Raw genomic sequence first — 57,671 nt, 5'->3', positions numbered from 1 at the left:
AGCGGCAGGTTGAAACCGATCGGCCGGGATTTGACATGCTTTACGATGAAGTAACGAAAGCATCCGACCAGTACCTGGCAGATACTTATGATTTGACTTCAAACCAAACGTCACTGGTGCTGCCAACGGTTTTGCTCGTATATCGTCTGATCGAGACACTGAATAGTCAATCAATCTGGATTTCCGATCTCAAGGCGATCGATGGGCTTGAAGTTCATGCGGCCCATGCTGGTGGGTTTAAAAAGCTCGGATTCGATCCAGATGAAGAAATTGTCATCAGTGCCAATAACTTAGCCAAGCGTTATCGAGTTGATGACAAACATATGCAGGCGACGCGGACCTTTGCGTTGCAATTATTTGATCGGCTTAAAAAGCTGCACGGGATGGGTAAGCGTGAACGTTTGTTGCTGGAAGTGGCGGCGACAGTGAGCGATATTGGCGGTTATATTGAAACCCACAAGCATTATGCCCACTCGAACTATATCATTATGGCCTCGGAAATCATGGGTTTAAACGAGTTGGAAGTGACAATGGTGGCGACGATTACCCGTTTCCACAGCTCGATAACGCCACAGTCAGACTTGAAGAATTTTCCGACCATGTCAACCGAAAATCGCTTGGTTGTTGCTAAATTGTCTGCGATTTTGCGCGTAGCCGACAGTCTTGACGCTTCTCGCCAACAAAAAATCCAACAAATGCGTGTCTCGCTTAAGTCGGATAAAGTGGTGTTGTCAGCCAAAGTGAACGATGATATTGAGCTAGAACGATGGACCTTAGCACGTAAAGGAAAATTTTTCTCAGAAGTTTTCGGGGTAGGACTTGAGTTGAAAGGACGAAATATGCTATGAAAAAGCTTGATTTTTCTAAACCACGCTATTTTAACAACCGCGAGCTAAGTTGGCTTGCGTTTAACGATCGTGTGTTGGAAGAAGCGCGGGATAAAAATAATCCGCTGCTCGAGCGTGTCCGGTTTTTGGGCATTACCCAAAGCAATCTGGACGAGTTTTTCAACATTCGCGTCGCATCCTTAAAGAAAATGGTGACAGTTAATTACGATAAACCGGATGCAGCCGGTATGAAGCCGCAAGAACAACTCGATGCCATTTCCAAGACGGCACATGCCATGGTTGAAAAGCAATACAATACGTTGGTCCGATCGTTGACGCCAAAATTGACGGCAGTGGATATCCAGTTGTTGCATGCTGACGAATTAAATCAAAAGCAACGGGACTTTGTGTCAGACTATTTTCACTATGAACTTTATCCGGTTCTGACGCCGATGGGAGTCGATCCGACCAGACCCTTCCCATTTCTCGGCAACAATAGTTTGAACCTAGCGATTCGCTTGGTTCGGCCAGAAGATAGCGAAGATAATAAGTCACGTTCGTTTGCGATGGTTCAGGTGCCAGATGTGTTCCCGCGCGTTTTGCGGCTACCCGGTGGCGATAACGTATTTATTTTACTCGAAGAAGTTATTCGGATGTTTGTCGGCGAGTTGTTCGTCGGCGCTGATATCAAGGAAACCAGCACGTTCCGCGTGACTCGCGATATGGATATGGACGTGGCTGAAGAAGATGCTTCGGATCTGATGAAAGAGATTCAGTCACAACTCAAAAAGCGTCAGCGCGGCAAGGTAATGCGGCTGGAAATCGAAGCGGGCATGGGCAAGCATTTGCGGAAGCGATTAACGAAGGCGATGAATGTCAAAGATGAGGACATTTATGAAATTCATGGGCCGATCGATCTGAATTTTCTCAGTAAACTGGTGAAACAGGTTCACGGCCACAAAGAGCTTTTGTTTAAACCGTTCACACCTTATATGGATCCGGCTTTTGAGCGCGAATCGATCTTTGACGTTGTCAAGGAACGGGATGTGTTCATGCAGCATCCTTATGACAGTTTCCAGCCGGTCATTGATTTTATCCGTGAAGCTGCCCAGGATCCGCAAGTCTTAGCGGTGAAAATGACGCTGTATCGCGTGTCGAGCAAATCACCGATTATCCGTTACCTAAAGAAAGCCGCTGAAAATGGCAAACAGGTCACTGTCTTGGTAGAATTGAAAGCTCGTTTTGACGAAGAAAACAATGTTCACTGGGCGCAAGAACTTGAACACGCCGGCTGTCACGTCATTTATGGCTTAGTTGGTCTCAAAACCCATTGTAAACTGGCCTTTGTCGTGCGGCGCGAAGAAGAAGGGATCAAGCGCTACATGCACATGGCGACCGGAAATTACAACGATGTCACCGCTCGGCTTTATACTGATATGGGATTATTTACCTGCAATAACGAAATCGGTGAAGATGCTTCGAACATTTTCAACATGTTGTCAGGTTTTTCGGAACCACCGTATTTCCACAAACTGGTGATCGCGCCGCTTGGCATTTGTGACTATTTGATGGATCGGATCGACGAAGAAATTACCGCTGCCAAAGCCGGTCGCAAAGCCCTGATTCAGATGAAAATGAATTCGTTGTCCGATACCGCCATGATCGAGAAGCTTTATGAAGCTTCGCACGCTGGCGTCGAGATTCATTTGCTGGTTCGCGGCATTTGCAATCTGAAGGTCGGTATTCCCGGCGTTTCGGATAACATCACCGTGCATTCGATTGTCGGCCAGTTACTGGAACATAGCCGGATTTACTACTTTTATGCTGATGGTCAGGAAAATGTCTATCTTTCCTCGGCTGACTTGATGAATCGTAATTTAAGCCGACGCGTCGAACTGCTTTTTCCGATTTTGCAAGATGATATTCGCGAACGCATCATTAAGATTTTCAGCATTATGTGGGCCGATAACGTCAAAACCCGCGTTCTCCAGCCGGATAGCACTTGGACGCGTGTGCAATTGCGCGGCGTGACCAAGCTTAATGCACAAGCCTATTTCATTAAACACGCAGTTGCCATGGGCGAAGCATTGCGCCGTGAAGAAATCGATCAGGCACCTGAAGATTTGCACGCGACGCACACGTTTACTCCCATGACAGCACCAAAGGAGGATGATGATGCATGACGCATCACTTCGCAGTAATTGACCTTGGCAGTAACTCTGCCCGCATGACGATCTGGTCGATTGATCAGGACGTCGTGAAACCGGTCAAGCGACTCAAGGAAATGGTGCGCTTGTCTGAAGACATGGGGACATCGCGAACCCTTCAGCCAGCAGCCATGGATCGAACATTAAAGGCATTACAAGGGTTCAAAGCCGAACTGGATAAGTATGAAGATATTTCTTTAAAAGCTGTTGCCACGGCGGCGGTTCGCCAAGCCAAGAATCAAAAGGCTTTTCTTAAACGAGTCAAAAACGAAGTCGGGTTAACGATTAGCGTGATTCCCGGAACCCGCGAAGCCGAGTATGACTTCTTAGGGGTCATCAATACGCTGCCGATTCAAAATGCTTTAATTATGGATACCGGTGGCGCGTCAACGGAACTGGTACTGGTTCAGAATCGCAAGCTCCAGCATCTGGTATCGATTCCATTCGGCTCGGTCAACCTTTCCGAACGCTTTTTAAGTCCGGATGTCATTTCGGCGGCGGAATATTTTTCCTTAAGTACGTTCATTCACCAAACCTTCAACAGTGTGTGGTGGTTGCGGCGGGCCCAGAATTTGCCGATTGTGGCACTGGGTGGCAGTAACCGAACTTTGGCTAAAATCGAACGCCGCAAAGAAAAGCTGGCGGACTTTGAGGCCATTCATGGCTACCGGATGCCAACCCAACAAGCAAACAGTATCTTTAAAGAAATTCTGAGCTCTGATCTGACAACGCGAGAAGCCATTCCCGGATTAGCGAAGTATCGTGCTGACATTATTGTAGGTGGCTTAGTGCCGGTGATTTCCATGATTCGGTATCTTGATTCCGATCGGCTGACCTTTTCCCAATGTGGGCTGCGAGAAGGCGCGCTTTATGATCACCTTAATAGTCGAGCAGTAGAACAGCGGGAACATTAATTAATCATTGCTTAAAAAGCAGGCTGATATACTGACGGCATGCGCGCAAACAACGATAATGAAAGTACCAATCTAAAGGATGGTTTTGAGCTATGAAAAAATTGATCAAATGGCTGGGGTTGGCTGCAGCCGGTTTGGCATTACTAACTACAGCGCCACGAGTGGTCCGGGCGGATACTTGGTCACAACCGGTTGCCACGCTCGGCGCTTCGTTGACGAGCGACCAAAAAAGCGGCACGCTCAGCACGTTGCAAAATGCTGCAGGTGTTTCCGACGCCAGTCAGCTGACGGTCAATGGCGCAACCTTAGTGAAGTATCTCAATCCTTCAGGAAGCTCGTTTACCGAGAACTCTGGCGTCTGGTCCAGTGCGTTGGTGCAAAAAACCAATAATGGCGGCATTAATGTCACCATTGTGCCGTATAACGGGACGAATAACATTACCACCATTACGGCTGATCAATATCGCAATGCTGCATTAACTGCCGGCGTCAGCAACGCCAACCTCTATATCACCAGTGCCGTCAAAATCGATGGCTCCGGTGCATTGGCTGGTGTCTATGCGGCGTTTGCCCAAAATGGCGATAACCTCAATCATCAACAAATCAATGCTGCTCAGCAAGAAGTCAACACACTCAGTTCGATTACCCAAGCCAACAAAGACAAAGACGGATACTCGGACAAGCAGTTGAACAATGCTGTGGCCGGTGCTAAGCAACAGATGGCGACTCAAAGTAACAATGGCCAGCAAACGTTGTCTCAAAATCAAATTGGCAACATCGTAGACAGCCAGCTTAAGCAAAATAATTTAACGAATGTGATCAACAACAACCAGCGTCAACTGATTATTAACTTGTTGGTGAACGTGCAAAAAGCCGGGTCGCTAAAGAATACTGATTTTAAGGCGCAAGCAGGGAAATTGGCTAATTCGATTCAGAATTCGGCTAAGGGATTGTTTGATAAGCTGAACAAAAGCCTAAACACAGAAGAAAACCGGAATTTTCTGCAGAAAATCTGGGATGGCATTGTTAATTTCTTTAACGGTCTTGGCCAGTGGGTTCAAAATCTACTGCACTAATGGCAGTAAGGCAAGTTAAAAGCGAGGCGGTAGCATGTTTCCTAATATTTTAGTCAGCGATGCAACCGGGCAAAACAGTCACACGCTAACAGGTGCGATTACCATTGGTGCCATTGTGGCAGTGATTATCATCTTATTTTTGGTGATTAAGTTACTGGGAGCGATTTTGCGGCATCCGTTCATCAGCTTGTTGCTATTTGCCCTCGGCGGCTTTGCCATTTTCAAATTTGCACTAGCCGGTATCATTGGTATCGGGGCACTGGCTGCGGTCGGTGCCGGTATATTATGGATGAACACTGGTGACGGCGGTTAAAATGCTTTTTGTTACCGACTTGTTTTGCTAGTCAGTAACAAAAAACCTATAGCGGATGAGTGTTGCATTCAAAAATTCGTCATCGGCGGTAATCAGCAGATGGATGGTAGGCACTTTTGAGCATGCTAAGAAAATCGCCGTGAGAAAGTGTACTTACACAGCTGCACCCATTCCTAGGAGTGATAAGACCAAATGGAGGCAAATCCAAAATGAGCTCATTAACGCAATCTTTAGTGATTGTCATACCAATCTTGTTTGTTTTGACACTCGGCTTTTTGGCTGAACGAACGCATGCCTTTGGTGCCAAGACGCGACCGATTCCCATCATTAATGAAATGGTGCTAAACTTCGCATTGCCAGCTTCGTTATTTGTCGGAACCGTTAAAGTATCTAAAACTGGGCTCGAAAAAGAGTTCGTATTGTTCGTTGCTCTTTTGTTGACCCTGTTGATTGGTTATGGGATTGGCTTTGCGGTTGCCAAGTTGATTTTCAAGCAAAATGTGATTGCTTCAGCGATTGCGGCTTTGGGCGTCAGTTTTTCGGCGGGCCCTTTTTTTGGACCCGCCGTACTTGGAAAAATTTATGGTGCGGAAAAAAGTGGCGTTGCTATTAGCTTGATTTCGCTTGTCTTAAATGTTGTTATTATTCCTTTAACGACAACAGTTATAAAGATCGAACTTCAAAGAAAAACGACACAGCACATTTCAGTTGGTAAGTTAGTCGGCAACTCGGTCTTTCAAGCGATTTTCAAGACGCCTTACGTCTGGGCGCCTTTGCTAGGCATCATTCTGGTTTTCTTGGATTTTAAAATCCCGGTCGTCGCATCAGCTTCACTCAATCTAATTGGTGAAACAACGACTGGTGTTGCGGTTTTTGTGGCTGGTATGACCATTGCGAATAACAAGTTTCAAATCAATAGCGTGACACTGATCTTAACAATACTCAAAAATGTCGGCCTTCCAATCCTATTTCTAGGAGTCGCATTTTTGCTTCGAATAGTCCCGGGATCGATGTTCTTTAATCAAGGCTTATTGCTTGCAGCTTTACCAACAGGACCGATGATGGTTCTATTAGCGACACGCTACAAAGAATTTCAGAAAGAGGCCTCTTCAATCTTGGTACTTTCAACCATTGGAATGTTAATAACGGTCACAGGCTTGATATTGATATTGCATATTTAAGGGAGAGTTAAGGGGATCTGATTAAGATGACAAAAACAAAAGTTGAACAAATTGCTGACTATGCTTTACGTGCTCGTTATGAAGATTTATCTGCGGCTTCAAAAAAGCAAATCCCGATACATATCCTTGATTCGCTAGGCTGTCAGATTGCCGCGCTAGGAGCCACCCCTATTGATGTGTGTCGCCGCCAGACTAGAGAATTTGGTGGTGGCGGTCATGTACCCCTGATTGCTGGCGGTTACTCCAATCCTGTTTATGCCGCTTTTTGGCACACGGCATTGGTTCGTTATGTTGACGCAATGGATAACATTATGGCGCCGACAGAAACTGCTCACACGGCTGATAATTTTGGCGGTGTGCTAACTGCTGCAGAAATTGCCGATGCTAGTGGTAAGGACTTAATGCTTGCGGTTGCGGTCAGTTGGTCAATTCAATCGCTTCTGGTTGAAAAGGCTAATTTCATGTCGAAGGGTTTTGACCATACCGCACAGTTGGCATATTCAATCCCTGCAGCTGCGGGAAAGTTAATGGGATGGGATGCGTCCACAATTGCTAATGCGATTGCCATGGCAGTGGCGAGTGATGCGTCGTTTGCAGGCATTCGGTCAAAGCCGTTGTCAGAGTGGAAAGGTCTAGCTTCGGCGCAATCGGCTTTGGGTGCTTTTAATGCGATGTATTTAGCTCAAGGAGGTATCCAAGGTCCGTTGACGATTATTGAAGGTCAGCAAGGCGTTGAGCATCTTTTGGGCAGGACGATTGACATCAACTGGGAAACGGAGGGGTATGATTGGGTACCGCAAAGTACAATCAAAAAGTTCATTGCGATGATTCATACACAGGCGCCAATTGAATGTCTGCTAGAGCTCATTGATCAGTATCATATTCAAGCATCCGATATTGTTTCAATTTTTGCTGATGTCCCGCAAATGACCTATGATTTTTCAGGCGGCGGCTTATATGGTAATGCAATGGGAGATGTGACCACCAAAGAACAAGCAGATCACTCGCTTCCTTATCTTTTGGCAGTTGCGGCATTAGATGGACAGGTGATGCAACCGCAATTTCGACCGGAACGTATTACGCGTGACGATGTACAGAATTTGATGAAAAAAGTCAGCGTTGAGCCGAATGCAGATTTCACCAAACGGTACCCAAAGGACTTTTGTTCAAAAATCACAATTAAAACTAAAGACGGACAGACTAAGGTTCACGAAGTTAAAGATTATCCAGGCATGCCGAGCCATCCATTTACGTGGCAGGATGCCGTTGATAAGTTTGATCGTTTGACGGCTGGCCATCTAACAGAGGAGCAAGCAGAAAAGATCAAGCAGATTGTTAAAAATCTTGAACATGAAAAGACGCGTGACCTGTTCGCTGTTTTAGCAGCCATTGACTATCACTAAACTATTAGAACGATGCAGTGGTGCAGTAAGCTTGGTCTTCAGTACGAAGTCGGCTCATAATATCAAAGCCAAACTAAAAGACTCTGAAATTCCACATCATGCGATGCAGAATCTCAAAGTCTTTTTTGATGCAGAGAAACAACGAAAAATCTAAAATTATACAACTCGCTTGTAGTTATTTGAAGCAATGCGTCACGAGTCAGCCTTAGCTTCTGGGTTAAGCGATTGTTTGCCTGCTATTGGTAAACGTGAATTAAACCCGTGATGGTAAATCAATTTCCGCCTTAGCCAAAATGTGGCCTTTCATGGCGTGACGAGCTTCATTTAACCAAAATCCCGGTTTCAGCGGCAGTTCGGTATCTAAAGCAAAGACAATCAGCGTATAGTCGTGATCCTTGTCCGGCGGTCTTGGCCCCGTATAACCTTGTTGAGTGAAAGGATCAGCATTGCCTATATAATTACCTGCAGTGGCGTTTTTACCTTCGATCATCGGGATCTGATCGCTGTGACTCGCACCAACCGGGATCGATGTGACATTGGCAGGAATGTTCGCCACATTCCAGTGAATCCAAGGCAGTCCGCCGACCGGAACCGCGTCATAATCAAGGAGCCAAAGTGCGAAACTGACAGTGTCTTCCGGAGCATCTTCAATCGTAAATGGAAAACTCGTGATCGGATAGCCATTTTTGACATCTGCCCCGGTAGCATACTTGCCATAACGATCGGCCAGCATCCCATTGACAAGTGGAACGGATAGTTTCATTTGAATTTCCTCCCTTTTACCGCTACCTTTATGATAGTAGATTGAAATTACGAAAGCCAATTTTGAATTAAAAAGATTTTTATTGCCACAAGAAAATCAAGCAGACCGAATTGAGCCATGACAAGGAGTTTTGAATAAGCATGCAAAAAGATGTGCAGGCATTACTTGATGAAGTGAAAAGTCACTACGATCACCCGCTGGAGGTGGTGGTCAGTGGTGAAGCAAGCGGTGTGTTGACCCATGATCAAAGTCATCAGCGACTGAAAAAAGATGGTACGCTAGAGGTGGTCGTGACCGATACAACGGACGTGGCGTATACATTAAGTCACGAACTGCTTCATTTATTGTTTCAAATGAAAGGCTATCCGCAACTGCAATTTCATTTGCTGAGCGGCGATCCGCAAGTGGATGACCAGCTCTATGCCACCAGTACGGCATTGTTTAACGCTGCAGTGCATATGCTGGTAGTTGCTTGGCAGCGCGAACATGGCTTGCTGACAGACGAAGTAGTTGCACAAGTCCTGGCAGGCTTCAAGCAGAATGTGCCAGCCGAAGCTGACGATCAGTTGATCATTTACCGAATCCTGTCGTTGCTGGATCTTTTGGGCTTTTTAGACGGACAGCTACCTGATGAGCTGGTAAGCGCGTATCCGCAAGCATTACCATATGCTCAAGAGCTATTTGGTTTGCTAGATGAACAGAAACTTGTCTCGCCGTTTGGATTGCGCCGAGCGATTGTCCATTTGTTCCAGCGATTCGATGCCCAAATTGAAAAGTTGGGTTATCAACCGACCAACGATCATGAATTTACTACAGTGACGCCGGTTTTATCCAAACGACAGTTGCGGCTCACACTCGATCAGGTTTACCTTGTTAAGCACAGCAGCTATCGCAATCGAGACACGAAACAGCCTGCGTATGTGGCGATGGGGCGCAGCGATGACCAGAACGCATTCGTCTTACCACTGTCAGAAAAAGAAACAACGCCAGACGCCTTTCAACAGCTGTATCAACAGCCACTAAATGACATTCTGGCGCAGTACCGTTTAGATTTTAGCATCCGTCAATGATGACCAAAATTAATGAAAAAGCCATTGGTTACGGATTGAATACCAAGCATGATAACTTGGTAGAAGACGAAAAGAAAGAAAACAAGGACAAGAATCATGAACAGATAACTAAAAAAATGTGACCACCGAAAGGACTTCATGACATCCGGACTCCCTTCTACAATGTTTCTTATATAAATAATATTACACCTTTTTGGGGCATGATGACGAGTTTGATGTCAAAGTAGCTGCGACGCCGACTTTATGCTGCGAGCTGGTTAAGAATTTTGCGTCATGATGTGATTGATCTGTTGTTCAGGAATGTTGTTTTGCTCAGTGTGCTAGGAGATGGAATTGATGTTTGATTTGCAAACAGCTATTAACCAGGCCAAACGGGTTACATTTATGACTGGGGCAGGCGTTTCGACAGCTTCTGGGGTTCCGGATTATCGTTCAAAAGGCGGTTTGTATGCTGATAAGGTTGATCCAGAGTATGCTTTATCGATTGATAATCTACAAACCCACCACAAGAATTTTCACAAGTTTGTTGTCGCCAATATGTATTATCCTGACGCCAAACCGAACGTCATTCATGAAAAGATGGCGGCCATTACGAACGAAAAAGGAACGATTGTGACCCAAAATGTGGACGGACTCGACCGCAAAGCTGGGGCTAAACATGTGGTTGAATTTCACGGCAATCTTTATCGGATTTACTGTCAAATCTGTCGCAAACACTTCGACTACCAGACGTATTTAAAAAGCGACCTGCACGCAGAAGATGGCGGTATTTTACGACCAGATATTGTTTTATATGGCGAGCCGATCAATCCGGATACAGTCAGCGCGGCAATCAATGCCATTGCGCAGGCAGACTTGCTGATTGTAGTGGGAACAAGCTTTGTCGTGTACCCATTTGCCGGCTTAATCGGCTATGCGCAACCGAATGCGACGATTGTGGCCGTCAACCGCGAGCGGATTGCTTTGCCAGAAGGTGCACAAATGGTGTTGGAAGATGCGGTTGATGTTTTCGCCAAGCTGCACGTCTAATCAATGACAACAGTGACGAAAAGGGGATGTGACGGTGAGTAAAGGACGGCTCGAGGCATTTACCGATGCGGTCATCGCGATTATTTTAACGATCCTGGTGTTGGAATTGAATCCGCCTCACAGCGGTTCGCTTGCATCGCTTTGGGCGTTACGAGGAAGGTTCGGAATTTATTTAGCGTCGTTTTTGACGCTGATTGTTTATTGGAACAATCACCATCATCTGTTTCAGCTGGTGAAACGCATTGACTGGCGCGTTATGTGGACAAATTCGTTTTTCATGCTGGCGATTTCCATGTTCCCGTTTGCAACCAGTTGGGTCGGTGAAGGACATGTCGACGCATTCGGACCGGAGCTGATTTATGGCTTTGTTGTGTTTATGGCGAATGTTAGTTATCTTCTCTTGGTGTTCACATTGCGGCATGTCAACGGCCCGACATCGGCGTTGGTGAAGCTATACGGCCATCAGCATGACTGGAAAGCGGTTGGTTCGATTGTCATGGCATTTGTCGCGATGATTTTGGCTTTGCTTTGGCCGCCATTAACGATCATACTGGACTTGTTAATGTTATTGTTGTGGGCGATTCCGGATCAACGCGTCGAACGGCATTTGTTGCGCGATCCAAGAGAGTGAGCTTGAGCCGGTGCGTTTAGGCTCCAAGGTCCTTACACGTAGATTTCTGCGCCGGGGAACGCGTTATGATGAAAGGAGACTTGTTAATATGGCAAGAACGATTGGTATCATTGGGATTGGACATGTCGGTGTGACGACAGCGTTCAATCTGGTTAGCAAAGGCGTTGCAGACAAACTGGTGTTAATTGACCAGAAAACCGAATTGGCTGAAGGCGAAAGTTATGATTTGAAAGATGCATTAGGCGGGTTGCCGACGTACACCGAGATTGTGGTCAACGACTATGATGCGTTGAAAGATGCTGACGTGGTGATTTCTGCAGTCGGCAATATCGGTGCTATTTCAAATGGTGACCGGATTGGCGAAACAAAAACATCCAAGGTAGCATTGGACGATGTGGCGCCGAAGTTAAAAGCGTCCGGCTTCCACGGCGTTTTGCTGGATATTACCAACCCATGTGATGCCGTTACCAGTTACTGGCAGTATTTACTTGATTTACCGAAGTCACAGATTATCGGTACTGGTACATCATTGGATACTTATCGGATGCGGCGTGCGGTTGCGGAGACGCTGCATGTGAATGTTGCGGATGTACGTGGGTATAACATGGGCGAACATGGCGAGTCTCAGTTCACGGCGTGGTCGACGGTTCGCGTCAATAACGAACCGATCGCGGAATATGCCAAGGTGGATTATGATCAGTTGGCTGATGCGGCGCGGGCTGGCGGTTGGAAGATTTACAATGCGAAACACTACACTAGTTATGGCATTGCAACCATTGCGACCGAAATGACTCAAGCCATCATCAGTGATGCCAAGCGGATTTTCCCATGCGCCAATTACGATCCTGAATTTGGTATTGCGATCGGCCATCCCGCAACGATCGGCAAGCTCGGCGTTGTCAACACGCCGGAATTGAAATTGACCGATGACGAACGGGCGAAGTATGTCCATTCAGCAGGCATCATCAAGGATACGTTTAAAAAAATGAAATAACGTATTTCGATAGCAAGACCGAAGTTTAAAAAGACGCCGTTTCGGCGCCTTTTTGCTTCAAGCGCGTCAATTGGATCATTTTTGAAAAGGGGATGCACATGGTCAAGAAATATACATTGGTGACTGTCGAGACGCCAACGGGATGGCTGTTGATAAACCGCACGAATCCCCCTTATCGCGGTATGTGGAATACACTCGGTGGTAAATTCTTGCCTGATGAGACGCCTGCTGTCTGTGCTGCGCGTGAGTTGCAAGAAGAAAGCCACATTATTATTCCGGCGCACGAATTGCGCGGTGCCGGACGGATTTTCTGGCACGTCAACGGTGAACTTCGCGGTGAGCTTTACGCCTTTCTTGGGAAAACGTCTGACCGGCTTCAGATGCCGCAAGCTACCCGTGAAGGTATTTTGGCGACCTTTTCCAAGGATTGGCTGCTGGCGGATAATCCTGGGTTGGTACCGGATTTACAGCCGTTGTTGCGCTATGCTTTGAATGGTGAAAAGCACGATTATGCGTCATATTTTACCGGTGATGTTCTACAGAAATTTCAGATCGCGGACGGTGAACAGCATGATTAACGTTGGTTTAACCAGTGTAGCCGATCATCCTAGTATTGCAGCAAATGGTAAGCGCAGTACCTTTGCGGATTATGCGCAGTATTTTCCGGTGATTGAGCTAGACACGACTTTCTATGGTTTAAAAACGGTGGACCAGATTCGGCGGTGGCAGGCGCAGGTGCCGGCGAGCTTTCAGTTTATTGTGAAGGCCAGTAAGCTGATGACCAAACACGAAGCCACGCAGGATTTGGTTGCAGAGTTTTCGCGGTTTAATGACATGGTGGCGCCGTTGGTTGACGCACATCAGCTACAGGCAGTGTTATGCCAGTTTCCGCCTTATTTTGGCGTGACAGCGGAAAATGTCCGGTATCTTCAAAATCTCAATCAGTGGCTGCCGGATTTGCCGGTGGCGGTTGAGTTTCGGCATGCCAGTTGGTATTTGTCGGCGTATCGCGATGCCACAATCAGCTTGTTGCAGGCGGCTGGCGACATTCATGTGGTCGTGGACGAGGCCCAGACTGTGGGTGGTTCTGTGCCGCTGGTGCCGATTGCGACGAATCCGGAGCTGACGATTTTGCGTCTGCACGGTCGGAACCAGGCATGGGGCAAAAGTGGTGCCAAAACCACGGAGCGAACGAATTATCGCTATAGTCAAGAAGAGTTGCAGCAGTTTGCTACCATTGTGCACCATTTGAAAAGTAAAAATGTGACCGTTATTTTCAACAACAACGGCGGACATGACGCTGCCGCAAATGCTCAAGCGTTCATTGACATGCTGGGGTTGGATTTTCCCGGATTGGCGCCACGACAGTTGGATTTATTTTAAGACTAGCCTGAGATCACCGGATTCGGTCTGACAGTCTGGCGGTGGTGTAGTACAATCACGTTGAGTACACTGTTTTCACCAGAAAAGCTCAGCAGTTTTTAATGACTGAACCTGGCGCTTAATGGTTTCGAAAGGCGGATTGCTATGAAGATTAAAGAAGGCTACATGCCGTTTCATGAGTACAAAACGTATTATCGGATTGTAGGCGAACCCAATGCGGACAAGGCACCATTGTTGTTGATTCATGGCGGTCCGGGGTCGTCGCATAATTATTTTGAGCTCATGGACGATTATGCCGAGACTGGGCGGCAATTGATCATGTATGATCAAGTCGGTTGCGGTAAGTCCTCGCTGCCAGAGGATCCGGCGGTTTACGTCAAAGAAACATGGGCTGAAGAACTCATCGCGCTGCGCAAATATTTGCACTTGGACGAAATTCACATGCTGGGCCAGTCTTGGGGCGGTATGTTGGAGATGTACTATCTGACGAGCTTTGACCCGCAAGGCATTAAGAGTGTCATGATTGACGGCTCTCCATCTTCGATTAAGCTGTGGGTGCAGGAGCAGCACCGGCTGATTAAGTATCTGAGTTATGAAGACAGGGAAGCGATTGCTGAGGCTGAACGAACCGGTGATTTTAACAACGTCAAGTATCTGGCTGCCAATGATCGGTACATGGAAAAGTATTGCTGGGACGATCCTGACGAGAATTCGCCTGAACCGCTGCGCCGCCCAACTAACGGCAAGCGTGCCAGCCTGATTGCGGAAGGCCCGAATGAGTTTACCGAAAACGGGACGATTAGCGACTTTGATGTTACCGATCAGCTGCACAAGATTCACGTCCCGGTTTTAGTCACCAGCGGCACGGATGATCTTTGCACGCCACTGATTGCGAAAACGGTGGTTGATCATATTCCGGGCGCCAAGTGGCATCTGTTTGCGAATAGTCGGCATTTGGCGCTGCTGGATCAGCATGACGAGTTTATCGATGTGCTGGATCATTGGCTGGCGGCGAATGATTGATGGTGCTTGTGAGCCAGCCACTTATTCGCCATTTTTGAGCAAGTCTGCTCATACTCTGTTATACTGGACTCATTCTGAATTAAAGTACGGGGGGCACCATGCATGGCAAGCAAACCAACTTTTTATGTGACGACACCGATTTATTATCCATCTGGCAAACTACATATCGGCAATGCGTATACCACGATTGCGGCAGACGTTTTGGCGCGTTATAAGCGATTGATGGGTTATGATGTTTTCTTCCTCACCGGGACAGATGAGCATGGCCTCAAGATTGAACAAAAAGCCGATAAGCTGGGTGTGACACCGCAAGCTTATGTCGATGGCATGGCGGCGCAGATCAAACAGTTGTGGAAAACGCTGGAAATTACCAACGACAAGTTTATTCGGACAACGGATAAAGCCCACGTCGAAGCTGTTCAGACCATTGTTGAACGACTCATTAAACAAGGCGATGTTTATCTTGGCGAGTATACAGGCTGGTATTCGGTGGAAGATGAAGAGTACTTCACCGAATCACAATTGTCTGAAGTTTATCGGGATAAAGACGGCAAAGTTGTCGGTGGGAAGGCACCATCTGGCCACGAAGTTCAGCTGGTTCATGAACCGAGCTACTTCTTTAAAATGAGCAAATACACGGATCGCCTGTTGAAGTATTATGACGAGCATCCTGATTTTGTGCAGCCAGCTTCGCGTAAAACGGAAATGATCAACAACTTCATTAAGCCGGGACTTGAAGATCTGGCGATGAGCCGTACAAGTTTTAACTGGGGCGTTCAGATCCCGTCTGATCCGAAGCACGTGGTTTATGTGTGGGTTGATGCCTTGCTGAACTATATCACCGCACTCGGTTACGGCAGCAATGACCACGCCTTGTTTGACAAATATTGGCCGGCTAATGTTCAGCTGATTGGTAAGGAAATCGTTCGCTTCCATATCATTTACTGGCCGATCATTTTGATGGCGCTGGGTCTGCCATTGCCGAAGAAAATTTATGCCCATGGCTGGCTCGTGATGCGCGACGGTAAAATGAGCAAGTCAAAAGGCAATGCCGTTTACCCGGATATGATTGTGGAACGTTACGGCTTGGATGCTTTGCGGTATTACCTGATGCGGGCAATCCCATTCGGCAATGATGGCTTGTTCACGCCTGAAGATTTCATTGACCGCATCAACTATGATTTGGCCAATGATCTCGGCAATTTGCTGAATCGGACGATCGCGATGATCAATAAGTATGAAGATGGCATTTTGCCAGCTTTCAAATCGGATGTGACGCCATTTGACCATGAACTTGGCGAGGTAGCCGAAACGGCGTTGACCGAATATCACAAGTTGATGGACGAATTGCGCTTTTCCGATGCGTTGGATCAGGTTTGGAAGATCGTTTCCCGAGCTAACAAGTACATCGACGAAACCGAACCATGGAAATTGGCCAAGGATCCTGCCAAAAAGGACCAACTTGATTCCGTCATGGCGCACCTGGCCGAAAGCCTACGTTTGATTGCGTTACTGATTCAACCGGTCATGACCCATGCGCCACTGCAGATTTTTGGTCAATTGGGCTTAGACCACGAAAACGATGACCATAAAGTCGTTAAGTGGGGCGCACTGCCGGCCGGTGCCAAAGTGGTTGAACAAGGCACACCGATCTTCCCACGGCTTGATGCTGAAGAAGAAGTTGCCTATATCAAGGGCCAGATGACCCCAGGAACGGCTAAAGCAGCTGTGGACGAAAAGACGCGCAAGTCGGAAATCGAGTTCAAACAATTCGACAAGAGTGAAATCCGAGTTGCGGAAATCCTCGACGTCGAACCGGTCAAGGGTGCGGACAAGCTGTTGAAGTTTACCCTCGATGCCGGCGATAAAGGGACGCGTCAAATCCTGTCAGGCATTCGTGAATTCTACCCTGATTACGAAAAGCTGAAGGGCAAGAAGGTGATGGCAGTGGTGAACCTGAAGCCGCGGAAGATGAAAGGCGAGATTTCCGAGGGGATGTTGCTATCAGCCGAGAGTTTGGATGGCAAGAAGATTACCTTGCTGGAAGTTTCGGAGAATCTGCAAAACGGCAGCTTGGTTGGCTAAATAAAGTAAATTAAAAAGGGCACGCGGCAAATTTTTGTCGGTGCCCTTTTTGAATGCTTTGCTAATCCGCCACTGCCGTCGTAGTAGCCGCAACCTTTTTCCGAGCCGCTTTGATGCGGTCTTTCGTGTAATATTGGGCCTGGGCGTTGAATAGATCTCGGTAAATACCCGGATGCGCCATAAGGCTGGTGTGGGTGCCGTCTTGGACGATTTGACCGTGATCAAGGACGACAATGCGCTGGGAGAAACGGGTGGAGCTCATTCGGTGTGAGACATAAATAGCGGTTTTGCCTTCGATAAGTTCGTCGAAGCGCTGGTAGATTTCATATTCGGAAATCGGGTCAAGTGCTGCGGTGGGTTCGTCCAGAACCATGATCGGCGCATCTTTGTACCAAGCGCGGGCGATGGCGATTTTCTGCGCTTCGCCACCGGAAACGGCTACCCCATCATCGCTCAAGGCGGTAGTGATTGGCGTGTCGATGGTTTTCGGCATCCGCTTGACGCGATCTACCACATCCGCCACCTTCAAAGCTTCCCAAACTCGTTGACGGTCTGGTTCGGTCGTGGCGGCGACATTTTCCGCAATGCTGTAAGCAAAAAGGCGGAAGTCTTGGAAAACGACGCCCAAAAGACTGCGGTATTCGTCTTCGTCGTATTTCTGGATGTCAATGTCGTTTAACGTGATGGTGCCTTCAGTTGGCTTAAACAGGCGTACCAGCAATTTGATTAGCGTCGTTTTGCCGCTGCCGTTGCGGCCAACCAACGCGAGCCGTTCACCGATATTAAGAGTCAGATTAACGTGACGCAAAGCCCACTGGTCGCTACCGGGATACTTGAAACTGACGTTGTGAAACTGAATGGCAAATTCGTTGTCGTTGCGCTTTTCTACTGGAAGTGTGCCCGATTTGTCGTGATCCGGCAAGGCGAGAAAGTCTGCGTAAAATTGCAAGTAATCGACCATGTTGACGTACATGCCGACTTGCTGCAGAAATTGATAGGCAGCCGTCATCAGTTGTTGAAAGTACCCGACGGCGATCATCACACTGCCAATGGCGATGATGCCCATTAATGCTTTGGTGCCGACTAGAATGTACAAACCGATGACCGCCAACGCAATGGCTAGGTTAGGCCAGTGACCGAACTTGGCCATTTGCCAATAACCTTTGCGAAGTTCGTCAAAGAATTCATTGTTGTCATTGCGTTCATTGTTCATGACTAAATGGGCTGCTTGATAAAGGCGAATAACTTCATGATTATCCATATTTTCCGTGAAGTGGTAAAAGTACGTAAATCGGCGATTGCTTGGGATGATTTTCCTGATAAGTTCTTGTTGAATCTGATTAGTGTGGTGAATACTCCAGCTTCCAACGACAATCGGGAAGATTAGTAGCGCCAAAATCAATAGTGGATAGCGAAAGTCGTTCAGCCAAATTGTTACGTGGTTAGTTGCCCGTGCCAGACTGATCAAAGTGGCAACACCGAAGCCAATCGCAATGATTAGCGAAAAGAAATCTTGCATGCCATCTTTCATGAGCGAGGTCATGCCGCCATTAAAAGCTTGCCCGGCTTGAGCACCAGCATACTGTTTACGCATATCTGGATCCTGAAGGGTGGTATAACTCACCGTCAACAATTTCTCGGTTGTTGCGCGGGTGAGCCGCCTGTTTACGCCGCTTTCATGATCTTCGGCTAATTTAGCAAACCATTGACTCGACAGTTGAAGCAGGTAACGAATGGCTAGAAACAGACCGACAAGGAGCACCATTTGCGGGAGCGTTGCATGTTGTTGTAACTGATTAAGCACCAAGCCGAGGAAAGCGATGTTTAGGTAAGGAATGCCGACAGTCGTCAATGCACGGAGGAATTCGACCGGAATTGCCAAAGGATCGAGACTTTGAATCACGTGCACCACCCGCAAAGCACGATGAACAGTTTGTTTGGGCATAGTTTTTTCTGAATTTTTAGAAGTTGCCATCAGCAATGGCCTCCTTTGCATCCGGTTGATAGTATTTACTTTGAATTTGATACATTTGCGCGTAACGGCCGTCTTTGGCCATGAGCTGCTCATGCGTCCCGGATTCGAGTACCTGCCCATGATCCATAAACAGGATGCTGTCACAAAAGCGGGTTGAGGCTAATCGATGAGAGATGAACAAAGAAGTTTTACCAGCAGCTAATTGCGCGTAATCCTGATAAATCTCATTTTCAGCAATCGCATCAAGGGCAGCGGTTGGTTCATCCAAGATCAAGACAGGCGCATCTTTGTATAGTGCCCTTGCCAACATGAGCTTTTGTGCCTGGCCGCCGGATAATTCAACGCCGTCATCTCTGGTATAACGGGTCATGGGCGTGGCAGTGTTTTGCGGCAGCGTTTTGACGAAGGTTCCCAAGCCGGCCTCGGCTAATGCGGTTGTGACCCGGTTTAGATCCGGATACTCGGTCATCGCAACATTGTTGGCTAAACTCTGGGCAAGAATAATGGTTTCCTGAAAGACAGGGGCAAATAATGCAAAACGTTCTGATAGTGGTAAAAGATTGGCATTTAGCCCGTTCACGGTGATGGTGCCGCTTGTCGGATGCAACAAGCCCATCATGAGGCGGGCAAGCGTTGATTTGCCAGCACCGTTAACGCCGACGATCGCCAACTTTTGTCCGGCTTTCAGCGTGAAGCTGACGTCTTTAAGACTGGCACTTTTGGCCCCCGGATATTGATAAGTGACGTGCGAAAACGTAATGGTAACAGGTCGTTTTGCTAACTGCTTCTGCTCCGCCTCCGTGAGTGTGCGGTTTGGGGTTTGCGGTTGTAAATTCATAAACTCGCGGACTTCCTGTAAGTCGACGCTGGCGTTTTGCAGGTTGCTGAAGTCGGTTAAAAGCTGATCCAATAAGGTGATGAAACTATTGGTCATCCCGAACATTAAAGTGAATTGGGCAATGGAGAGACTGCCGCGGACGATGGCAACAATCAGGGTGCCATAAACAATGGCATCGCGCACTAAACCAGCAAGTTGCCCGATTTGCTCGCCGAGAAAGCGACGCACCGAGTTGCGGCATTGCCAGGCATCTTGCAAGGCGAGCAGACGATCAAGGTGGTGATGATACCAGTTCGCCATGCCAAACATCCGGATGTCTTTACCATTTTCCAAGGCGTAGGCATTGCGGGTGATGTAGTCTTGTTGGCGCCCTAACTTGTTCCACTTGACATTATTTTGTAGATACCAGTGACGGTACCAACTCATGCCAGCATAACTGATAGCCGCACTGACCAGGACCAGCGCAAAGACCCACGGAACGGCAAATGATAGTGTCGCTAGGAATACGATTAGCGTTGTGAGGTCTACTAGCATTCCACGGCCATACAGATAGATAGCTTCGGCGCCGGCATATGTGTTGCTCAGCCCTTTTTTGAATGCAGTGTGCGATAGCCCTTGGAGTTCGCCGCTGCTGATCTGGTCGTAGTCAAGATCCCAATGCTTTTGGTGAAAGTCCAGTTCGATAGCGGCTCGTAAAGCGGAACTCGCGACGCTGTCATGGGTCAGCAGCAGGTAATTGACTTCACTGGTCAGAGCGAGTCCCAGTCCCGTTAGTGTTGCCAGCCAAGCAAATTGCCCCAGCGTAGCATGTCCGGTAATCGCCCCGACCAACAGCGCCGGCGTAAAAACGCCCAGCAATGCGGCCGCTGCCTTATCAATGGCAAGGCCGCTTGCTGTCCAGGCTAAGGAAGGTTTATCTTTGCGCAGATACTTGATGTACCAGCGCAGGTTGTTCCATAAGCTATATTTTTTCATCCCACTCACCTCGTTGATCTTAACCTACCAAAAAACCGACCTGCTGGCGCAAATTATGCGTGAGTGGTCGGTTTGACTGCGTGAATGGGAATCGCAATTTCAGTGACGAAAACCTTATCCTCATACTGACGATTAATCATCCCGTCGTACTTGGCGACGAGCTTATTCACCCGCCGAATCCCGAGGCCGCGTTTATCACTTTTAGTGGAAGCGTATTGATAGTCAATCACCTGGTCAGCCGGACGGGTATTGGTGACGGAGATGTAAAACTGTTGCTTCACAATTCCGATATAAAGTCGCAATTGCCGCTTTTCATCAGCTGGTTGTTCACTGATGGCTTCAATAGCGTTATCCAGCAAGTTGCCTAAAATCACCACTAAGTCCACGTCTTTAATGAGTGGCGTATTGCCCACGATGACCTTTTCGTTAACCGGAATCTGCAGGCGTTCCGCAAGTGTGAGTTTTGCGTTAACGATGGCATCAAGCATGGCATTGCCGGAATGGACGAGCGGATCGACAGCGTCCAGTTTATCTTCCAGTTCATTCAAATATTGGCGTGCGCCGGTCGTGTCTTGATTGTCTAGGTAAGCTTTCAAAGCTTGAAGGTGGTCATGATAATCGTGCCGCCAGCCGCGCATGTTAGCGTATAGCTCCTGCACTTCCTGTGAGTACTGTGCCATCATTTTATCCAGGCTGCGCGCAAACACCGCGTCCTGATCGCTGAGAAACTGGCGAATCAAGACAAATTCCAAGCTGCCTGCCAGCGCCGTGATGACGAAAAGCAACAGGCGCACAATTGGTTGTGGCCATAGCCACCAGCTGACAAGTGCAACAGCCACAATGATGAGGTTCAGCCAGCGTACAGGCCAGTTTTGTTGGCGGCGAAAAATCCACCACAATTGCCAGAGACAGCCGACTGTCAAGATCATAAACGCAGCTAGCTCAATCCAATCAGTCACTGTCATCGGTCAACCCCCGGAAATGTTTGAAAAAGGCTTGCTTAACCACCGGCGCCTGTTGTCGGGAAACCGGGTAAGTCGTCCCATCGGCCATCGCAACAGTGTGATGATCCAGCTGGGACAAAAAATTCAGATTGATGACGATGGACCGGTAGATTTGAATAAAGTTGTCATCTAAATGTGGTAGGAAGTCTTTTAATTGGCCGCTAACGGTGTACGTTGTTTTCTGAGTATGCACCTGCAACTGATGATTCGTGACTTCAATGGCGCTGATGTCGTATAACGGCACACGGGTAAGGCCGCTGGGAGTTTGCAACGGCAGCAATTTAGGTTGGGTGCGGGCAGCAGTTTTGTCGATTAGATGTTGTAACTTCTCTTTGGTGAGGGGTTTGATGATGTAGTCAATGGCGTTGACATCATAGCCGTCAAAAACAAATTCATCGTAATTGCTGACAAAAGCGATGGCAGTATCGGGATCGTGTTGACGGATTCTTTTGGCAAGTGTCATACCATCCATCCCTGAGCCGAGTTTGATGTCTAGCAAAAGAAGATCCGGCGTCCGTTCGGCGAAAAGGAACTGTTCCGCACTTGCATAAGCCGCCACTTGCAGCGGCTGTGACGGCTGTGAGAGTTGTTGAATCAGTTTAGTCGTTGCCTTGCGCGTCGCTGCTTGATCATCAATGAGTGCAATGTGCATCTGGAATCATCCCTTTCGCCAATATGTTTTTATTTTACCGCAATGAGTCAGATGATCCGGTGTATTTGGCTGAATTTCACGGAATGTAGGCGAGAAATGCCGAACCATGCAAAAAAAACCGCCCAGGCTGAGCTGGACGACTTAAAAATAGATTTTTTAATTCAAAGCAATCTTCAATGCCAGCTGCTTGTTAGCGCCTGCTGATAGCGTCGTGTTGCCGAGCTTGGTGTACCAATCGGATGGCTCGCCGGCTTGATCAGGCAGACCGTCAAATGGCTCAACGGCGATGAATGGCGCCTTTTTATGTTCAGGACTCCAGATGGTCAGATAAGGGAAGTCGTTGATGTCGAGCGTGACGCTGTGGTCGTGGTGTGGCGATGACAACGTTGCCTTCATGATTTCGCTGTTGGCAAGGATGACCAAGCCGCCGTCCAACAATTCATGCGTCAACGGCAGCTTATTGCCTTCTACGCCGGGAATGTCCTCGACGTCGCCATTACGGAACGGTACCGGCCCGATACCAAAACGCTGGAGGGGACTGTTCAACGGCTCAACCGTGAGATCATAGTCATCAAAGCTGCCATCAGCTTTCAAGGCCACATTGAATGCCGGATGGAAGCCGAGTGCGAACGGCATTGAATTCTTGTCATCATTCGTCACGGTGTAATGAATACTGAGCCCGTCTTTGTTCAGCATGTAGGTGACAGCTAATGTGTATTTAAACGGGAATTTTTTTAAAGTCTCGGCATTTTGATGTTGCGTGAAGGTGACGGCTGAATCGCTTTGATCGCTGACGTCAAAATCGTAATCGCGGGCAAAACCATGCTGCCCCATTGGGAAAGTCTTTTCGCCTAGCCGATACTGATCTTCATTCGATTTGCCGATCGTAGGAAAAAGAATCGGTGCATGGCGTTTCCAGAAAGCCTTATCGCCATTCCAGATATACTCGTAGTTGTCGCTTTTGTTAACTAAAGACTGCAACTCGGCACCGCGTTCGGCAATGCCTGCTTTGAACTGATTATTTTCAATCGTGATCAAACAAATTACCTCCTAGTATGGGAAAACGCATTCATAACTAGTCTACCACTGTGCTGTTGGGCTGCAATGGCTAGTTCATATTTATGTTTCAGCAGTTTACCCTCACCATAACGCGTTCACCGGTGCAGGGGCCTACGTGTAAGGACCTTGGTCGCGATGTTCAAAGTCCGATCAACGACCAAGGCCACTTACACTCCGGCCCCTAATCGCGTCAGTTCACGTTCAAAAAAAGACTGACCACAATGCGGCCAGCCTTATCACTTACTCAATTTATCAGAACTAACCTTCAACCTTGTTGGTCCAAGGGGTAGCAGTTTCAGCTAAAACCTTGTTCAAACGATCGATGTTAGCTTTGCCATCGGTTTCCAGCCACTTCTTACCAGCAGCTTCGCCCTCAGCAGCAAATGGCTTAACACCTGGCTTCCAAGTTGCCCGGCCGCAGAGGACACCATTAAAGGTTGAACCTGCTTCCTTGGCGAATTTAAGTTCTTCGAGGAACAATTCGTTGGAAACACCGGCAGACAAGAAGATGAATGGCAGATCCGTTGCATCGGACTGTGCCTTGTAGTATTTAGCAGCTTCTTCCTTGCTGTAAACCGGCGTCACACCTTCGTCGGTAAAGCCTTCAACAAACTTCTGGTCAACCGGAACTTCAAGCTTCAAAACGGAAACATTGTATTGCGGCTTGCTGAATTCCTTGGTGATCTTGATCACCTTTTCCGGCTTAGCCTTGGCCCATGCCGCTGTGCCGGTTTCGTTGGTCTTGCCATCGTAAGAAACCAGTTCAAGGAAGAGCGGCAGATCGTTTTCCTTAGCTTCGGCACCGACACGTTCAACAAAGGCATACTTGCGATCGTTGATGGCGTCTGGTTCGTCCGGATCGATGTACAGCAAGAACTTAACCGCATCGCCGCCTTCGTTCTTAATGCGCAAAGCACTTTGGTTGTCGATCAAATCAGGGAAGCGGCCAGGTTCGGTAGCATCGTAGCCAGTCTTTTCATAAGAAAGCAACAGACCTGACTTAGGATCGCGTACCTTAGCAGCCGGTAAGCCGTATTCCGGATCCAGCAAAATGGCACTGGCGTATTTGGTTAATTCTTCAGAAACAGCCTTTTTGAAATCAACGATGGTGGTTTCATCAGCCGGCTTGTTGGCTGCAGCTGCGAGCATCTTCTTCAGGGAGCCGCGTTGGTCAATGGCCAAAGCAGAGATCACATTGTCGTCATTGGACAATTGCTTCAAATGTGCTAACTGACCAGCAGTAAGTTTAACAGACATGTAAAAATACCTCCTAGGTAATCCTTAAATGTTCAGTACAAGGTCAGTATAGAACAAAATGACAACAATAGACATTTTTCGCCGATTATTTTCATGAAAATCAAAGAAAATCGGTGAATAATTGAAGCTATCACCAAAAGCGGAACGGATCATGAGCCAGAGCAAACAGCGTGCTATACTCTAACCATATCGAATTTACGAAAAGATAGGTGAAACACTTGGCTGAATTTGGCACGACCCCGTTGGTTTATTTTTTGCACACACCAACGCAAGAAGACTTTTTTAATGTGATCAGTCACGAGCTCGTGGCTCAAAAGGTGATGCTGCCAGCAGGAAAGACAGCGTTGATCGAGCGTGAAAAGACGTTCCCGTCCGGCATGCAGCTGAATCAGCTTGCTGATCGACTGCCTAACATTGCGATTCCGCATCTGGAAGGCGACTTGGTGCAACAAGCGCGATTAGTAGTGGTTCATTTTGAAATTCCCGTTGCGTTTAAGGATTTGGCCGATGCCAGCCGGTTATTGCCAGTTGAGTGGGCGTTTATGCTGATGAATCCGGTACCCAAGGAGCAGCCGATGCGAATCGCTCAGTTGATCCGCGCGTTGACTCAGTCGCCAGTGGTGCAGTTGCAACACCTGTTTGCTGCTGAGAAGCCGAGTCAGGTGGCCCGTTTGTTACCGCCATTAATGGCAGAAGCAGAAAGAAAGCAGTGATTGAATGGATATTTTTGATTCGCATACCCACTTAAATGACACCCCTTATCACGGCAAGGAAGCCGATTACATTGAGGCAGCGCGGCAGCTGGGCGTCAAAAAGATGGCGATTGTCGGCTCTGATACGGCGTTGAATGCTGGCGCTTTGGCATTAGCACACGAGTATCCCAACTTATACGCCATTGTCGGGTGGCATCCCGAGTCGAGTCAGGATTACGACGCAGCAAAAGAAGCATTGTTGCTGAAGCAGTTGGCGGATCCTAAAGTAGTGGCGTTAGGAGAAATCGGGTTGGATTACCACTGGGACACCTCGCCGCGCGAGATCCAACGCCGCGTCTTTCGCCGTCAGCTAGATTTGGCCCGTTCCTTACACATGCCGGTGTCGATCCATAGTCGCGATGCGTTTGAAGATACTTACGATATTTTAAAAGCAGCACATGTCGAAGAATTTGGCGCGATCATGCACAGCTTCACCGGCGATGCAGACTGGGCGCGACACTTTTTGGACTCGGGCCTATATATTTCATATTCGGGCATTGTTAGCTTCAAAAACGCGCCGGAAGAACATGCCAGTGCCAAAATCATTCCGAGCGACCGCTTATTAGTAGAAACCGATGCGCCGTACCTGACACCGACACCGTACCGCGGCCGGCAAAATCAACCAGGCTACACACGCTATGTGGTTGAAGCATTGGCCAAACTGCGCGACACCACCCCTGAGGTTATTGCCCAACAGACCTGGGACAATGCCCACCACATTTTCAGATTAAAGGAAGACGCATGACAACGATTAAACAAATTGTGGTTGTAGAAGGCCGCGATGATACGAAGCGATTAAAAGAAACTTTTGGCGATATTGATACCATTGAAACCCGCGGCAGTGCGATTGACGAGGCGACGTTGGCGCGCATTCGCCAGGCTCAGGCTAAACGCGGGGTGATTGTCCTTACCGATCCGGATTTTCCCGGTGAGAAGATTCGTAAAACAATTTCGCGGGCTGTTCCAGGTGTGACGCATGCCTTTTTGCCGCGGGCTGAAGGGGTTCCGGCACATAAAGGGTCACTTGGCATCGAGCATGCGACGCCGGCAGCCTTGCGCGCGGCACTTCAGCACTTATTTACCGAAGCGCCGGATGCGCCACAAGTCATCAGCCAAAAGGATTTGCTGACGGCCGGCCTAATTGGCGGTACGGACTCGCGATACCGGCGCGAGCAGCTTGGCGAGTTGCTTCACATCGGCTACACGAATGGCAAACAGTTGCTACGCCGGCTGAAGGAATTTCGCATCACGCGGGCGGCGTTTTTTGCGGCACTTGATCAGGTGAATGGAGGCCGACATGACCATGCATGAAAAAGTCGCACAGCCAGCCGTGACCAACGCTATTTTGAAGCGCCATGGCTTTCACATGCGTAAGGGTCTCGGACAGAACTTTTTGACGGATCCGAACATTTTGCAAAAAATTGTGGCGGCAGCCGATTTGTCGCCGCAAGACGATGTGATCGAAATTGGTCCCGGCATCGGCGCTTTGACGCAGTTTCTCGCTGACAGTGCTCATCATGTGGTCGCATTGGAAATTGACGAGCGCCTGTTGCCGATTTTGGCCGAGACGCTGGCTGATTATCCAAATACTGAAGTGGTGAACGAGGACGTTTTGAAAACCGACTTGAGTGCGCTTGTGGCAGCCCATTTTGACGGCCAACATACCCTAAAGGTGGTTGCGAACCTCCCTTATTACATCACGACGCCGATTTTACTTCACCTACTGCGAGCACACTTGCCGTTGCATAGCATGACCGTGATGATGCAAAAAGAGGTTGCAGCGCGATTGAGTGCAGCCCCGGGGTCGAAAGATTATGGAAGTTTGAGCATTGCTGTGCAGCTGGTGGCAGATGTGCGGACGGCTTTTACGGTCAGCCGTCATGCCTTTGTTCCGGCACCTAATGTCGATTCGGCGATTGTGACGTTAGCCCAACGTTACGAGCCACTGGCAGACATCACCAACCCAGACGGTTTCGATCGCTTGGTACGCGGCGCATTTGCATCCCGGCGGAAAACGCTTTGGAACAATCTGATTGTGTTATTTGGTAAGGAGAACAGGGCCGCGATTCGCACAGCATTGGCCGCGGCAAATATCGCGCCTGAAACGCGGGCAGAACAGTTGGCAATTGCAGACTTTGCACGGCTGGATACGGCGATACGAGCAGAAGGGCTTGACGTGCACGCTGACGCCTGAAGCGACGCAGTTATGACGCGTCTGTTATTACTTGCGATCAGCAAGACTGCGTGGTATAATTGCAAACTTCTTGCTTTCGTGGTAGAATGCTACTTAAGAGGTGAAGTGCATGCCAATCACACTAGCAAGCATCAAACATAAGCTCGATGGAAAAATCGGTGAGAACTTAACGGTCGTTGCACAAGCTGGACGCAAGAAAGTGACGCGGCGGCGGGGGACCTTGAAGGAAACCTATCCGGCTATTTTTGTGGTCGATCTTGACCAAAGTGAGAATGCGTTCGAGCGTGTCTCTTACAGTTACGCAGATCTTTTGACCAAGTCAATCAAGATCACCTTCGAAGGCGAAGAAAAAGCGTCATAATTTCAGATAGTAACCGACGATTAAATCGTTATTTCGGGAGGCCCTGATGCATTTTGCATCAGGGCCTTTTGCTTGCCGTTAACTTCTAACGCTGTTTTTAAAATCCGGCAATGAAAATCACAACACAAAACAGTATACTAAAAATAACTATACGGAAGATGCATGCAACGGCGTTTGTGGCGGCCAGATATGAGCTACAAATCCATGCATCACCAGAGACTGGTGGTTAGATGGAACTAATCGAAAAGGCACCGGCCAAGATTAATCTCAGCCTGGATGCTTTGTATCGTCATGCTGACGGCGAGCATGAGTGGCAGATGGTCATGACATCAGTTGACTTGGCTGATTATGTGACGATTCAGCCGAACCTCACGATCAAGGTTTCCACGGACAGCGGCTTTTTACCGGAGGATCCGCGTAATCTGGCCTATAAAGCGGCAGTGGCGTTACAGCGTCATGCCAATATCCGCCAAGGGGCGCGGATTCATATTGAAAAGCATATTCCAGTTGCGGCTGGACTGGGGGGCGGATCAAGTGACGCTGCTGCCGTGTTACGCGGCTTGAATTCGCTTTGGAAGTTAGGCTATAGTCGTTCGCAATTGGCGCGGATTGGACTAAGTGTGGATAGCGATGTTCCGTATTGCGTTTATTCGGAGACGGCGTTGGTCACGGGACGCGGGGATGTTGTGACGCCGTTGGGTAGCTTACCCAATTTTTGGGTCGTCCTTGCCAAGCCGCGGGTATCGGTGTCGACACCGAGCATTCTTAATGCTATCAACTATCAAGCCGGGCTTGAACATCCGAAGACCCAACGTGTTGTCGCCGGGATTCAGAACCATGATTTTAATCAAATGATCAGCGGCATGGGGAATAGTCTGGAGAAAATTACGGCCAGTCGGTACCCCGAGATGACGGCGCTTAAACACCGGCTAGAGAAGTATGGCGCCGAGATTGCCCAGATGTCCGGCAGCGGCCCGACCGTTTTTGGCCTTTGCCAAAAGCATTCGCGGGCAATGCGCGTTTACAACAGCATGAAAGGTTTTTGCAGGGAAGTATATTTGTTGCGGCCGTTTTGTTTGCCAGCAAATGGTCGTAGGCTTAGGGGTTGATTTTTAGGGATCACTAAACCATGATGGGGGAAGAAATGAGGCATTGACGATATGGAACAGGTTCAGCCAAACAAGGCGTTTTTTTGGGGTATTTTGCTTAATCTGGTTTACATTATTGCGGAAATTGCTTTTGGGATCGGGATTGGTTCGGTTGCGTTGGTTGCCGATGCGATTCACAATATGAGCGATGTTTTAGGCTTAGGGTTGGCGTGGTTTGCCGAGTGGCTATCCAATCGCCATCCGACCGTTCAGCGTACATATGGTTACAAAAGTTCATCGATTCTGGCCGCTTTGGCAAATGCAGCCTTTTTGCTAGTGGCAATGGGCGCGATCATTGTCGAAGCGATCACCCGTCTGTCGCAAAATGCGCCGGTTGAAGGCGGCTGGATGATGCTGGTTGCCGGAGTGGGGATTTTGGTCAACGGCGCAACTGCAATCCTTTTCCACAGTGGCTCGCAACACGATTTGAATATTCGCGGTGCGTTCATGCACATGGCAGCCGACGCCGGCGTTTCGTTGGGCGTTGTGTTCGCCGGGGGGTTGATTATGCTGACGGGCTGGGAATGGCTTGATCCGGTCATGTCCATTGTGGTCGCCATTATGGTCTTGATTGGTACCTGGAACCTATTGCGGGATGCTGTCAACCTCGCCATGGCGGCCGTTCCCAAGGAAATTGATCCGATTGCCGTCAAAACCTTGGTCGATGCCTATCCGACAGTTGCCTCGTGCCACGATCTGCACATCTGGGCACTCAGCACAACCGATGTCGCGCTGACGGTCCATGTGGTTCGAACGACACCTGAAGGCAACGACGCCTTTCTAGACGCCTTGAGCCTGTCGCTGCGTGAGAGTTTTGACATCGCACACACGACCATTCAAGTCGAATATGGCCCGTTCTTGCCGGATAACAAGATGGAAAATCCTTACTGAACGCTCAGCATTTTGGAATTAAAAAAATTGCTGCAGAAGTAATTTGACTTTACTTCTACAGCAACTTTTTATGCTTGTTTGATGCGAACTGGCTAATGATTATCGTAATTGCTTTTGATCATTATAAAAGCGTGGATAACTGCGATAAACGGCAATGAAGCTGCCGAGACTCGTGGCGCCCAGTAACATAAAGGTGACCATGATCTGGTACATAATGGCTTTTGTTGGATCAATGCCGGCAAAGATCAGACCGGACATCATGCCGGGCAAGCTGACCAGCCCGACCGTTTTTGCTGAATCGATTGTTGGCGCCATGCCGGTTTTAATGGCGTTGACGATGAGTTTTTGACTGGCTTGTTTAAGGTTGGCTCCCAGGGCAAGACGCTCGAGGACTTGCGGTCGCAAATCCGTGAATTCGGTGTTGAGGCTGCGGTATGCCAAGCCGGTCGCTACCATGACGTTACTGGCAATCATGCCGCTGATTGGGACAATTTGTGCAGGAATGAAGCGAATGGCGCGGACGGAAACCAGCATAATCAGCGTGAGCCCGGTTGCTGTCGTAACGGCCAGCAAGCTAGTGACAAACGCATCGGGAATGGTGCCGGCACGCTTTTTGGCGTTCCACGCAGCGTTGAAAATAATGATGGCCACCATGGCTAGCGTTAACCAAACCGTGTTGACTTTAATAATATAGGTCAAAACAAAGCCGACAACCGTTAGCTGAATGACCGCACGCACGACACCGACGATCAGATCTTGGGTCATCCCCAACGCTTCTTTAAGATTGATGGCCAGCGCAATGACGACTAGGATGAGCGCCAGTAGCAGTGCCAGAGGTGATACAATTAACTGACTATTCATGCTAGCGTTACCTCCTCAAATTGGCCGTCTACCAACGTCATGAGATTCTTTGCCATGTGCAATTCGCTTTCGTCATGAGTCACGCTGACAAGGGTAATCCCCTTTTTGTTTTGGCGGTCCAACAGGTTGTGGATCACAGCTTTTGTGTCCGGATCCAATCCGGTCGTGACCTCATCCAGCAGCAGGACTTTAGGCGGAAAGAATAGATGACGCAATAAAGCAACGCGCTGTCGTTCACCGCCGGACAGGTTTTGTGTTGGTGCGTCGAGCATGGTTTTCGCCAGATCGACGCTTTCCAGCGCGGCTTCAGCTTGCTCACGCGGCATTTCAGTGTTGCGAATCGTGAATGGAAAACGTAGATCATCGGCCACAGTGGCACCAAACAAGGCAGGTTGCTGGGCGCAATAAGATACTTCGCGCCGATACAGAATTGGATCGTAATCAGACTGAGGCTTACCATTGTATAGAATCGTGCCACTTGTCGGCGTCAGTAGCGTGGCAAGCAGGCGCAGCAGCGTACTTTTGCCAGACCCGGAGTGCCCGGCAATGGTAAGATCAATTCCCCAAGGAATATCCAGATTGATGTCATTTAGGATAGCCGTTTTTGTTGGCGCAAAAGTCATATGGTGTAATTCAAAAGCATTCATACTTTTCCCTACCTCTCTTTATAACCATTCTAATATAGAATGAGGCGGGAGACCACTGATACGACTTGTAAGGTGAGAGACGTAAAAATGAACAAATGCGAACGTTCGGTGAGAAATTCGATTAAAAGGGTCGAAATTTTCGGCAAAAGCATTTATACTTGGTAAGATTATCACGGAATGTTAGCATTAGGCTAAATATTCGGAGTTAGGAGCGGAACAAATGAAAGTAAGACGCAGTGATCGCTTGATCGATATGACCCGGTACTTGTTAGAACGGCCGCATACGCTGATACCGTTGACTTTTTTTTCTAAGCGGTATGAAAGTGCCAAATCCTCGATTAGTGAGGACCTGGCAATTGTAAGACGGACCTTTGCGCAACGACAAACCGGAATTCTTGAGACGGTTCCGGGAGCGGCCGGCGGTGTGCGGTACATCCCGATCATGGGCGAAGATGAGGCCGAGAAGTTTATTGCTGCCATGGCTAAGCGGCTGTCGGAAACTGATCGCCTGTTGCCAGGTGGCTATGTTTATCTTTCGGATTTGCTCGGGACGCCTAGTGTGTTACGACAAATTGGCCGGTTGATTGCCACCCAGTATCGCGATGCCAAGGTCGACGCGGTGATGACCGTTGCGACCAAGGGTATTCCCATTGCCCAAAGTGTTAGCCAGTATCTGAATGTGCCGTTTGTCATCGTCCGACGCGATTCCAAAATTACTGAAGGCTCGACTGTTTCCGTCAACTATGTCTCCGGGTCCTCGGCGCGGATCGAGAAAATGGAGCTGAGCAAGCGTAGTCTTCCGGCAAATTCGCGGGTACTGATTGTCGACGATTTCATGAAAGGCGGTGGCACGGTCAATGGCATGAAGGCGTTGATTGACGAATTTAATGCCGAAATGGTTGGCATCACCGTCTTTGCAGAAGGCAAGTTCGATGGTGATCGGATGGTCAATGAATATACATCACTGATTCGGGTTGATAAGGTTGACACCAAGGCGAACACCCTCCATGCCACCGCCGGGAACTTTCTTAGTCAGAATCAGCAGCTGCTTGAGGTGAGCCATCAATGAGTGCTTACCTCGGACCGGTTAAAACGGCACTGATCACGTTCCCGTTTTTAGCATTAGTGCTTGCGCTACCGTTTCTGGTGATTGTTTATCGGCGTTACGGTGCGTTTAGCTGGTGGCGGGCGATCGTGATCTATTCGTTCATATTTTACCTGTTATCAGCTTATTTTCTGATTATCTTACCGCTCCCGTCACGCGAGGCAGTTGCGCAGTTTACCGGACCAAAATATAATCTGATTCCGTTCATGGCTTTGCGCTACTTTATTCACACGACGGTCTTTTCTCCGACCAATCCGCACACATGGTTGGCGGCGTTGAAACAATCCGCGTTTATCCAGCCATTCTTTAACATCGTCTTGACGATCCCCTTTGGTTTTTATCTGCGCTATTATTTTAAACGCAGTGTGCCGCAGATCATCATAATGAGCTTTGGCTTGAGTCTTTTCTTTGAACTGACCCAGTTGTCAGGGCTGTATGGCTTCTATCCACGGCCGTATCGACTGTTTGATGTGGATGATCTGATTCTTAATACTACTGGCGGCTTGATCGGTGGTGTTTTGGCTCCCATTCTCATGCAGGCGTTACCGTCTCGGGATACGATGGATGCCAAAAGTCAGGCGCGCGGTGTTCGGGTGACGTTGATGCGCCGCCTAGTTGCTTTTTTTATTGATTTTATGATATTAAGCACCATCGTTAGCTTGATGATCAGGTTTTTGTTCCGCTTACTTGGGTGGGCACAGTTGCCGGATTTCTTGAGCGAAATGGTTTTGCCACTGTTCTTTGTTTTCGTTATCTGGCCAGTCTTTAATGATGGGAAAACCTTAGGCAAGAGCTTGGTTCGGATTAAAATTGTTCGTACTGATGGCCGTCCGGTTGGTTTTTGGCGACTTCTGTTGCGGGAAGCTTTGTTATATGGCCTAGCTTATTCAAGTCTGATTGGCGCTAGCAATTTTTTGATTGAGTATGTTGTTTTAGGACATCAGACTGAGATCAATCTTGCCGCATTGGGATTCTTTGGCTTAATATCGGTCCTGGTTGTTCTCAATTTCATTTGGGAAACGTTCACGCGGCATTATCGCTTCTTCTACGATGCGTGGGCGGATACCACTCAGATTAGTACATTAAAAGTTTCGGCTGATGTTAAGCAACACACCGCTGATGACGAGCAGTGACGGCAGTTTTTGGAAGCAGATCCGTGCGCAGGCGGATCTGCTTTTTGCGTGAGCGTGAACTGGCGTGGTTAGGGGGCGGAATGTCAGTGACCTCAAGCTAAATGGCCAACGACCAGCCATTTAGGCTTGAGTCCGCTTATGTTTCGGTTTCTAACCGGCCCAGTTCACGCTCACTTGTTGTCTCCCCTGCCACGCTGGTCTATTATGAAATAAGACAATTAGGAATGGAGCATTAGCATGTCAAAGAAATTCACCATCATTCTTGCGGCCGGTAAGGGGACGCGGATGAAGTCGAAATATTATAAAGTTTTACAGCCGGTTTGTGGTAAGAGCATGGTTGAGCATGTGGTGAGTCAGGTTGGGGCGATTCATCCGGACGCCATTGTGACAATCGTGGGCCACGGCGCTGAAGCGGTTGAGAAAACGCTTGGCAGCCGGACTGAATTTGTTTTACAAGAAGAGCAACTTGGTACTGGCCATGCAGTTTTGCAGGCTGAGCCGTTATTAGGCCAAAAAGACGGCTCCACACTGATCATGAGTGGTGACACGCCGCTGTTTACCGCGAAAACGTTAAATGACTTGTTTGCCTATCATGAAGCGAAGGGCGCAAAAGCCACTATTTTGACGGCCAATGCTCCTGACCCGACTGGATATGGCCGGATTATTCGCGACGCTGATGGCAATGTTGTTAAGAATGTCGAACAAAAAGATGCCACTCCGGAAGAAGCGCTCATTTCCGAAATCAACACGGGCGTTTACGTTTTTGATAACCAGTCGCTGTTTAAGGCATTGCATCGGGTTAAAAACAACAATGCGCAAGGCGAGTATTATTTGCCGGACGTTCTTGGTATTTTGCGTGAAGCCGGGGAAAAAGTGGCCGCCTATCAAATGCCGGATTACACAGAATCGTTAGGCGTTAATGATCGCGTTGCATTGGCCAAAGCGACACGCATCATGCAGCAACGGATCAACGAACAGCATATGCGTAGCGGCGTTACCTTGATCGATCCGGCAACCACTTACATTGATACGGATGTTCAGATTGGCGCTGACACGGTTATTGAACCCGGCGTTTATTTGAAGGGTGAAACCGTCATCGGTGAGGATTGCCACATTGGCACACATTCCGAACTCATCGATGCCACGCTGGAAAACGATGTAACCGTCACGAGCTCGACCATTGAGCATGCCATCATGCGTGCCCACAGCGACATCGGCCCTAACTCGCATTTGCGGCCGGATGCCGATATCGGCGAATATGTCCATCTGGGGAACTTTGTGGAAATTAAGAAGGCCAAAATCGGTGCGCGTACTAAGGTCGGCCATCTCACGTATGTTGGCAATGCAACACTCGGTACTGACATAAACGTTGGATGCGGCGTGGTATTCGTCAACTACGACGGGGTTAAAAAGTGGCAAAGTACGATCGGCGATCATGCGTTTATCGGATCCAACTCAAATATTGTGGCGCCAGTTGAAGTGGCAGATCATAGCTTTATTGCGGCAGGGTCGACTATTACTAAAGACGTGCCATTTCATGCAATGGCCATCGCCCGTGCCCGCCAAACGACGAAAGAGGATTACTGGAAACGGTTGTCGGTCGCGAACGATCCAGATTGGAATTAGGTTATAATTCGTCTTATGTGCTTGCTTTTTTTCGTCAATTCGCTAAGCTTTTTGTGGAACAATTTTTCGCAGCCTATAATAATTCGTGGAGGAAGATATGTCTGAGCAGTACGGTGACCCGAGATTAAAGATTTTTGCCTTGAATTCGAACAAACCGTTAGCAGAAAAAATTGCTGCTGAGGTTGGTGTCAAGCTGGGGAAATCCTCAGTGAAACGTTTTAGCGATGGAGAGATTCAGATCAACATCGAGGAAAGTATTCGTGGGGATGATGTTTATCTGATCCAGTCGACATCCAGCCCAGTGAATGACAACTTGATGGAATTGCTGATTATGATTGATGCGTTGCGGCGGGCATCTGCCCACACCATCAATGTTGTGATGCCTTATTACGGTTACGCTCGGCAAGATCGCAAAGCGCGTTCACGTGAACCGATTACGGCGAAACTGGTTGCCAATATGCTTGAACGCGCGGGCGCGACCCGTGTGCTGGCGCTTGATCTGCACGCTGCCCAAATTCAAGGTTTCTTCGATATTCCAGTGGATCACCTTGTGGGTGCGCCTTTGTTGGCCGACTACTTCTTGCGGAATCATTATGACGGTGCCGACACCGTTGTCGTTTCACCCGATCATGGCGGGGTTACCCGCGCCCGTAAGTTAGCAGAATTCCTTAAAGCACCAATTGCTATTATCGACAAGCGGCGTCCGCGGCCAAATGTTGCCGAGGTCATGAACATTGTCGGTAACGTGACTGGGAAGCAATGTATCATCATCGATGACATGATCGATACTGCCGGAACCATTACACTTGCAGCTCAAGCCTTAAAAGATGCCGGCGCAACTGAAGTTCTGGTAGCCGCAACCCACGCAATCTTCTCTGGCCCGGCGGTGGAACGCTTAACCCACTCAGCCATTGAAAAAGTCGTTGTCACCGATTCAATTAATTTGCCAGCTGATAAGCACATTGACAAACTCGATGTTGTTTCCGTGGGACCGTTGATGGGTCGCGCTATCATGCGGATTCAGGAGAACCGTTCCGTGACGCCGTTGTTTGAGAACCGGTTTACGAAATAACTTAAGAAAGCAAACCAAAAGCTGCATCTTCATTTGAGATGCGGCTTTTTATTTGTTGAATTATAATTGAGAAACAACCAACATGACCATTCTTATATGAATGCTAGCGCCTAACGGAAAGGCTCGTAGGCTGTCGAATTCGGCTAAAGTTTAGGATTTGCGCAGATTCTTGCGGAAAGAAGGTGACAATATGAAAATGGGGCTCATGCACGATCAATTTGAGCTGGTACGAGAAGGCAGCAAGACTATTGAAATCAGATTAAATGACCAAAAGCGGCAGCAACTGCGGGTGGGTGATCTGATTGTTTTTGAAGATTTGGTGACACAGCAGCAAATGAGTAAACGGGTCGCTAAACTTGAAAAATTCGCCAGTTTCGCGCAATTATATGATCATTATCAAGGAACCAGCGTAGGCAGCGCCCCAACTGATTCAGTGGCTAAAATGGTTAGTGATACTTACCGGATTTATTCGAAACAGCAGGAAGTCGAATATGGTGTTTTAGCGATTCATTTGAAATAAGATAAGGTGAAGACGCTTTTTCCGCATAAACCAATGACACGAATGTGTATCTGCTTGCTGACAGCGGCTTTGGCGTCAGAGATAGGATTGTTGCCTATGCAAAAGCGAATCAGATTATTTGCGGCATATGCCTTATTAACGTTGTTCTTTCACTTGAAAAAGACGAATGGACTTAGCGTCGGATTGACACTCGGCGACGTTTATTTACTAGTGAGCTGGTTAGGGGTGGCACCGAGTTTTCTCGATAAAATCGAACGTAACGCACAACGCTTGGCGACTACCGGTCGATCCACCAAAGATTACGTCGCAGAAATGAAAAAGGACATGAATGTCTATCAGAATTTCATTTACAGTACGACGCCAGTCATGGCCTCAATATTGGAAAGTGGCGGAATCGATCGCATCAGTGCTTTCATTGTTCGGTTTGCCTTTCAGTTATTTCTGGTTTTGACTGCCCCGTTGCTCTGGATCGGAGCACTGCTCATCAAATGGCTGAAGTACGTTTGGCGGCGACTCAATTGACACACTTTTTGTAGAATAACAGCGAAGACCAAAAAAACGGTTCAGGTGAGCTTTGCAACTCCCTTGAACCGCTTTTTGTTACACATAATGAATGTTCATATGATCAGTCGTTAATTTTTAGTCTTAGCATCCTCTTCCTTCAAAAGGTCACGAATTTCTTCAAGTAATGCTGTCTGTGTCGGGCCAGTCGGTTTTGCCGGCTTGGCAGGGAGGAAGCGGTTGACGCTGCGCACGATTAAGAAGACAACAAAGGCAATGATCAAAAAGTTGATCACGTCGTTAAGGAAATTGCCATATGTAAATTTGGCGCCTAACAGCGTGAATGACAAACCGCTCAGATCTGTTTTGCCGGCAAATATGGACAGAATCGGGTTGATCAGATTCTTTGTCAAGGAGGTAACCAGGCCGGTAAAAGCACTCCCGATGATAACCCCGACAGCAAGATCCAAGACATTACCGCGCATGATGAATTTTTTGAATTCTTTTAACATCGCTCACACCCCTCATGATTTGAAACTTGGTACAGTTAAATCCAGTATATCGAAATAACCCAGCTTCCGCACGCAAATGGCTTGCAGCAGTTACCAGCCTCGCAGTAGTTGGACAAGTGCTATGAACACAATCACGCCAAACGCAATGACATGCCGCCGTTTGTAAAGCACTACCAAGGCAAGGTATTCGCGGATGACTGCATTAGGCAGAAAATAAAAGGAGGTGTTGCCGCCAACGCCATTGGCATCAATTCCCGCCATGCGGGCATAAATACCAGCACGGAAAAGATGGTAGTTGTTGGTAAAGAAGCTAGCTTTGTACGGCGCCTCACCAATTTCCTGTGTAATCAAGCGCTTGGAAAAAGTCATATTTTCCAGTGTTGTTGTGGACTTGTCCTCTAACAGGGTGTCTTTTTCCGGAATGCCTTTTCCCAAAGCATAGCGCTGCATGGCCAGTGCTTCGGAGATTGTCTCGTCGCTACCCTTGCCGCCGGAGAATATAATTCGCGGAGCCGGGCGTCCTTTTTTAATCTGCTTATGATAAAACTTGATGGCGGTGTCAATGCGGCTGGCGAGCAATGGTGAAACCTGATCGCCATGGAGTAAGCCAGCACCGAGCACAATGAGAAATGTGCGGTTGTGCGGCTGCGGTCGCAGATTGTACAGGATGAGTACTGTCAGGAAGTTGTAAAGCGTTAGCAAAATATACAGACCACCGAAACTGAAGAAAACAGCTAAAGTGATGTAGATCGGCTCCGGAATAAATCGGCGCCCGAATGAAGCGGCAATCTCCAATAAAAGTAACCCGATAGCGATGTAAAGTGTCAACATATTGCTCAATGAATGGCCTTCACGCCGCCAAACCAAGATAGCATTCCACAACAGCCAGAACAAGTGTAAGGTGAATATGAGAATGACAATCAGCACGGTGATGACGAACAGCGTACCCGCAACCGAAATCAGCAGTAGATTACTTGACCCTAAAATGGCTAAAGCGAGTGTAAACAGGAAGGCAACCGCAAACAGATTGAACAGCCAACCATTAATTAGGCGGCGCGGCTCAACCGTAAAGCTGATGGCAAAGATGATTCCCAGCACGATGGGAATTGAAAAAACAAATAACGTTTCCTGAACAGTCATCGAAAGGACTCCTTATGTAGAGGTTAGAAATTGGTTAGGGTATAATGTGGTCAAAAGCGGAGGGATGCCATATGATTGATCCAGTGTTTGGTCGAAAAGATCCTAAATTAGATTATCACACCCGAATTGGCGCGTATGGCGTGATTCCGGACCACAGCGGTGCACGACTGCTAATTTTACAAGCCCCGAACCATGCTTTGTTTTTACCGGGTGGCGGAGTTGAAAAAGGTGAAACGCCTGAGGCAACTTTGGCGCGTGAATTGCTTGAGGAATTTGGCGCGACGGTTCATGTGACCAAAAAACTGGGCAAGTCGTCAGAATATTTTTATTCCCACCATCGGCAAACCGCGTATTATCATCCGGCAACTTTTTTTGCCTGTGACGAGCTGGCGTTTGTCCAAGATCCTTTGGAAACGTTCAACACGTTGATGCTGATGCCCATTGATCTGGCATTGGCGGAACTCAAGCGTCCGACGCATCGCTGGGCCGTTGCTAAATGGCTGGCCCAGCAACCTAAACGCTGAAGGTGAAAAGACTAATCGTGCAAGTGAGGATCAATAACGCCGCCATTTAGCAGGTATTGCTGGAATTTTTCATAAATCGATGAAAAGAGGTTGCTGTCCTCAGTGGCAAGCATTTCTTTTGGAAAATAGAAGCGTTTATCACCGGTAGCCCGACCACTAAGCGCCGCCACGAGCGGGGACAAAGTTGACAACTCCTCGAGGGTGCCGTCTTTTTGCATGATTTCGATTTGGGTTTTCGGATTGGCGGAGGCGGGATCGTATTGATCGTATGGTAGATCGAAGCTATCATTTTCTGCTGTGTAGTACTGGGCATCAAAGCCGGCTTCTGTCACTAGATGGCGCAGTTTTGGTAAGAGCATTGCTGTTTGATCGGTGAAGGTGACTGACTTAAGTGGTCGCCGGTTCAGAAAGCGATCGGCAAAGTCGCACAGAATGCTGTCTGGATAATCAAGCCAGTAAGTGAAATAAGTATTGAGCACGCCATCATCCAGCTTGAGATAATCGCTTAAGGTAAATGACTGTTCAAAAAATGGCACCAATAAGCGCGGCGAGAAGCCCGGTTCAAACTGGCCGGACTCATAAAGAAATTTGGCTCGTTTTAACAGGTGGGACAAAATAACTTCCATTCCGCGCGATACCGGGTGAAAATAGACTTGCTGATACATTTGAAAACGACTGACAACATAGTCTTCAACCGCGTGCATCCCATTGGCCTCATAAGCGATCCCATCCGAATACGGCCGCATAACCCGTAAAATGCGCGATAAATCGAACAAACCATATTTGGTGCCAGTATAGTAAGCGTCATGCAACAGGTAATCCATGCGGTCAGCATCGATTTGACTGGAAATCATCTGGACAACTTGCGGGTTTGGATAAGTGTGGTTGATGACGGAAGCCACACGTTCTGGAAAATCCGAACTGACACTACGCAAAATCCGGTTGACATTGGTGTGCGGATCCGTAAGAATAGCGCGGGTGATGGCTTCGTGATCGGTACCAAAGATATGCTCAAACGTGTGGGAATAGGCACCATGACCGATATCATGCAACAGCGCGGCACACAAAACAACCGGACGCTCATGATCATCCCAAAGACCGTCTCCCGGCGTCTTGCTAGGGTAATTCGTGACAAAATTGTCGCACATTTCACGGGCAATCTCATAGACGCCTAATGAATGGGCAAACCGGGTATGCTCGGCTCCTTGGAACACATAGTCCGATACGCCTAACTGCTTAATCCGTCGCAAACGCTGAAACTCCGGCGTATTGATCAGATCAAGAATCACGCGATGCTGTACGTGAATATAATTATGAACCGGATCGCGAAAGACTTTTTCGCGCGGTAATTTTTCAAATTGCATGCTGTTCCCCCATTTTTATTGAGTGAGCGCGAGTCGGCGCGGGTAGAAACCGGAGTGTAAGCGGGCTTGGGCGTGATGGCTCGGGCTTAGGCCATTGCAACCAAGGTTCTTACACGCAGGTTTCTGCGCCGAGGAACGCGTTATGACAAATGCCGATTGCGATTGCGCAGGTCCGCAGTAGCCGCAGCGAGTGCCTTGTGGTAGACGGGATCACGCAAAATGGCCGGCATCGAATTCATATCAGCCGCAATGCCATTAGTAGCCAAGGCATTTAGCAGTGCTAAAATGGCTTCGTTGCGGGTCAGCGGGCGGCCCAGCAAATCGCTGAGTGTGGTCATGGTTTCAGAGCGAATAATCGGAAACTTGAAGTGCGTACTGGCGCTAGCATGCCCTGCCCGATAGAAGCGGCGCAGCAACTCGCATCGCGCATTTTGATCACCGAAGATGCTGCAATATAGCATGACCACCACACCGGCATGATTGCGCCGCTGAGCCATGCCGGCGAATTTTCGTCCGTGAACACTAAGGTCGTATTTACCGGGACAATATGAATGAATGATTTCGCTAGTGGCAATAGGCAAACTCGCGAATGCGTCTCGAAAAAGGCTGGTCATCATATCGTAGGCCATGTCGATGGACAAGTTGTCTTCATTAGGTAAAAAAAGCGAGACATTCAAGACGCCGCTATCAGCAATCACGGCCAAGCCGCCGGAATTGCGAACAAAGACGCCGTAATGATCGTTGGCGAGAATCGGCAAGGCATGCCCGAATTGCGGTAGTTTTAAATCCTGCATCCCGAGGATCACAGTCTGTTCTGCTGTCCAAAAGTGCAACATCAGTGGAGGGTGGAGTTCGGGGTGTGCTAATAGGGCATTGGTATGGGCAAAGCTGAGCGAAGCTTCTTCTTTAGTGAAATCCTGTTGGAAAATGGCGGCTTGCTGTCCGGCCAGCGATGTCAGGTCCATCGTGCGCCCTCTTTCTTAATAGTAGATTACCTATATTATAGCGAAGGTGGCAGGACACGTCAGTCACAAAGACATTTTCTCTGCTTAAACTCGACCGAGTTGACCCGTGAGCGTACAATACGTTATAGAAAGGATTGACATTATGGATCTTTCACAAGGAGTGCCGATTCAAATTCACCTTGAGACGTTTGTCACGCAAGGTGATGACACTGAGACACATGTTTTTGATGAACCAGGGACGTTGGTTCAAATGGGCAACGCACTTTATATTCGATATCAAGAAGTTGATGAAGACGCTGGAACCAGTATGCCGGTGACCATGAAACTGCGCGATGATGGCGATATTCAGCTTTCGCGCGGTAGCAGCAATGGCGATACGCAATTAAAGCTTTTCTTTGCCAACGAAAAGCGGGTTTTGACGCGCTATCGAACACCATATGGCATTATTCCGGTGGAAACAGTCACCCCACGCATTGATGCCCGCATGACAACCGATCCGGTGGCAGGGGAGATTTACGTTGAGTATGAATTGTTCGCAAATCACCAACATCTGGGAAATTATCGGTTAAGATTGCAATTTAAGGCATGAGCGTGTACTATAGAGAACAGACTGTAAAGACTTGGAAAGGGCGTGTATCGGTTGAAACTCAAAGCATTTGCCAATGCCGATAAATCAGAATTATCAATGATCGAAGTAGCCCATGAGATCCTCGAAGAAAAAGGGGATACTATGGCGTTCGTTGATCTGGCCAACGAGATCCAGACTTATCTCGGTAAGAGCGACGAAGAAATTCGTGAACGTTTGCCGCAGTTCTACACGGATCTGAACGTGGATGGCAGCTTCATTTCTTTAGGCGATAACGTTTGGGGCCTGCGCGCTTGGTATCCATACGATTCCGTCGATGAAGAAGTTAACCATCCGGAAGATGAAGAAGAAGTGCCACGTCGTAAGAAGCGCAAGAAAGTTAATGCTTTCTTGGCTGACGTAGCAGATGACGATGATGTCATTGATTACAACGACGATGATCCCGAAGATGAAGATCTTGACGCTGATAACGATGACGATGATTTTGACGACGATGATCATACCGTTTTTCATGATAAAATCGGCAAAACTGCTGCAAGTGACGATGACAGCGATGACGACCCGGATGACGGGTTACCAGATGGCATCGAAGGCCAGCTAGCCGAGTTCGGAGACAATGACAGCGACAATGATGACGATAACGACGACATCACAGCTGATTTCTCCGGCGATGATGACGATGATAGTGACGATGACGACAGTGACAGCGATAAACACTAGTTGTTTAGGTTTAGGCCGTGCCCTCTAAAAAGGTACGGTTTTTTGTTTTGGTGAGCGTGAGCCGACTCCTAAGCCAACGATCGCGTTATGAAGAAGCGTAAGCCAGCGCTCATTTTGTGACACATTTGAAGCCAAATGATAGACTTTTTTGAACGTTCGATACTGCCATAAGAGGGACAAAGATGATTTCAAAAGATCTTAAAAACCGTCTTGATACATTCATTGATGCAATCATTGCGATTATCATCACGATCATGGTGCTTGAACTGCCAGCGAAAAGTTGGCAGAATCATGTACATATTACCGATTTCTTTTTGGCAGTTGGTGTCTACGCTGTCAGTTTTTGTTTTGTTGCCAACGTCTGGTATCAGCAGGCGACCTTGTTTAGTACGGTGAAACGGATTCCGCGGCGCATCGTGATCTGGGAGTTTATTTTGGTATTCTTGCTGTCATTGGTGCCCGCGTTGACGCGTCTGATGTCTGGCGACGTTGAAATACTTTCTGTTGAAATTTACGGTGCATTATACCTTTTAGTGATCACCGTTTTTCGGATTATCTCCCGGACAATCGTGCATCAACAGGCTCGCAACAAAGCTGAAATGCAACGGATTTATACCAGCATTTATGGCACCCACAACCTGGAAAACGTGTTAATGATCGCTGCTATTATGGTTCTGGCCATCTTCTTTCCGAAAGCTGCTTACGTTCTCTATATCGCGATTCCAATCCGTTCGTTTTTCACCATTGACAGTGATGCCCGTGAGCTGACGGGGATTCAGCAGATGGGGACGACTGGACGGCACGACTACTTACGCATGAATCGCGAGCAGCAGATGAAATTTCGTCGGCTGGTCGGTGAATTCATCCGCGAGTCGCGTGGCGCTCATGGCGATACTGCTGCGACTAAAGCTGCATGGGAGAAGTTTAGCACCGCGGCTCAGCAAGAATTAAAAATCGATCCGGCAACGCTCAATCAGTGGTTCACTGCATTCCAGCAAGTGAAGAAAAACGGCAAAGCCGAGACAACGGCTAAAAGGCCAACACCCGATCGGTCGCGCCAATCTTGATTTTAGCCAATTCACTTTAATGCTTGACGAACCTCTTACAATTGGTTAATATACATTTTGGGCGCTTTACAAAAGTGTAAAGCCAATACGGTTCAAGCTCCCTGTTCGCATGAATAGGGAGCTTGTTTTTGTTTTTTCCCGATTATTAAAAAAGGAGTATGATTATGACCAAGTATATTTTTGTTACCGGTGGGGTCGTATCGTCATTAGGTAAAGGGATCGTTGCTGCATCCCTAGGTCGCTTGTTGAAGAATCGTGGTTTGAAGATCACGATTCAAAAATTCGATCCGTACATCAATGTTGACCCGGGCACCATGAATCCTTATCAGCATGGTGAAGTTTTCGTCACCGATGATGGCGCCGAGACTGACCTCGACCTTGGTCATTATGAACGGTTTATCGATATTAACCTGAACAAGTATAGCAATGTCACAACCGGGAAAATTTATTCTGAAGTCTTGCAACGTGAACGCCGCGGTGAATACCTTGGTGCGACCGTTCAGGTGATTCCCCATATCACCAACATGATTAAAGAAAAAATCATGCGTGCCGCTAAACACAGTGACTCCGATGTGATCATCACGGAAATCGGCGGAACGGTTGGCGATATCGAATCCTTACCGTTCCTTGAAGCAATTCGGCAGATGAAGCGCGATGTTGGCTCGGATAATGTTTTCTACATCCATGCCAGTTTGGTGCCTTATTTGCGGGCAGCCGACGAAATGAAAACTAAGCCGACTCAGCACAGTGTTAAAGAACTGCGTAGCATTGGTATCCAGCCAAACATGCTCGTTGTTCGGACCGAAAAACCGATCACGGAAGATATGAAGAAGAAAATCGCGTTGTTCACCGATGTGCCGGAAAATGCCGTGATTGAGTCCCGCGACGCCAAGACGCTTTACTCCGTTCCGTTAGCATTGCAGGCCCAAAAAATGGATCAGATCGTCGTTGATCATTTTGGCTTTGATGTGCCGGCCGCGGATATGACCGAGTGGATGAAGCTTGAGCATAAGGTTCAGCATTTAACCCACCACACTAAAATTGCGTTGGTCGGTAAATATGTTGCGTTAAAGGATGCCTATATTTCTGTTGCCGAAGCGCTTAAACACGCTGGCTATTACTGGGATTCCGATATCGATTTGGAAATGTTTCAAGCCGAAGATGTCAATGATGATAATGTCGAAAGTCTGCTGCAAGGCTTTGACGGCATCTTGGTTCCAGGCGGTTTCGGCGATCGCGGCTTAGAAGGCAAAATTGCGGCTATTCGTTACGCGCGCGAAAATGATATTCCATTCTTGGGCATTTGCCTTGGCATGCAGATGGCGTCAATCGAGTTTGCTCGGAATGTTTTGGGACTTAAGGGTGCCGGCACGACCGAAACCCATCCTGATGTCAAGGATCCGGTTATTGACTTGATGCGTGATCAAGTTGGTGTGAAGAATCTTGGCGGGACGCTGCGGCTTGGCCTTTATCCATGTGTACTAAAGCCTGGTTCCGTTGCAGCAAAAGCGTACGACAATGTTCATGAAATTCAGAAGCGTCATCGTCACCGTTATGAGTTCAACACTAAGTATCGCAAGTCAATGGAAGACAAAGGTTTGGTGTTTTCCGGTGTTAGCCCTGATGACCGCTTGATGGAAATCATCGAATATCCGAAAAACAAATTCTTTGTTGCGTCACAGTATCACCCGGAATTTCAGTCACGACCGAATAAACCTGAAGGCTTGTTTAAAGCCTTTATCCAATCGGCTGGCGATTTTAAAAATTAATAGTTGATCATTTAGGCTGCCTTGAAGCGGGATACTTTGAGGCGGCCTTTTTTGTTGCGGATGGGTGTAGGTTTGCCGCGGGGGAGCGGAATTAAAAGCATTCACCGGCGCAGGAGCCTACGTGTGAGGACCTCTAGACTCAAATGACTAAAGCCAGCCCATGGCTATCACGCTGAGAGACACTAACATCCTCTGCAGCGGCTTCAAAACCCGTTCGCGTGGCCAGAAACCTGCACATAAGGACCTTGGTTGCAATGGCCAAAGACCGGCAATCACGCCCAAGGCCACTTATGCTCTCACGCTCTTCTATTCTTTTAGTCCTTGTTTTTTTCCTAGGGATTCATTAAACTTGTATATTGAGCGCATGGCGTACGGGTCATGTGCTTGCCTACCAGAGTTCGTGCTCTATTTTTGAAGCAAAAGATGCAGGTCAGCTTCAGCCTACTTGAAATGAACGACCTTAAGCGAGGATTTAAGTCAAATGGAAAAAATGCTGATCCACGGCGGAAAGAAGTTGTCCGGTGAAGTTGTGATCGGCGGTGCGAAGAACAGCACGGTTGCTTTAATTCCGGCTGCAATTTTGTCGCGCACCCCGGTTACGCTCGATTCAGTGCCGCATATCCAGGATGTCTATAATTTGATGGCCATTTTGGATGATATGAACGTCAAATCCGATTTTACTGAAAATGTTTTGACGATTGATCCAACAGAAATTCACGACGTACCGTTGCCAGATGGTAAGATTAAAAGTCTTCGCGCTTCTTATTACTTCATGGGGGCGTTATTAGGGCGATTTGGAAAAGCCATTGTTGGGTTGCCTGGTGGCGATGATATTGGTCCGCGGCCGATTGATCAACATATTAAAGGCTTTGAAGCATTAGGTGCATCCGTGAGTAATGAACATGGTGCAATGGCGATTAAAGCACCTGCTGAAGGTTTACACGGTGCCCGTATTTTTCTGGATATGGTCTCTGTCGGCGCTACTATTAACGTGATTTTGGCAGCAGTGACGGCGAAAGGCCGCACGGTGATCGAAAATGCTGCCAAAGAGCCGGAAATCATCGACTTAGCAACATACTTAAACAACATGGGGGCTAAAATTCGGGGTGCTGGTACGGATGTGATCCGGATTAGCGGTGTGCCAACGCTTGAAGCACACAATTCGCACACTATCATCCCCGATCGCATTGAAGCCGGTACTTATTTGTCCATGGCCGCAGCGGTTGGTGAGGGCGTGAAAGTTAAGAACATCATTTCCGAACATTTAGACGCCTTTTTGGCTAAACTGGAAGAAATGGGTGTCGTCATGGACGTAGGGGAAGATAGTATTTTTGTCTATCCGTCAGGCGATTTAAAAATGGTTCAAATCAAAACGATGCCGTATCCTGGCTTTGCGACCGACCTGCAACAGCCAATCACACCATTGATGTTAAAAGCGCATGGCGAAGGACTCATCATTGACACGATTTACCCCAAGCGAGTTCGCCATATTCCGGAATTGTTGCGGATGGGCGCAGACATTACGATTGAAAATGATGTGATTATCTTGCATCATTGCGATCATTTACAGGGAACCGAGGTCGCGGCTGAAGAAATTCGTGCCGGTGCCTGTCTCATGATTGCCGGACTAATGGCCGAAGGGACAACGACGATTACCAAAGTTGATAATATCTTGCGTGGATATGATCGGGTTGTGATGAAACTGCGCGGTTTAGGCGCGGATGTCGAATTGATTGATTGAGATTGCGTTTATAGGTTGCGCGTGATAGACTATTAGAGTTGTAGTCATAGTATCTCTAGATCAGGCAATGATTTAGGGCAAAAGGAGTAATTGGTTATGAAGCAAGGCATCCATCCAGATTATCATCCAGTTGTTTTCATGGATTCAGCAACTGGTTTTAAATTTATTTCCGGTTCCACCAAAACTTCCAAAGAAACCATCAAGTGGGAAGATGGTAAAGAATACCCATTGGTTCGGGTAGAAATTTCGTCTGATTCCCATCCGTTTTACACCGGTAAGCAGAAGTTCACGCAAGCCGATGGACGGGTTGATCGGTTCAACAAAAAGTACGGTTTGGATAAGAAATAATAACAAAAGAGCAGTCCAATTGGGCTGCTCTTTTTAGCTATGACTTATCATAATATAAGCCGATTTATTAATTAGACGGATAACTTGTCGAAAATGGAATCACGGAGTCGCTAAGAACTTGTTATACTGATGTCAATGAGGCGGAAGTATTTCTGCCTTAGGCTTACACATTAACTTACACTCCCAAAAAAGTTCCCCCAAACTTTTCCACCGTTATGGTGGTTTTTTTGTTGGAAAAAATAGCGTAAAACGATGCAGGACTTTGTTCGCGGTGGTGCGCGTTAAGCTCTCTATATGACGGAGCGATAATAAAAAGCAGCCAGACTTGGCCACTTTCAATTATGCGTTCTAAGGCTTATTTTGCGTTAGGAATAACATGCTCGATTAGATTCTCGACTTCAGGGCCTGACAGAATTTGTTGTTCCAGCTTGAGGTTTTGAACGACTTTGCCATCGTGAATAATAATGAGATAAGAATCTTTATATCCGTCATTTAGATAGATAAATGTGATACCGGCTGCAACAGTGACCTGAGCCGAAGCGGCACCGCCCATGATCGGGTCAGCATCGGCATTGCTGTAAAAACTAATTGTGCGATCAAGGTCGGGATCATTTAGCAACGTGAGTTCGAATTCAAGCTTTGTCGCCGTATGATCGGTGTCAAAATTTGCGTCATGAGTTAAATCATTGACATAATAAGGGAAGGCAAACGCTTTGGCGACTTCTTTAACGACGGTCTGACTCATGGTGACCAATTGATCTTCAGGCAACGTTTTGATTGGCATGGAATCACCTCCTAAAGCTGAGTCTACACCAAGCGCTTACAAAAATATATTAATTGTATCGATGCCCAGAACCTTTTAGGAAAAGAGGAAACGTCATGACTAAACGATCAAATTTTTTATATTGGTTAAATATCGTTGGCGATCTACTTTACTTGCTGATTGTTGGCGGGCTTTACATAAGCGGACGGCCATTATTCCACGGACAGGCAATGTTACTGGCGCAAGTTGCGTCAGGGATCTTAATTGTCAGTTTGCCTAGGTTAATGGAACATTGGTGGCATTTCCGCTTTCCGCCACTTTTAATTTATTTGTTTGAAATCTTCATTTTGTTGAGTGTTTTGTTGGGCACTGGGTTACAGTGCTACAGCGTGCCGTATTGGGACAAGTTTGAGCATCTTTTCAGCGCGGCCATGTTAGCGGGGTTGGGCTTTGCCATTTTTGCTGCGTTGACGCCAGCAAAACGGTTAGCAACGACGAGTCCTTTGTTAATGGCGTTATTTGCACTCGCATTTGGTACAACCATCGGCGTGTTGTGGGAATTTTATGAATTTACGTTTGACGGCTTACTTGGTATGAATATGCAACGGTATATGGCGGCAAGTGGGGTTTTGCTGCGTGGTCGGGCGGCATTGATGGATACCATGGGTGATTTGTTCATGGACTTCTTTGGCTCGCTAGGTTTGGCCTTGTTGGGATATTTTGGCATTAAACGCGACTTGCGGTGGTTAGATACTTTTAAATTCAAACCCGAAGATCGCGGTAAGCGACAATGAGGCAAACTAACTCAAGACAACAATTTTCGCAACTCGATTGTTGTATTTGGGGTGAGGAAGCTTGACTGATAACGGCTAAGAAAATGATATTCCTCGGCGGCGGCCTGACGTTTGGCTAAGTCATCCGAAGTTGCCAGCCAAACGAGCCACGAGCCAAGCTCCGCGCCGGTCATAAACGTCCGCGCGTGATCGAATAAGGCAGGCCAATCGGCGGCTGTAGCAATGACCGCCATGTGGCCAAAGATTTGCGGATCGACAGGCAGTTCGGGTAGACGGACTGGATGTGGCTGCAACCGTTTGAGAAACGTGTCAAAATCCGGTGCAACGGTGAGCCACTGGTCGACTTCGGTATCAATGTAGCGAATACGTCGCGAGTCATGGCTCAAATCAAAGCCGAAATATTGATGACCGGTGTGGGCAAACGGTAGAAAATCTGTTGGAAGATCATCTGCAGTGACGGCGGTTCCTGGTGTTGCGAAGGCGTGAATGCCAACTCCGTCCAAGCCATCACTAGTCGGTTCTGAAGTTGGCAACCACCATCTTTTTGGCAGGCAACCGATTTTAATGACCGAAAAATAAGTCGAAGGTATGAGGTCGGTTTGCGGAATTGTTGGTAAATTAGGTTGTGGGATCTTGTTTGGCCAGGGTAACATGCGAAAAACTCCTTTTTTGATTGAAAGGTCAAGATTGCCGCTGAAAGTCGTATAATAGTTGTGGGAGTTATAAGGGGTTTTAATCATGCGAAACGCAATGATTTATGTTCATCATGAACCGTTGGCACATTTATTTTTGACTTATGGTATTTCGGCAAGTGATTTGCTGAATAGTCAGCAAAAAATCCCAAATCATTTGCTGTTATTGCCACCGGTTAACGAACAAGAACAGATAGATCCGCATACTTGGTTTAATATTATCAACGGACAGGATCAAGTGCGCGAATTTCTGTGCAGTAAGGAAGGTCAGACTAGGTGTTGGTTAGATTATGCCCGTCCGCGGTTTTTACAAGAACTGACCCCTAACGAGATTGCAGAACTGCTATACTTAGGACATGCCAAAACGCATCTCAGTTCGCCTTTTTATTATAAACTACAAAATGAATTGGTTTATTTACCGTTGCGTAATGGCATGGTGAATATCTATTTGCGGCATGAAGCGTTGTTTGAAGCCTTTTTGGCCGCGGCGATCAACAAATACTTGCGGCGCATTGCCAATGAGCAGCCGTTTTGGTTACGGTTGAGACAACAACATTTTTCACCTTTGTCTGATCAAGCCTATACCCAGCTGTTCCCGTTGCTGGAAGATGGTGTGCTTTTTGATTTTCGCAACGTACGATTTTCTCGCGAGCAAATCAGAATCCCATTACTGGAACCGAGTAATCGACTTATTGAGGATGGTGAGTTTTCTGAAACCGCCGTTCGTAAGCTTGGTAAACTGGTTTTGATGCGCCAGAAGAATCAGTGGCAGATGGTGCCAGCTGAAACTGCTAAAAAATCATAATTTTAGAAAACTGCCTACAAAAGGGCAGTTTCCTGTTTATAATGAATATGTTTGTCTAGGAAGAGGCTTATGTTGCCTTTTTCAATTGAAACGCGTTCGCTGGGCCAGAAACCTGCACATAAGGACCTTGGGCGCAATGGCCAAGAGCGGGCCATTACGCCCAAGGCCACTTATGCTCCGGTTTCTAAGCGGCCCAGCTCACGCTCTTGTTGAAACGCGTTCGCTGGCGCAGTAGTCTGCGTGTAAGGACCTTGAGCGCAATGGCCAAAAACCGGCCATCACGCCCAGGGCCGCTTACACTCCGACTCCTAAGCGCGCCAGCTCACGCTCTACGTATAAGAATTGGAGTCGAGTTAATGATGAAAATGACATTGGCAGAGATTGCGCGTGTTATCAAAGCGCAGCCGCTTTCTGACGCGGATGGATCGCGCGTGGTTACCGGACTAACCTTTGATTCGCGGCGATTGAAGCCAGGGATGTTATTTGTTCCTTTACAAGGTGAACGTGACGGTCACGAGTTTATTCCGGCTGCCGCTGCTGCGGGGGCAGTGGCGACATTTGTTGCGGCGGATCATGCACCAATCAAGACCAAACTGGCAGCCTTGGTTGTTCCGGATCCGCTGACGGCCATGCAGCAGTTGGCCAAATATTATTTGTTGATGAAAGTCAATCCCAAGGTTGTTGCCATTACCGGCAGCAACGGGAAAACAACGACCAAAGATATGACGGCAGCGATTTTGGCAACGCAATACCATGTCGTGAAAACGCCGGATAATTATAACAACGAAATTGGCGTGCCAATGACGATTCTGAGTATGGAACCTAATACTGAAGTGCTGGTTCTTGAGATGGGCATGGATCATCCGGGACAGTTACACGCATTGTCATCTTTAGCTGAGCCGGATGTTGCGGTCATCACCATGATTGGCGAAGCACATATCGAGTTCTTCAAAACCCGCGCTAAAATCGCTGATGCCAAAATGGAAATCATCGATGGGTTAAAGGAAGACGGGACCTTTATTTACAACGGTGATGAGCCGCTACTCGTGGAGCGCGCTAAAGAAGTTACCCAAAAGCGGGAAACGTTTGGCTTACATCCAGAAAATACCTTGTTTGCGCATTCTATTAACGGCCATCGCAATCATACCGAGTTTACGGTTGAACAGTGGCCGGATCTGACTTTCTCGATTCCGATTATGGGCGAGTATAACGTGGTGAATGCGTTGGCCGCGCTGCTTGTTGGTCGGCAATTTCATGTTAAACCTGACGTCATGCAAAAGGCACTTGCACATTTTCAGGTGACTGCCAATCGGACACAGTGGCTGATCGGTGATGCCGGCGAACAGATTCTCAGTGATGTTTATAATGCTAATCCGACGGCGATGCGGGCGGTGATCCGCGATTTTAGTGAATTTACGGCAACCGGTCGGCACATCGCTGTGTTAGGCGACATGCTGGAACTTGGTGAACAAAGTAAGGCGCTGCATGCAGGCTTGGCCGATGCGCTTGATCCCAATGAAGTGCAAGTAGTCTATCTATATGGGTCGGAGATGCACGCACTGGCCGATGCTTTGGCCGATAAATATTTGCCTGATCACTTGCATTATTATCCGTTAGCTGATAAGGACCAGATGATTCGCGATTTGCAGAATGACGTCGGCCATGATGATATGGTCTTGTTAAAGGCCAGTCATGGGTTGCATCTAGAGACAGTTTTAGCAGCACTGATCGCTGGGGATCATGCTTAGCAAAGGCTCATTTTTTAAAAGAAAATTTGATTGCATTGAATAGGGGGCGAACAGCAGCTAATGCGTTCGTCCCTTATTATCTTGAAAATTTTCATGAAATAAGCAGTCGCCCCCTTAGCGTCAAAGCGCTATCATCGCGACAGGCCTGCGCTTGGACGGGAATTGGAAGCTCGTTACCACCACAATCCTGCAATGACGCTTGTTCTTGTTTTTCAATTGTGAACGTGCTATTGTTGTTGAGATATGTTTTTTTGTCATTTACTGAAAATGCACGTGACGCCCGCGGATTCCTTGAAAACACGCTTGGGTAAACGCGTGCAGGAATTCTCAAGGAGGAACTCATTTGAAGTTTAAAGAACTAGGTTTGGATCATGATCTCTTAAAGGCGATCGCACAGTCAGGTTTTGAAGAGGCGACCCCGATTCAAGCGGAGACGATCCCACTGGTTCTGGAAGGCAAAGATGTGATCGGACAAGCACAGACCGGTACCGGGAAAACGGCAGCGTTTGGCTTGCCAATTCTGCAACACATCGATAAAGCTGACCGGAGTATCCAAGCATTGGTCATTTCCCCAACCCGGGAATTGGCGATTCAGACCCAAGAAGAACTTTATCGTTTAGGTCGCGACAAGAAGATCAAGGTGCAAGCAGTCTACGGTGGCGCTGATATCCGCCGCCAGATTCGCCAACTTGCCGAACACCCGCAAATCGTGGTCGGAACCCCAGGACGGATTCTTGATCATATCGGGCGGCACACTTTGAAGTTGGAACATCTTGATACCTTGGTATTAGATGAAGCCGACGAAATGCTCGACATGGGCTTCATTGACGATATCGAAAAGATCGTCGAACAAATGCCGACAGACCGGCAGACATTGCTGTTTTCTGCCACCATGCCGGCAGCCATCATGCGTTTGACCAACAAGTTCATGAAAAACCCAGAAATCGTTAAAATTAAAGCTAAAGAACTTACCGCCGATACCGTTGAACAATATTATGTTCGCGCAAAAGACTATGAAAAGTTCGATGTGATGACGCGCTTGTTTGACGTTCAGGATCCTGATCTGGCGTTAATTTTTGGCCGGACCAAGCGGCGGGTCGATGAATTGACCCGTGGCTTGAAGGCTCGTGGTTATCGCGCTGAGGGTATTCACGGCGACTTGACGCAGCAAAAACGGATGAGCGTTTTGCGTCAATTCAAGAGTGGCCAGTTGGACTTTTTGGTGGCAACGGATGTGGCAGCGCGTGGCTTGGACATTTCCGGTGTGACGCATGTTTATAACTATGACATTCCGCAAGATCCTGATTCATATGTGCACCGTATCGGGCGGACCGGTCGTGCGGGACACAAAGGAGTTTCGGTAACGTTTGTCACACCGAATGAAATTGAATACTTGCACACGATCGAAGACTTGACGAAAAAACGGATGTTGCCGATGAAGCCGCCAACCGCTGAAGAAGCGTTGATGGGTCAGATTTCCAGCGGCTTGGCAACCATCAAAGAACAAGTTGAAGCCAATGATACCGAAAAGTATGAAGCCATGGCGGAAACGCTTTTGGAAAATTACACCCCGCTGCAATTGGTCTCTGCTTACCTCAAAGCAGTTAGCCCTGATGATGCTAGCGCCGTTCCGGTCAAAATTACCCCAGAACGGCCACTGCCTCGACGCGGTCACAACGGTCATGGCCACGGCAACAATCGTGGCGGCGGTTATAAAGGCGGCTATAAGGGCAAGCGGCGCGAAGGTGGCTATCAAGGCAACCGTGACGGTCGGCGCAGCTATGACAAGAAGCGCAACTTTGGCGAGAAGCGTAAGAACGTTAAACGCAACTTTAAAATTCGTTCAGGCGAATAAGTTTTCACGCGACAGAGTCAGTAATACGAAATGCGACGGGTAAAATAAAACGAGCACCGGGGCTGATATAGTCTTGGTGCTTTTTTGGAAAGAAAGTTGGTTTCTTCATGGCGGCATGTAGCGCCGGCGGGACAGATTGTTTGCGACTCCACAAACAGAGATAGCAGCCAATTTGCCGAACATGGCCGATTTTTAATCAAAGCATGCTAAAATGGCTTTATCAAGTTTATTGGAGGCAACCATGATTTATGGCATCGGGGTTGATGTGACTGATTTAGGACGAATTCAAGCCGCTCAGGAAAAGAACCATGGATTCGCGGCAAAAATTTTGACACCCGTGGAATTAGCGAACTATCAGCAATTGGATGGTCGCCGTGCCGTGGAGTATCTTTCGGGGCGGTTTTCAGCGAAGGAATCGTATTCCAAAGCTTTCGGAACCGGATTGGGCAAGGTCGCTTTACAAGATGTTGAAATTTTGAATAACGAACTTGGCAAACCGATTCTAACGAAGCACCCATTTTCCGGCAATGCGTTTGTCTCCATTTCGCACAGTGAAACTTTGGTGTTCACCGAGGTAATTTTAGAAAAAGAAGGTCCTGAACGTGACGATCGGTAACTTCCGACCAGCTACAGTTTTAATTGATGAAACAGCTATTTTGCATAATGTCCAGCATGAGATGGCGCGGTTAAAAAAGAAGACCCAACTCTTTGCTGTTGTCAAAGCCGATGCTTATGGTCACGGTATGTTGCGAGTGGCGCGCGTTGCCAAGACGGCTGGTGCAAGTGGTTTTTGTGTGGCGTTACTTGACGAGGCGTTGGATTTACGGGATGCGAATTTTGTCGAGCCAATTCTGGTTTTAGGCATTGTGCCAAGTCAGTATGCCGCGATTGCGGCGGCACAAACAATTTCGTTACCGATTAGCAGTGTTGAATGGCTTAAGCAGGCGTTACCGGTGTTGGAAGCCCAACCGGAGTTGCCGCCTTTGCGTGTCCATCTTGCGTTGGATACTGGGATGGGGCGGATTGGCTTTACGGAAGATCAGGTACTTTTGGATGCCCTTGAGTTCATTCAGGAACACCCCAAACAATTCGAGGTTGAAGGCATTTTCACCCATTTTGCCACAGCAGATGATCCGGACGATGCCTATTTCAAACAGCAAGTGGCTAAGTTTAACCATATGGTGGGCCTATTGCCAACCCGGCCACGTTACGTACACGTCTCGAACTCGGCGACCAGTCTGTGGCATGCGGCATGTAATGGCAACATGATTCGTTACGGTGTGGCGATTTATGGCCTGAATCCATCTGGTGATGCGATTCCGACAACGCCTTTCCCACTTGAGCCTGCCTTATCGCTGGAAAGTGAATTGACGTATTGCAAGCAGGTGCATGCCGGTGACGGTATTTCTTATGGTGTGACTTATCGGGCTAAAGGCGACGAATTTATCGGAACCGTGCCGCTCGGGTATGCCGATGGGTGGCTGCGGCGACTGCAAGGATTCCATGTGCTGGTTGACGGCCATGCCTGTGAGATTGTCGGGCGAATTTGCATGGATCAGTTCATGATTCGCCTGCCAAAAGCTTACTCAGCCGGAACGAAAGTCGTTTTAATCGGTCATAGCGGCGATCAGGAGATCACACTGTTAGATGTGGCGAAGTATAGCAACACGATTCATTATGAAATTGCCTGCAATTTGACGCCACGTTTGAAACGGCAAAGCATTAATCCGATCAACAAGTGACCCGGAAGTTTTTCAGACGATCGGCCGAGTGCGGTAGCTCCTGACTAGATTTTGTGATAAAGTAACAACATGAACTTGGGAAGTTGGAGGAAGTTGTCATGAAGAAGCAAACGTCAGTAACGGTAACGTTTGATGCTGCTATTAAGGCGCGGTTAGATGCCTATTGTGAGTTGAATGACACGGACACTCAAGATGTGATCACAACAGCAGTGGCCAAGTTTTTGCAGTCACAAGCACCCGATATCAACCAGCTGATTTCCGGCTATGTTGCCATGGGACAGATCAATACAGAGATCAGTCATGCTTTCTCCGCCTGCGAAAGTGAGGCATACGCCCATATTCGATAAGCAACGAGGGGGCACAAGCATGGATGTAACCGTAAAACGCGGTGATGTTTTTTTCGCCGATTTATCGCCGGTTGTCGGATCCGAACAGGGCGGCAATCGACCTGTACTTATTATTCAAAACAACGTTGGCAACCACTATAGCCCGACCGTCATTGTGGCAGCCATTACCTCCAAGATCCAAAAACCCAAGATGCCCACTCATGTCGGCTTACGGGCAAAGCAAGACGGGGTTGAACGTAACTCGGTGATTTTGCTGGAACAGATTCGCACCATCGATAAGCAGCGATTGCAGGCGCGTGTGACAGCTTTATCAAGCGCAAAAATGGCGGCCGTTGATCGTGCACTGGCAATTTCGGTGGGGCTGGTTAATTTGCCCAAGCCCAAAACATACAATAAAAATTAACACAATGTCTTAGTAAAAAGCCGCACCTACCTCAGTGATTTGACTGAGTGCGATAATCCCTTTATGGTTGTCAGATGAAATATCATAATTCATCTGATGATCATGGAGGGATTTTCTATGCCCAGATCTAAGCATACAGCTCAAGAAAAGTTACTCATATTGGAGGAGTTCAGACATTCGAAGACAAGTATCAGTAGTTTCTCCCGTCAACACGGTCTTGGTGATCGTACATTACAACGTTGGCAGGCGCGCTATGAACGTGATGGGATTAAGGGATTAGAGGAAGCTCGAAAGAATCAACATTATACCAGAGAGC

Annotated in this window: 59 protein-coding genes (1 of these 59 running past the window's edge); 44 read left to right on the top strand and 15 right to left on the bottom strand. The window is 47.9% G+C overall.

Translation table 11 applies throughout. From position 1 onward, the window contains the following. From BVJ53_RS03700 to BVJ53_RS03670, 7 genes are all read left to right on the top strand, one after another. Positions 1-848: the 3' portion of a Ppx/GppA phosphatase family protein gene (locus BVJ53_RS03700; RefSeq protein ID WP_129301209.1), read on the top strand. The gene continues 682 nt to the left of window position 1, outside the view; 848 of the gene's 1,530 nt are visible here — the last part of the coding sequence; its start codon lies beyond the left edge, outside the window; the stop codon is at positions 846-848. Beyond that, entirely contained in the window at positions 845-3,010 is a 2,166-nt protein-coding gene (locus BVJ53_RS03695) for an RNA degradosome polyphosphate kinase (protein ID WP_129301208.1), read from the top strand. The genes BVJ53_RS03700 and BVJ53_RS03695 overlap by 4 nt, the downstream gene beginning before the upstream one ends. Beyond that, positions 3,007-3,948 carry an exopolyphosphatase gene (gene ppx / locus BVJ53_RS03690; protein ID WP_129301207.1) on the top strand — a complete coding sequence of 314 codons (942 nt, stop codon included), beginning with the start codon at positions 3,007-3,009 and terminating at the stop codon, positions 3,946-3,948. Before BVJ53_RS03695 ends, ppx begins: the two co-directional genes overlap by 4 nt. 92 nt (positions 3,949-4,040) lie before the next feature. After that, positions 4,041-5,024 (top strand): DUF1002 domain-containing protein, encoded by a 984-nt coding sequence (locus BVJ53_RS03685; protein WP_129301206.1) that lies wholly within the window; start codon positions 4,041-4,043, stop codon positions 5,022-5,024. 34 nt (positions 5,025-5,058) lie between these two features. Beyond that, a complete protein-coding gene (locus BVJ53_RS03680) occupies positions 5,059-5,337 on the top strand; it encodes a hypothetical protein (protein WP_129301205.1) in 279 nt (92 codons plus the stop codon). A gap of 209 nt (positions 5,338-5,546) precedes the next feature. Further along, positions 5,547-6,518, top strand: coding sequence for an AEC family transporter (locus BVJ53_RS03675; protein WP_129301204.1), 972 nt, complete (start codon positions 5,547-5,549; stop codon positions 6,516-6,518). Positions 6,519-6,544: 26 nt separating this feature from the next. Then, a complete protein-coding gene (locus tag BVJ53_RS03670) occupies positions 6,545-7,921 on the top strand; it encodes an MmgE/PrpD family protein (RefSeq protein ID WP_129301203.1) in 1,377 nt (458 codons plus the stop codon). A 253-nt stretch (positions 7,922-8,174) separates the two neighbouring features. On the opposite strand, the gene BVJ53_RS03665 is transcribed toward BVJ53_RS03670, so the two are convergent. After that, complete coding sequence (locus tag BVJ53_RS03665) at positions 8,175-8,684, bottom strand: YbhB/YbcL family Raf kinase inhibitor-like protein (RefSeq protein WP_129301202.1); 510 nt, start codon at positions 8,682-8,684, stop codon at positions 8,175-8,177. A gap of 140 nt (positions 8,685-8,824) precedes the next feature. On the opposite strand from BVJ53_RS03665, the gene BVJ53_RS03660 reads away from it, so the two are divergent. The 8 genes from BVJ53_RS03660 (at position 8,825) to metG (ending at position 16,899) form a co-directional block, all read left to right on the top strand. Then, a complete protein-coding gene (locus tag BVJ53_RS03660; protein WP_129301201.1) occupies positions 8,825-9,754 on the top strand; it encodes a hypothetical protein in 930 nt (309 codons plus the stop codon). A 336-nt stretch (positions 9,755-10,090) separates the two neighbouring features. Continuing rightward, positions 10,091-10,783: an NAD-dependent protein deacylase gene (locus BVJ53_RS03650; protein ID WP_129301199.1), complete on the top strand. Its 693-nt coding sequence runs from the start codon at positions 10,091-10,093 to the stop codon at positions 10,781-10,783. A gap of 34 nt (positions 10,784-10,817) precedes the next feature. Continuing rightward, positions 10,818-11,414 carry a TMEM175 family protein gene (locus BVJ53_RS03645; RefSeq protein WP_129301198.1) on the top strand — a complete coding sequence of 199 codons (597 nt, stop codon included), beginning with the start codon at positions 10,818-10,820 and terminating at the stop codon, positions 11,412-11,414. A gap of 88 nt (positions 11,415-11,502) precedes the next feature. Beyond that, entirely contained in the window at positions 11,503-12,408 is a 906-nt protein-coding gene (locus BVJ53_RS03640) for a lactate/malate family dehydrogenase (protein WP_129301197.1), read from the top strand. Positions 12,409-12,506: 98 nt separating this feature from the next. Continuing rightward, positions 12,507-12,986 (top strand): NUDIX hydrolase, encoded by a 480-nt coding sequence (locus tag BVJ53_RS03635; protein ID WP_129301196.1) that lies wholly within the window; start codon positions 12,507-12,509, stop codon positions 12,984-12,986. Continuing rightward, positions 12,979-13,791, top strand: coding sequence for a DUF72 domain-containing protein (locus tag BVJ53_RS03630; RefSeq protein ID WP_129301195.1), 813 nt, complete (start codon positions 12,979-12,981; stop codon positions 13,789-13,791). The genes BVJ53_RS03635 and BVJ53_RS03630 overlap by 8 nt, the downstream gene beginning before the upstream one ends. A 144-nt stretch (positions 13,792-13,935) precedes the next feature. After that, positions 13,936-14,814, top strand: coding sequence for a proline iminopeptidase (pepI, locus tag BVJ53_RS03625; protein WP_129301194.1), 879 nt, complete (start codon positions 13,936-13,938; stop codon positions 14,812-14,814). Between the two features lie 102 nt (positions 14,815-14,916). Then, a complete protein-coding gene (gene metG / locus BVJ53_RS03620) occupies positions 14,917-16,899 on the top strand; it encodes a methionine--tRNA ligase (protein WP_129301193.1) in 1,983 nt (660 codons plus the stop codon). A 61-nt stretch (positions 16,900-16,960) separates the two neighbouring features. Here the strand turns inward: metG and BVJ53_RS03615 are convergent, their stop codons facing one another. From BVJ53_RS03615 to BVJ53_RS03585, 6 genes are all read right to left on the bottom strand, one after another. Then, positions 16,961-18,874, bottom strand: coding sequence for an ABC transporter ATP-binding protein (locus BVJ53_RS03615; RefSeq protein ID WP_129301192.1), 1,914 nt, complete (start codon positions 18,872-18,874; stop codon positions 16,961-16,963). After that, positions 18,861-20,687, bottom strand: coding sequence for an ABC transporter ATP-binding protein (locus BVJ53_RS03610; RefSeq protein ID WP_129301191.1), 1,827 nt, complete (start codon positions 20,685-20,687; stop codon positions 18,861-18,863). Before BVJ53_RS03610 ends, BVJ53_RS03615 begins: the two co-directional genes overlap by 14 nt. A gap of 53 nt (positions 20,688-20,740) precedes the next feature. Continuing rightward, positions 20,741-21,652 carry a sensor histidine kinase gene (locus BVJ53_RS03605; RefSeq protein ID WP_129301190.1) on the bottom strand — a complete coding sequence of 304 codons (912 nt, stop codon included), beginning with the start codon at positions 21,650-21,652 and terminating at the stop codon, positions 20,741-20,743. Further along, on the bottom strand, positions 21,639-22,343 hold the full coding sequence (locus BVJ53_RS03600) for a LytR/AlgR family response regulator transcription factor (protein ID WP_129301189.1): 705 nt from the start codon (positions 22,341-22,343) through the stop codon (positions 21,639-21,641). The genes BVJ53_RS03605 and BVJ53_RS03600 overlap by 14 nt, the downstream gene beginning before the upstream one ends. Before the next feature lie 156 nt (positions 22,344-22,499). After that, positions 22,500-23,381 (bottom strand): aldose 1-epimerase family protein, encoded by an 882-nt coding sequence (locus BVJ53_RS03595; RefSeq protein ID WP_129301188.1) that lies wholly within the window; start codon positions 23,379-23,381, stop codon positions 22,500-22,502. 279 nt (positions 23,382-23,660) lie between these two features. Continuing rightward, complete coding sequence (locus BVJ53_RS03585; RefSeq protein WP_129301187.1) at positions 23,661-24,659, bottom strand: tagatose 1,6-diphosphate aldolase; 999 nt, start codon at positions 24,657-24,659, stop codon at positions 23,661-23,663. A gap of 218 nt (positions 24,660-24,877) precedes the next feature. On the opposite strand from BVJ53_RS03585, the gene BVJ53_RS03580 reads away from it, so the two are divergent. The 7 genes from BVJ53_RS03580 to BVJ53_RS03550 all read left to right on the top strand — a co-directional run bounded on the left by BVJ53_RS03580 (position 24,878) and on the right by BVJ53_RS03550 (position 30,005). After that, on the top strand, positions 24,878-25,372 hold the full coding sequence (locus BVJ53_RS03580) for a PTS sugar transporter subunit IIA (protein ID WP_129301186.1): 495 nt from the start codon (positions 24,878-24,880) through the stop codon (positions 25,370-25,372). Between the two features lie 4 nt (positions 25,373-25,376). Continuing rightward, entirely contained in the window at positions 25,377-26,156 is a 780-nt protein-coding gene (locus tag BVJ53_RS03575; protein ID WP_129301185.1) for a TatD family hydrolase, read from the top strand. Then, complete coding sequence (gene rnmV / locus BVJ53_RS03570; protein WP_129301184.1) at positions 26,153-26,722, top strand: ribonuclease M5; 570 nt, start codon at positions 26,153-26,155, stop codon at positions 26,720-26,722. Before BVJ53_RS03575 ends, rnmV begins: the two co-directional genes overlap by 4 nt. Beyond that, on the top strand, positions 26,709-27,605 hold the full coding sequence (gene rsmA / locus BVJ53_RS03565) for a 16S rRNA (adenine(1518)-N(6)/adenine(1519)-N(6))-dimethyltransferase RsmA (protein ID WP_129301183.1): 897 nt from the start codon (positions 26,709-26,711) through the stop codon (positions 27,603-27,605). The genes rnmV and rsmA overlap by 14 nt, the downstream gene beginning before the upstream one ends. 109 nt (positions 27,606-27,714) lie before the next feature. Then, positions 27,715-27,966 carry a Veg family protein gene (locus BVJ53_RS03560; RefSeq protein WP_129301182.1) on the top strand — a complete coding sequence of 84 codons (252 nt, stop codon included), beginning with the start codon at positions 27,715-27,717 and terminating at the stop codon, positions 27,964-27,966. Between the two features lie 230 nt (positions 27,967-28,196). After that, positions 28,197-29,075: a 4-(cytidine 5'-diphospho)-2-C-methyl-D-erythritol kinase gene (gene ispE, locus BVJ53_RS03555; RefSeq protein ID WP_129301181.1), complete on the top strand. Its 879-nt coding sequence runs from the start codon at positions 28,197-28,199 to the stop codon at positions 29,073-29,075. Between the two features lie 51 nt (positions 29,076-29,126). After that, the gene (locus tag BVJ53_RS03550; RefSeq protein ID WP_129301180.1) at positions 29,127-30,005 is read left to right on the top strand and encodes a cation diffusion facilitator family transporter; all 879 of its coding nucleotides are present in this window, start codon (positions 29,127-29,129) and stop codon (positions 30,003-30,005) included. A 99-nt stretch (positions 30,006-30,104) separates the two neighbouring features. On the opposite strand, the gene BVJ53_RS03545 is transcribed toward BVJ53_RS03550, so the two are convergent. Together BVJ53_RS03545 and BVJ53_RS03540 are read right to left on the bottom strand one after the other, a co-directional pair. After that, positions 30,105-30,866, bottom strand: a complete 762-nt coding sequence (locus tag BVJ53_RS03545; protein WP_129301179.1) for an ABC transporter permease — start codon at positions 30,864-30,866, stop codon at positions 30,105-30,107. Beyond that, positions 30,863-31,513, bottom strand: coding sequence for an ABC transporter ATP-binding protein (locus tag BVJ53_RS03540; RefSeq protein WP_129301178.1), 651 nt, complete (start codon positions 31,511-31,513; stop codon positions 30,863-30,865). The genes BVJ53_RS03545 and BVJ53_RS03540 overlap by 4 nt, the downstream gene beginning before the upstream one ends. A gap of 220 nt (positions 31,514-31,733) precedes the next feature. On the opposite strand from BVJ53_RS03540, the gene purR reads away from it, so the two are divergent. The 6 genes from purR (at position 31,734) to BVJ53_RS03510 (ending at position 37,491) form a co-directional block, all read left to right on the top strand. Beyond that, positions 31,734-32,582: a pur operon repressor gene (gene purR, locus BVJ53_RS03535; RefSeq protein ID WP_010490963.1), complete on the top strand. Its 849-nt coding sequence runs from the start codon at positions 31,734-31,736 to the stop codon at positions 32,580-32,582. Continuing rightward, complete coding sequence (locus tag BVJ53_RS03530) at positions 32,579-33,751, top strand: VanZ family protein (RefSeq protein WP_129301177.1); 1,173 nt, start codon at positions 32,579-32,581, stop codon at positions 33,749-33,751. Before purR ends, BVJ53_RS03530 begins: the two co-directional genes overlap by 4 nt. Positions 33,752-33,988: 237 nt before the next feature. Next, positions 33,989-35,377, top strand: coding sequence for a bifunctional UDP-N-acetylglucosamine diphosphorylase/glucosamine-1-phosphate N-acetyltransferase GlmU (gene glmU / locus BVJ53_RS03525; RefSeq protein WP_129301176.1), 1,389 nt, complete (start codon positions 33,989-33,991; stop codon positions 35,375-35,377). Between the two features lie 97 nt (positions 35,378-35,474). Next, positions 35,475-36,449 carry a ribose-phosphate diphosphokinase gene (locus tag BVJ53_RS03520; protein WP_129301175.1) on the top strand — a complete coding sequence of 325 codons (975 nt, stop codon included), beginning with the start codon at positions 35,475-35,477 and terminating at the stop codon, positions 36,447-36,449. Positions 36,450-36,639: 190 nt separating this feature from the next. After that, complete coding sequence (locus tag BVJ53_RS03515; RefSeq protein ID WP_129301174.1) at positions 36,640-36,969, top strand: ASCH domain-containing protein; 330 nt, start codon at positions 36,640-36,642, stop codon at positions 36,967-36,969. Between the two features lie 96 nt (positions 36,970-37,065). Further along, positions 37,066-37,491, top strand: a complete 426-nt coding sequence (locus tag BVJ53_RS03510; protein ID WP_129301173.1) for a hypothetical protein — start codon at positions 37,066-37,068, stop codon at positions 37,489-37,491. Between the two features lie 110 nt (positions 37,492-37,601). On the opposite strand, the gene mscL is transcribed toward BVJ53_RS03510, so the two are convergent. Both mscL and BVJ53_RS03500 read right to left on the bottom strand, forming a co-directional pair. After that, complete coding sequence (gene mscL / locus BVJ53_RS03505; protein WP_129301172.1) at positions 37,602-37,982, bottom strand: large-conductance mechanosensitive channel protein MscL; 381 nt, start codon at positions 37,980-37,982, stop codon at positions 37,602-37,604. A 90-nt stretch (positions 37,983-38,072) separates the two neighbouring features. Beyond that, a complete protein-coding gene (locus tag BVJ53_RS03500) occupies positions 38,073-39,122 on the bottom strand; it encodes a YdcF family protein (protein ID WP_129301171.1) in 1,050 nt (349 codons plus the stop codon). Between the two features lie 71 nt (positions 39,123-39,193). Here BVJ53_RS03500 and BVJ53_RS03495 point away from each other — a divergent pair, with 71 nt between their 5' ends. Then, positions 39,194-39,646, top strand: coding sequence for an NUDIX hydrolase (locus BVJ53_RS03495; RefSeq protein WP_129301170.1), 453 nt, complete (start codon positions 39,194-39,196; stop codon positions 39,644-39,646). Positions 39,647-39,657: 11 nt separating this feature from the next. Here the strand turns inward: BVJ53_RS03495 and BVJ53_RS03490 are convergent, their stop codons facing one another. Further along, positions 39,658-41,010 (bottom strand): HD domain-containing protein, encoded by a 1,353-nt coding sequence (locus BVJ53_RS03490; RefSeq protein WP_129301169.1) that lies wholly within the window; start codon positions 41,008-41,010, stop codon positions 39,658-39,660. Between the two features lie 140 nt (positions 41,011-41,150). Then, positions 41,151-41,975, bottom strand: a complete 825-nt coding sequence (locus BVJ53_RS03480) for a lipoate--protein ligase family protein (RefSeq protein ID WP_129301168.1) — start codon at positions 41,973-41,975, stop codon at positions 41,151-41,153. 142 nt (positions 41,976-42,117) lie between these two features. Between BVJ53_RS03480 and BVJ53_RS03475 the strand changes: the two genes are divergently transcribed. From BVJ53_RS03475 to BVJ53_RS03445, 6 genes are all read left to right on the top strand, one after another. After that, positions 42,118-42,564 carry a YwiB family protein gene (locus tag BVJ53_RS03475; protein WP_010490984.1) on the top strand — a complete coding sequence of 149 codons (447 nt, stop codon included), beginning with the start codon at positions 42,118-42,120 and terminating at the stop codon, positions 42,562-42,564. Between the two features lie 51 nt (positions 42,565-42,615). Further along, entirely contained in the window at positions 42,616-43,281 is a 666-nt protein-coding gene (rpoE, locus tag BVJ53_RS03470; protein WP_129301167.1) for a DNA-directed RNA polymerase subunit delta, read from the top strand. A 182-nt stretch (positions 43,282-43,463) separates the two neighbouring features. After that, positions 43,464-44,348: a TMEM175 family protein gene (locus BVJ53_RS03465; protein WP_129301166.1), complete on the top strand. Its 885-nt coding sequence runs from the start codon at positions 43,464-43,466 to the stop codon at positions 44,346-44,348. A gap of 164 nt (positions 44,349-44,512) precedes the next feature. Continuing rightward, positions 44,513-46,117, top strand: a complete 1,605-nt coding sequence (locus BVJ53_RS03460) for a CTP synthase (protein ID WP_129301165.1) — start codon at positions 44,513-44,515, stop codon at positions 46,115-46,117. A gap of 481 nt (positions 46,118-46,598) precedes the next feature. After that, a complete protein-coding gene (locus BVJ53_RS03450; RefSeq protein ID WP_129301164.1) occupies positions 46,599-47,858 on the top strand; it encodes a UDP-N-acetylglucosamine 1-carboxyvinyltransferase in 1,260 nt (419 codons plus the stop codon). A gap of 96 nt (positions 47,859-47,954) precedes the next feature. After that, positions 47,955-48,206 (top strand): type B 50S ribosomal protein L31, encoded by a 252-nt coding sequence (locus BVJ53_RS03445; RefSeq protein ID WP_025013790.1) that lies wholly within the window; start codon positions 47,955-47,957, stop codon positions 48,204-48,206. Positions 48,207-48,561: 355 nt separating this feature from the next. On the opposite strand, the gene BVJ53_RS03440 is transcribed toward BVJ53_RS03445, so the two are convergent. After that, positions 48,562-48,990 carry a hypothetical protein gene (locus BVJ53_RS03440; protein WP_129301163.1) on the bottom strand — a complete coding sequence of 143 codons (429 nt, stop codon included), beginning with the start codon at positions 48,988-48,990 and terminating at the stop codon, positions 48,562-48,564. A gap of 95 nt (positions 48,991-49,085) precedes the next feature. Between BVJ53_RS03440 and BVJ53_RS03435 the strand changes: the two genes are divergently transcribed. Beyond that, positions 49,086-49,763, top strand: coding sequence for a hypothetical protein (locus BVJ53_RS03435; protein WP_129301162.1), 678 nt, complete (start codon positions 49,086-49,088; stop codon positions 49,761-49,763). Positions 49,764-49,774: 11 nt separating this feature from the next. On the opposite strand, the gene BVJ53_RS03430 is transcribed toward BVJ53_RS03435, so the two are convergent. Further along, the gene (locus BVJ53_RS03430; RefSeq protein WP_129301161.1) at positions 49,775-50,416 is read right to left on the bottom strand and encodes an SMI1/KNR4 family protein; all 642 of its coding nucleotides are present in this window, start codon (positions 50,414-50,416) and stop codon (positions 49,775-49,777) included. Positions 50,417-50,501: 85 nt separating this feature from the next. On the opposite strand from BVJ53_RS03430, the gene BVJ53_RS03425 reads away from it, so the two are divergent. From BVJ53_RS03425 to BVJ53_RS03385, 8 genes are all read left to right on the top strand, one after another. Then, positions 50,502-51,260: a hypothetical protein gene (locus tag BVJ53_RS03425; RefSeq protein ID WP_129301160.1), complete on the top strand. Its 759-nt coding sequence runs from the start codon at positions 50,502-50,504 to the stop codon at positions 51,258-51,260. A gap of 359 nt (positions 51,261-51,619) precedes the next feature. Continuing rightward, on the top strand, positions 51,620-53,008 hold the full coding sequence (locus BVJ53_RS03415) for a UDP-N-acetylmuramoyl-tripeptide--D-alanyl-D-alanine ligase (RefSeq protein ID WP_129301251.1): 1,389 nt from the start codon (positions 51,620-51,622) through the stop codon (positions 53,006-53,008). 343 nt (positions 53,009-53,351) lie between these two features. Continuing rightward, positions 53,352-54,863 carry a DEAD/DEAH box helicase gene (locus BVJ53_RS03410; protein ID WP_129301158.1) on the top strand — a complete coding sequence of 504 codons (1,512 nt, stop codon included), beginning with the start codon at positions 53,352-53,354 and terminating at the stop codon, positions 54,861-54,863. Between the two features lie 241 nt (positions 54,864-55,104). Beyond that, positions 55,105-55,479 carry a holo-ACP synthase gene (gene acpS / locus BVJ53_RS03405; protein ID WP_049170363.1) on the top strand — a complete coding sequence of 125 codons (375 nt, stop codon included), beginning with the start codon at positions 55,105-55,107 and terminating at the stop codon, positions 55,477-55,479. Further along, positions 55,466-56,605 (top strand): alanine racemase, encoded by a 1,140-nt coding sequence (gene alr / locus BVJ53_RS03400; protein WP_129301157.1) that lies wholly within the window; start codon positions 55,466-55,468, stop codon positions 56,603-56,605. Before acpS ends, alr begins: the two co-directional genes overlap by 14 nt. Positions 56,606-56,703: 98 nt before the next feature. Beyond that, positions 56,704-56,952, top strand: a complete 249-nt coding sequence (locus tag BVJ53_RS03395) for an antitoxin (RefSeq protein WP_010491246.1) — start codon at positions 56,704-56,706, stop codon at positions 56,950-56,952. A 19-nt stretch (positions 56,953-56,971) separates the two neighbouring features. Continuing rightward, positions 56,972-57,355, top strand: coding sequence for a type II toxin-antitoxin system PemK/MazF family toxin (locus BVJ53_RS03390; RefSeq protein ID WP_129301156.1), 384 nt, complete (start codon positions 56,972-56,974; stop codon positions 57,353-57,355). A gap of 117 nt (positions 57,356-57,472) precedes the next feature. Continuing rightward, positions 57,473-57,671 (top strand): helix-turn-helix domain-containing protein (locus BVJ53_RS03385; protein ID WP_158280559.1); only part of this gene is annotated, 199 nt, incomplete at its 3' end.

This window comes from Lacticaseibacillus chiayiensis (genome assembly GCF_004123795.1).
Lineage (GTDB): Bacteria > Bacillota > Bacilli > Lactobacillales > Lactobacillaceae > Lacticaseibacillus > Lacticaseibacillus chiayiensis.
Note: the sequence above shows the minus strand (reverse complement) of the source record. Positions and strands in the feature narration are given on the sequence as shown.

Coding starts and splice junctions, on each gene's coding strand:
- BVJ53_RS03395 (WP_010491246.1), top strand. CDS start 56,704: ATGAAGAAGCAAACGTCAGTAACGGTAACGTTTGATGCTGCTATTAAG.
- purR (WP_010490963.1), top strand. CDS start 31,734: ATGAAAGTAAGACGCAGTGATCGCTTGATCGATATGACCCGGTACTTG.
- BVJ53_RS03425 (WP_129301160.1), top strand. CDS start 50,502: ATGCGAAACGCAATGATTTATGTTCATCATGAACCGTTGGCACATTTA.
- BVJ53_RS03430 (WP_129301161.1), bottom strand. CDS start 50,416: ATGTTACCCTGGCCAAACAAGATCCCACAACCTAATTTACCAACAATT.
- BVJ53_RS03695 (WP_129301208.1), top strand. CDS start 845: ATGAAAAAGCTTGATTTTTCTAAACCACGCTATTTTAACAACCGCGAG.
- BVJ53_RS03635 (WP_129301196.1), top strand. CDS start 12,507: ATGGTCAAGAAATATACATTGGTGACTGTCGAGACGCCAACGGGATGG.
- BVJ53_RS03640 (WP_129301197.1), top strand. CDS start 11,503: ATGGCAAGAACGATTGGTATCATTGGGATTGGACATGTCGGTGTGACG.
- BVJ53_RS03675 (WP_129301204.1), top strand. CDS start 5,547: ATGAGCTCATTAACGCAATCTTTAGTGATTGTCATACCAATCTTGTTT.
- BVJ53_RS03610 (WP_129301191.1), bottom strand. CDS start 20,687: ATGAAAAAATATAGCTTATGGAACAACCTGCGCTGGTACATCAAGTAT.
- BVJ53_RS03605 (WP_129301190.1), bottom strand. CDS start 21,652: ATGACAGTGACTGATTGGATTGAGCTAGCTGCGTTTATGATCTTGACA.
- rsmA (WP_129301183.1), top strand. CDS start 26,709: ATGACCATGCATGAAAAAGTCGCACAGCCAGCCGTGACCAACGCTATT.
- BVJ53_RS03545 (WP_129301179.1), bottom strand. CDS start 30,866: ATGAATAGTCAGTTAATTGTATCACCTCTGGCACTGCTACTGGCGCTC.
- BVJ53_RS03585 (WP_129301187.1), bottom strand. CDS start 24,659: ATGTCTGTTAAACTTACTGCTGGTCAGTTAGCACATTTGAAGCAATTG.
- BVJ53_RS03665 (WP_129301202.1), bottom strand. CDS start 8,684: ATGAAACTATCCGTTCCACTTGTCAATGGGATGCTGGCCGATCGTTAT.
- BVJ53_RS03615 (WP_129301192.1), bottom strand. CDS start 18,874: ATGGCAACTTCTAAAAATTCAGAAAAAACTATGCCCAAACAAACTGTT.
- BVJ53_RS03460 (WP_129301165.1), top strand. CDS start 44,513: ATGACCAAGTATATTTTTGTTACCGGTGGGGTCGTATCGTCATTAGGT.
- BVJ53_RS03475 (WP_010490984.1), top strand. CDS start 42,118: ATGGATCTTTCACAAGGAGTGCCGATTCAAATTCACCTTGAGACGTTT.
- BVJ53_RS03415 (WP_129301251.1), top strand. CDS start 51,620: ATGAAAATGACATTGGCAGAGATTGCGCGTGTTATCAAAGCGCAGCCG.
- ppx (WP_129301207.1), top strand. CDS start 3,007: ATGACGCATCACTTCGCAGTAATTGACCTTGGCAGTAACTCTGCCCGC.
- BVJ53_RS03650 (WP_129301199.1), top strand. CDS start 10,091: ATGTTTGATTTGCAAACAGCTATTAACCAGGCCAAACGGGTTACATTT.
- BVJ53_RS03465 (WP_129301166.1), top strand. CDS start 43,464: ATGATTTCAAAAGATCTTAAAAACCGTCTTGATACATTCATTGATGCA.
- pepI (WP_129301194.1), top strand. CDS start 13,936: ATGAAGATTAAAGAAGGCTACATGCCGTTTCATGAGTACAAAACGTAT.
- BVJ53_RS03575 (WP_129301185.1), top strand. CDS start 25,377: ATGGATATTTTTGATTCGCATACCCACTTAAATGACACCCCTTATCAC.
- rnmV (WP_129301184.1), top strand. CDS start 26,153: ATGACAACGATTAAACAAATTGTGGTTGTAGAAGGCCGCGATGATACG.
- BVJ53_RS03510 (WP_129301173.1), top strand. CDS start 37,066: ATGCAAAAGCGAATCAGATTATTTGCGGCATATGCCTTATTAACGTTG.
- BVJ53_RS03630 (WP_129301195.1), top strand. CDS start 12,979: ATGATTAACGTTGGTTTAACCAGTGTAGCCGATCATCCTAGTATTGCA.
- mscL (WP_129301172.1), bottom strand. CDS start 37,982: ATGTTAAAAGAATTCAAAAAATTCATCATGCGCGGTAATGTCTTGGAT.
- metG (WP_129301193.1), top strand. CDS start 14,917: ATGGCAAGCAAACCAACTTTTTATGTGACGACACCGATTTATTATCCA.
- BVJ53_RS03515 (WP_129301174.1), top strand. CDS start 36,640: ATGAAAATGGGGCTCATGCACGATCAATTTGAGCTGGTACGAGAAGGC.
- BVJ53_RS03560 (WP_129301182.1), top strand. CDS start 27,715: ATGCCAATCACACTAGCAAGCATCAAACATAAGCTCGATGGAAAAATC.
- BVJ53_RS03660 (WP_129301201.1), top strand. CDS start 8,825: ATGCAAAAAGATGTGCAGGCATTACTTGATGAAGTGAAAAGTCACTAC.
- ispE (WP_129301181.1), top strand. CDS start 28,197: ATGGAACTAATCGAAAAGGCACCGGCCAAGATTAATCTCAGCCTGGAT.
- BVJ53_RS03530 (WP_129301177.1), top strand. CDS start 32,579: ATGAGTGCTTACCTCGGACCGGTTAAAACGGCACTGATCACGTTCCCG.
- acpS (WP_049170363.1), top strand. CDS start 55,105: ATGATTTATGGCATCGGGGTTGATGTGACTGATTTAGGACGAATTCAA.
- BVJ53_RS03685 (WP_129301206.1), top strand. CDS start 4,041: ATGAAAAAATTGATCAAATGGCTGGGGTTGGCTGCAGCCGGTTTGGCA.
- BVJ53_RS03390 (WP_129301156.1), top strand. CDS start 56,972: ATGGATGTAACCGTAAAACGCGGTGATGTTTTTTTCGCCGATTTATCG.
- BVJ53_RS03670 (WP_129301203.1), top strand. CDS start 6,545: ATGACAAAAACAAAAGTTGAACAAATTGCTGACTATGCTTTACGTGCT.
- BVJ53_RS03445 (WP_025013790.1), top strand. CDS start 47,955: ATGAAGCAAGGCATCCATCCAGATTATCATCCAGTTGTTTTCATGGAT.
- BVJ53_RS03490 (WP_129301169.1), bottom strand. CDS start 41,010: ATGCAATTTGAAAAATTACCGCGCGAAAAAGTCTTTCGCGATCCGGTT.
- BVJ53_RS03500 (WP_129301171.1), bottom strand. CDS start 39,122: ATGACTGTTCAGGAAACGTTATTTGTTTTTTCAATTCCCATCGTGCTG.
- BVJ53_RS03520 (WP_129301175.1), top strand. CDS start 35,475: ATGTCTGAGCAGTACGGTGACCCGAGATTAAAGATTTTTGCCTTGAAT.
- BVJ53_RS03450 (WP_129301164.1), top strand. CDS start 46,599: ATGGAAAAAATGCTGATCCACGGCGGAAAGAAGTTGTCCGGTGAAGTT.
- glmU (WP_129301176.1), top strand. CDS start 33,989: ATGTCAAAGAAATTCACCATCATTCTTGCGGCCGGTAAGGGGACGCGG.
- BVJ53_RS03600 (WP_129301189.1), bottom strand. CDS start 22,343: ATGCACATTGCACTCATTGATGATCAAGCAGCGACGCGCAAGGCAACG.
- BVJ53_RS03680 (WP_129301205.1), top strand. CDS start 5,059: ATGTTTCCTAATATTTTAGTCAGCGATGCAACCGGGCAAAACAGTCAC.
- BVJ53_RS03495 (WP_129301170.1), top strand. CDS start 39,194: ATGATTGATCCAGTGTTTGGTCGAAAAGATCCTAAATTAGATTATCAC.
- BVJ53_RS03540 (WP_129301178.1), bottom strand. CDS start 31,513: ATGAATGCTTTTGAATTACACCATATGACTTTTGCGCCAACAAAAACG.
- BVJ53_RS03435 (WP_129301162.1), top strand. CDS start 49,086: ATGACTAAACGATCAAATTTTTTATATTGGTTAAATATCGTTGGCGAT.
- BVJ53_RS03440 (WP_129301163.1), bottom strand. CDS start 48,990: ATGCCAATCAAAACGTTGCCTGAAGATCAATTGGTCACCATGAGTCAG.
- BVJ53_RS03480 (WP_129301168.1), bottom strand. CDS start 41,975: ATGGACCTGACATCGCTGGCCGGACAGCAAGCCGCCATTTTCCAACAG.
- BVJ53_RS03550 (WP_129301180.1), top strand. CDS start 29,127: ATGGAACAGGTTCAGCCAAACAAGGCGTTTTTTTGGGGTATTTTGCTT.